Source organism: Algoriphagus aestuariicola (assembly GCF_017254835.1).
GTDB lineage: Bacteria > Bacteroidota > Bacteroidia > Cytophagales > Cyclobacteriaceae > Algoriphagus > Algoriphagus aestuariicola.
Genome location: NZ_JAFKCW010000005.1, coordinates 214385 through 272055 on the forward strand (window position 1 = coordinate 214385; position 57671 = coordinate 272055).

35 protein-coding genes (1 of these 35 cut by a window edge) are annotated in these 57671 nt (G+C 45.0%); 10 read left to right on the forward strand and 25 right to left on the reverse strand.

Annotated elements, in window-relative coordinates; translation table 11 throughout:
• Both J0A67_RS20190 and J0A67_RS20195 read left to right on the forward strand, forming a co-directional pair.
• The coding region (locus tag J0A67_RS20190; RefSeq protein WP_206571200.1) for an Ig-like domain-containing protein at positions 1-3019 on the forward strand (3019 nt) is incomplete at its 5' end.
• Between the two features lie 1257 nt (positions 3020-4276).
• The gene (locus J0A67_RS20195) at positions 4277-6952 is read left to right on the forward strand and encodes an Ig-like domain-containing protein (RefSeq protein ID WP_206571201.1); all 2676 of its coding nucleotides are present in this window, start codon (positions 4277-4279) and stop codon (positions 6950-6952) included.
• Positions 6953-7581: 629 nt separating this feature from the next.
• Here the strand turns inward: J0A67_RS20195 and J0A67_RS20200 are convergent.
• The 16 genes from J0A67_RS20200 to J0A67_RS20275 form a co-directional block, all read right to left on the reverse strand.
• The gene (locus tag J0A67_RS20200) at positions 7582-8736 is read right to left on the reverse strand and encodes a glycosyltransferase (RefSeq protein WP_206571202.1); all 1155 of its coding nucleotides are present in this window, start codon (positions 8734-8736) and stop codon (positions 7582-7584) included.
• Positions 8729-9628 carry a glycosyltransferase family 2 protein gene (locus J0A67_RS20205; protein ID WP_206571203.1) on the reverse strand — a complete coding sequence of 300 codons (900 nt, stop codon included), beginning with the start codon at positions 9626-9628 and terminating at the stop codon, positions 8729-8731. Before J0A67_RS20205 ends, J0A67_RS20200 begins: the two co-directional genes overlap by 8 nt.
• Positions 9629-9676: 48 nt before the next feature.
• Positions 9677-10960, reverse strand: coding sequence for a hypothetical protein (locus tag J0A67_RS20210; protein WP_206571204.1), 1284 nt, complete (start codon positions 10958-10960; stop codon positions 9677-9679).
• Complete coding sequence (locus tag J0A67_RS20215; RefSeq protein WP_206571205.1) at positions 10957-12366, reverse strand: oligosaccharide flippase family protein; 1410 nt, start codon at positions 12364-12366, stop codon at positions 10957-10959. The genes J0A67_RS20210 and J0A67_RS20215 overlap by 4 nt, the downstream gene beginning before the upstream one ends.
• A 201-nt stretch (positions 12367-12567) precedes the next feature.
• On the reverse strand, positions 12568-13521 hold the full coding sequence (locus J0A67_RS20220; RefSeq protein WP_206571206.1) for a glycosyltransferase family 2 protein: 954 nt from the start codon (positions 13519-13521) through the stop codon (positions 12568-12570).
• Positions 13522-13615: 94 nt separating this feature from the next.
• The gene (lhgD, locus tag J0A67_RS20225) at positions 13616-14824 is read right to left on the reverse strand and encodes an L-2-hydroxyglutarate dehydrogenase (RefSeq protein ID WP_206571207.1); all 1209 of its coding nucleotides are present in this window, start codon (positions 14822-14824) and stop codon (positions 13616-13618) included.
• A gap of 9 nt (positions 14825-14833) precedes the next feature.
• Positions 14834-16165: an NAD(P)H-dependent oxidoreductase gene (locus J0A67_RS20230; protein WP_206571208.1), complete on the reverse strand. Its 1332-nt coding sequence runs from the start codon at positions 16163-16165 to the stop codon at positions 14834-14836.
• Positions 16166-16171: 6 nt separating this feature from the next.
• A complete protein-coding gene (gene rfbC / locus J0A67_RS20235; protein ID WP_206571209.1) occupies positions 16172-16702 on the reverse strand; it encodes a dTDP-4-dehydrorhamnose 3,5-epimerase in 531 nt (176 codons plus the stop codon).
• The gene (locus J0A67_RS20240) at positions 16689-17762 is read right to left on the reverse strand and encodes an NAD-dependent epimerase/dehydratase family protein (RefSeq protein ID WP_206571210.1); all 1074 of its coding nucleotides are present in this window, start codon (positions 17760-17762) and stop codon (positions 16689-16691) included. Before J0A67_RS20240 ends, rfbC begins: the two co-directional genes overlap by 14 nt.
• 91 nt (positions 17763-17853) lie before the next feature.
• Positions 17854-18636 (reverse strand): glucose-1-phosphate cytidylyltransferase, encoded by a 783-nt coding sequence (gene rfbF / locus J0A67_RS20245; RefSeq protein WP_206571211.1) that lies wholly within the window; start codon positions 18634-18636, stop codon positions 17854-17856.
• A 31-nt stretch (positions 18637-18667) separates the two neighbouring features.
• On the reverse strand, positions 18668-19147 hold the full coding sequence (gene pssE / locus J0A67_RS20250; protein ID WP_206571212.1) for a PssE/Cps14G family polysaccharide biosynthesis glycosyltransferase: 480 nt from the start codon (positions 19145-19147) through the stop codon (positions 18668-18670).
• 64 nt (positions 19148-19211) lie between these two features.
• On the reverse strand, positions 19212-19694 hold the full coding sequence (gene pssD, locus J0A67_RS20255) for a PssD/Cps14F family polysaccharide biosynthesis glycosyltransferase (protein WP_206571213.1): 483 nt from the start codon (positions 19692-19694) through the stop codon (positions 19212-19214).
• A 36-nt stretch (positions 19695-19730) separates the two neighbouring features.
• Entirely contained in the window at positions 19731-21782 is a 2052-nt protein-coding gene (locus J0A67_RS20260; protein WP_241265276.1) for a GumC family protein, read from the reverse strand.
• Between the two features lie 364 nt (positions 21783-22146).
• Positions 22147-22923 (reverse strand): polysaccharide biosynthesis/export family protein, encoded by a 777-nt coding sequence (locus tag J0A67_RS20265; protein WP_206571215.1) that lies wholly within the window; start codon positions 22921-22923, stop codon positions 22147-22149.
• Between the two features lie 619 nt (positions 22924-23542).
• Entirely contained in the window at positions 23543-24427 is an 885-nt protein-coding gene (locus tag J0A67_RS20270) for an aldo-keto reductase family protein (RefSeq protein ID WP_206571216.1), read from the reverse strand.
• Between the two features lie 4 nt (positions 24428-24431).
• On the reverse strand, positions 24432-25523 hold the full coding sequence (locus J0A67_RS20275) for a Gfo/Idh/MocA family protein (protein ID WP_241265277.1): 1092 nt from the start codon (positions 25521-25523) through the stop codon (positions 24432-24434).
• Between the two features lie 854 nt (positions 25524-26377).
• Here J0A67_RS20275 and J0A67_RS20280 point away from each other — a divergent pair.
• On the forward strand, positions 26378-27061 hold the full coding sequence (locus J0A67_RS20280; protein WP_206571217.1) for a sugar transferase: 684 nt from the start codon (positions 26378-26380) through the stop codon (positions 27059-27061).
• Positions 27062-27814: 753 nt separating this feature from the next.
• Here J0A67_RS20280 and J0A67_RS20285 read toward each other — a convergent pair.
• Entirely contained in the window at positions 27815-31720 is a 3906-nt protein-coding gene (locus J0A67_RS20285) for a glycosyltransferase (protein ID WP_206571218.1), read from the reverse strand.
• Positions 31721-32034: 314 nt separating this feature from the next.
• On the opposite strand from J0A67_RS20285, the gene J0A67_RS20290 reads away from it, so the two are divergent.
• Positions 32035-33330 carry a DUF4434 domain-containing protein gene (locus J0A67_RS20290; RefSeq protein ID WP_206571219.1) on the forward strand — a complete coding sequence of 432 codons (1296 nt, stop codon included), beginning with the start codon at positions 32035-32037 and terminating at the stop codon, positions 33328-33330.
• Between the two features lie 221 nt (positions 33331-33551).
• Here J0A67_RS20290 and J0A67_RS20295 read toward each other — a convergent pair whose 3' ends face one another.
• Complete coding sequence (locus J0A67_RS20295) at positions 33552-34673, reverse strand: FG-GAP repeat domain-containing protein (RefSeq protein ID WP_206571220.1); 1122 nt, start codon at positions 34671-34673, stop codon at positions 33552-33554.
• Positions 34674-34760: 87 nt separating this feature from the next.
• Here J0A67_RS20295 and J0A67_RS20300 point away from each other — a divergent pair, with 87 nt between their 5' ends.
• Together J0A67_RS20300 and J0A67_RS20305 are read left to right on the forward strand one after the other, a co-directional pair.
• Entirely contained in the window at positions 34761-35798 is a 1038-nt protein-coding gene (locus tag J0A67_RS20300; RefSeq protein WP_206571221.1) for a GlxA family transcriptional regulator, read from the forward strand.
• A 65-nt stretch (positions 35799-35863) separates the two neighbouring features.
• Positions 35864-36907 (forward strand): DJ-1/PfpI family protein, encoded by a 1044-nt coding sequence (locus J0A67_RS20305; protein WP_206571222.1) that lies wholly within the window; start codon positions 35864-35866, stop codon positions 36905-36907.
• A gap of 192 nt (positions 36908-37099) precedes the next feature.
• Here the strand turns inward: J0A67_RS20305 and J0A67_RS20310 are convergent, their stop codons facing one another.
• From J0A67_RS20310 to J0A67_RS20320, 3 genes are all read right to left on the reverse strand, one after another.
• Positions 37100-40252, reverse strand: a complete 3153-nt coding sequence (locus J0A67_RS20310) for a PVC-type heme-binding CxxCH protein (protein ID WP_206571223.1) — start codon at positions 40250-40252, stop codon at positions 37100-37102.
• Between the two features lie 322 nt (positions 40253-40574).
• Complete coding sequence (locus J0A67_RS20315) at positions 40575-42077, reverse strand: RagB/SusD family nutrient uptake outer membrane protein (RefSeq protein WP_206571224.1); 1503 nt, start codon at positions 42075-42077, stop codon at positions 40575-40577.
• Between the two features lie 17 nt (positions 42078-42094).
• On the reverse strand, positions 42095-45190 hold the full coding sequence (locus J0A67_RS20320) for a SusC/RagA family TonB-linked outer membrane protein (RefSeq protein ID WP_206571225.1): 3096 nt from the start codon (positions 45188-45190) through the stop codon (positions 42095-42097).
• Between the two features lie 595 nt (positions 45191-45785).
• On the opposite strand from J0A67_RS20320, the gene J0A67_RS20325 reads away from it, so the two are divergent.
• The 4 genes from J0A67_RS20325 (at position 45786) to J0A67_RS20340 (ending at position 54062) form a co-directional block, all read left to right on the forward strand.
• Positions 45786-48839 carry a SusC/RagA family TonB-linked outer membrane protein gene (locus J0A67_RS20325; RefSeq protein ID WP_438839598.1) on the forward strand — a complete coding sequence of 1018 codons (3054 nt, stop codon included), beginning with the start codon at positions 45786-45788 and terminating at the stop codon, positions 48837-48839.
• A 33-nt stretch (positions 48840-48872) separates the two neighbouring features.
• Positions 48873-50378: a RagB/SusD family nutrient uptake outer membrane protein gene (locus J0A67_RS20330; RefSeq protein ID WP_206571227.1), complete on the forward strand. Its 1506-nt coding sequence runs from the start codon at positions 48873-48875 to the stop codon at positions 50376-50378.
• Positions 50379-50592: 214 nt separating this feature from the next.
• Positions 50593-53283: a c-type cytochrome gene (locus tag J0A67_RS20335; RefSeq protein ID WP_206571228.1), complete on the forward strand. Its 2691-nt coding sequence runs from the start codon at positions 50593-50595 to the stop codon at positions 53281-53283.
• Positions 53280-54062 carry a 3-keto-disaccharide hydrolase gene (locus tag J0A67_RS20340; RefSeq protein ID WP_206571229.1) on the forward strand — a complete coding sequence of 261 codons (783 nt, stop codon included), beginning with the start codon at positions 53280-53282 and terminating at the stop codon, positions 54060-54062. Before J0A67_RS20335 ends, J0A67_RS20340 begins: the two co-directional genes overlap by 4 nt.
• Positions 54063-54156: 94 nt before the next feature.
• On the opposite strand, the gene J0A67_RS20345 is transcribed toward J0A67_RS20340, so the two are convergent.
• The 4 genes in view from J0A67_RS20345 to J0A67_RS20360 are tightly spaced (at most 37 nt apart) and all read right to left on the reverse strand, a layout consistent with a single transcriptional unit that may run on beyond the window.
• The gene (locus J0A67_RS20345; protein WP_206571230.1) at positions 54157-55299 is read right to left on the reverse strand and encodes an AEC family transporter; all 1143 of its coding nucleotides are present in this window, start codon (positions 55297-55299) and stop codon (positions 54157-54159) included.
• Between the two features lie 14 nt (positions 55300-55313).
• A complete protein-coding gene (locus J0A67_RS20350; RefSeq protein WP_206571231.1) occupies positions 55314-56483 on the reverse strand; it encodes a pyridoxal phosphate-dependent aminotransferase in 1170 nt (389 codons plus the stop codon).
• A gap of 37 nt (positions 56484-56520) precedes the next feature.
• A complete protein-coding gene (locus J0A67_RS20355; RefSeq protein ID WP_206571232.1) occupies positions 56521-56964 on the reverse strand; it encodes a hypothetical protein in 444 nt (147 codons plus the stop codon).
• A gap of 29 nt (positions 56965-56993) precedes the next feature.
• Positions 56994-57671: the final stretch of a SusD/RagB family nutrient-binding outer membrane lipoprotein gene (locus J0A67_RS20360; protein ID WP_206571233.1), read on the reverse strand. The gene runs 789 nt beyond the window's last position; the window shows 678 of its 1467 coding nt (coding positions 790-1467); its start codon lies off the right edge, out of view — the gene reads right to left on this strand; the stop codon is at positions 56994-56996.

Here is a 57671-nt window from a genome sequence, read left to right on the forward strand (position 1 = left end):
CAGCGCTCCATACAGCTATTCGTGGTCGAATGTTTCGGCCGGCGAGTACAGCATCACGGCCAAGGCGACCGACAACAAGGGGGCCGTTACCAGCTCCGAGGCGGTGAAGATCACGGTAATGGCAAACGCGAGCCCAACGATTAGCCTGACCTCGCCTTCCTTAGGCGGGCAGTTCAAGGTTGGGGAGACCGTCTCCATCGCGGCGGCTGCGGCGGACAGCGACGGGGCGGTTGCCAAGGTGGAGTTCTACAACGGGACCAGCCTGTTGGGTGCTGACACCAGCGCTCCATACAGCTATTCCTGGACGAATGTTTCGGCCGGGGAATACAGCATCACGGCCAAGGCGACCGACAACAAGGGGGCCGTCGCCACCTCCGAGGCGGTGAAGATCACGGTAATGGTAAACGCGAGCCCAACGATTAGCCTGACCTCGCCTTCCTCTGGCGGGCAGTTCAAGGTTGGGGAGACCGTCTCCATCGCGGCGGCTGCGGCGGACAGCGACGGGACGGTTGCCAAGGTGGAGTTCTACAACGGGACCAGCCTGTTGGGCACGGACACCAGCGCTCCATACAGCTATTCCTGGTCGAATGTTTCGGCCGGCGAGTACAGCATCACGGCCAAGGTAACTGACAACAAGGGGGCCGTTACCAGCTCCGAGGCGGTGAAGATCACGGTAATGGCAAACGCGAACCCAACGATTAGCCTGACCTCGCCTTCCACCGGCACACAGTTCAAGGTTGGGGAGACCGTCTCTATCACTGCGGCTGCGGCGGACAGCGACGGGACGGTGGCCAAGGTGGAGTTCTACAACGGGACCAGCCTGTTGGGCACGGACACCAGCGCTCCATACAGCTATTCCTGGACGAATGTTTCGGCCGGGGAATACAGCATCACGGCCAAGGCGACCGACAACAAAGGGGCCGTCACCACCTCCGAGGCGGTGAAGATCACGGTAATGGCAAATGCGAGCCCAACGATTAGCCTGACCTCGCCTTCCACCGGCGCACAGTTCAAGGTTGGGAAGACCGTCTCTATCACTGCGGCTGCGGCGGACAGCGACGGGGCGGTGGCCAAGGTGGAGTTCTACAACGGGACCAGCTTGTTGGGCACGGACATCAGCGCTCCATACAGCTATTCCTGGACGAATGTTTCGGCCGGGGAATACAGCATCACGGCCAAGGCGACCGACAACAAAGGGGCCGTCACCACCTCCGAGGCGGTGAAGATCGCGGTTTTGGCTAACGCAAAGCCTACGGTTAGATTGACCTCGCCTTCCTCTGGCGGGCAGTTCAAGGTTGGGGAGGCCGTCTCCATTACGGCGGCGGCTGCGGACAGTGATGGGACGGTGGCCAAGGTGGAGTTCTACAACGGGACCAGCCTGTTAGGCACGGACACCAGCGCTCCATATAGCTATAGCTGCAAGAATCTTTCCACCGGAATACATAGCATCACGGCCAAGGCGACCGACAACTATGGGGCTATTGGCACCTCAGAGTTGGTGAAAGTCGAGGTGGCTGAGGCAAGAGATACTTCATCCAATCAAGAAATGACTGGAGGATTGGCAGATGGATTGGTTTCATTTTATGAGATGGACACTAATGTTTCTGGTGTTCTCGTGGATTCGCATGGCAACAACCACGGGACTAATTCGTCGATTGACCAAATCAAACGTGGTAATGGACATTCAAACAGGTATAACGGGAAGTCATCTGTTTCGAATGTACCACACAAAAGCAGTCTCAATCTTAAGACTGAATTTACCTTGATGGCTGATGTCTACCGACTCGCGCAAGGACAGGAACACGGCAGTATGATTGTCGGTAAAACTTACTCATCCTCTCAGCCCGACACGGAAGCCTATTCCATATCAATCACCAAAGACAACAAGATCAGGATCCGGGCAAACATTGGATATAAGAAAGAATGGGTTTCTTCCAAGACAGTTCCCGAAGGAAAATGGGTTAGGGTAATTGCGACCTACAAGTCTGGAGAAGGATTTAGTTTGTATCTGGACACCACAAGTCCCGAAAAGAGCGGAAAGTTCTCGGGAACACTATACCAATCCAGCCAAGGGTTGACTATAGGGGCATCCCGTGCAGCATACCGTAGAAGGCTCGAGGGGAGACTGGATAATGTTGCCATTTGGAACAGGAAACTTTCGACAACTGAGATCGAAAAGCTCATAACCTCCAAAGCCGCCTCTTACGCTGGTCTTATTGGCAACCAGACCTATACAGTTACGATGAGAACGGTCACTAACCAATTATCAGACGATGTTGCGGCACGTACTTCGATAGAAGCTGAGGCCGGTGAAAAATTGGTGTTCTTTGTTGAAGGGGAGCAGGAGGGAGAAATCATATTCGATTACTGGAGCGTCGATGGTGCGAAAGTTAGCGAGCAATCGCTTTTTGAGATGAATATGCCTGAAAGGGATATTACCCTCACCCAGCACTTCAAATCTTTCGAGGCTCCAGAAATTAGGATTTTCCTACCGGAGGGGAAGACTGAAGTTGAGGCGCTCAGCACAGTTCATATAGGACTTGAAATAGAAGTGAACGATGCTCAAATCGAGAAAGTTGAACTATACAATGGAGAGACTCTAGTAGGTGAACTCGTGGATAAATTCTCTGGATTCGACTGGAAAGACATTCCTGAAGGAACCCATGAACTGGCCGCGAAAATCACAGATGCGAGCGGGAAAACCTATTTCTCCAATCCCGTCGTCCTCAAATCGGTTAGAGACTCGGCAAATGACATGAAGCAGGTGCTCTTGGATTATGTGATTGGTCCAAACCCCGCAGTAGAACATCTCAATATCATGTTTACGAACTTGGATAGGACCTACGATTTTGAAATCAACGTGGTTTCAATGAGTGGTCTAATCCAAAAGACAGCTAATGTGAGACCTGACGGATCTAAGGTGACCATTGATGTTTCCGACTTGAAAAACGGCGTTTACATTCTTCAGTTGAAAGCAAATGGCAATGCAGTGACAAGCAAAAAGTTTATTAAACAGTAAATTGTGTCGTGCCAGAAAACTAAACCGGTCAACAATGGCGGGTTCTGGATTCTCAAAACGGCTTTTTGAATAATCTCCGGTCTGGGGTCTATCATGATCTCAGACCGGAACATGGTGTGAAGATGAAGTTGACATATTGAAATGGACACTTCTCACTTTGTGAAATCGAACGTGGTAAATAGGTGTCTGTCGAAATGTTGTGGCTTTAACTATGCAAAAATGGTCGGAGTAAAGATGCATTTTGGCCAAGGCTAACATCAATGATGAGTAATGTTGTCAAAGATGTGAGTCGAACAACCAACTCCCAATTATGTCGCTAGTTTTTCTTAAAATGTAAAAGACCTTATTGAATCTACTTTCAAAAAGGTCTTTTTGATTTTCGAGAACTTCAAGAAAAAGACTAGTTGGTCAAATTTTTCCCGATTCAGCGTAATGTTGTCGAACTAGTATTATAACCATCGTTCACAACAAGAATGCAGAATATGTTGGTGTTCAGAAATCTATTCTTTCTGTCCCTCATTGTAGCTTTTGGCTACAAACTGTTTCAAAAATCGCCAGTTGTGATGAGCTTTTTTTTGGCATGCCTGCTCAAGGTTGATCTGATGATTGGGTTCCATACGATTTTCTTGAAAAGTTTGTTCGAGAATATTCAAACTGAATTTATGCCTTCCTTGCTGGAAAGGGGGAAATTCATTTTGAATACGAAAAAATTCATTTAGAGTGCTACAAATGAGGTCCTTTAAATTGCGCATAAACTGCACAAAGATTGCCTGTGATTGAAAGTCTGCAGTGGTTAGCTTGAGTTACTCAGTCAAAATCCTTGTCATTAATTGAGCTGATTTCCATCTATGCTTTTGCCCCGTCCGGAAGTAGCCCAAGAGAAACCAACTACGTTGATTTTCCCTTTTTTATTGAAGGGATGATTAGGTGAATTAACTAAATCATTTTGCAGATTTGACCATAGTTTGGTCAATTTTATATGCTATAAGCCCTGTTTTTATCTATAGCGTAGAATATCGCATACCCAGAATCACCTCACCATTTAGGTGTTTATTTATTTCTCTCAACCATCAACCTAGTAGATCTAATGAGTAGATCTACGAATAATTGCTTATGAAAAAAAAATACACCTTCGCACTGTTTTGGTACCTTTTGTTTACCTCATTGTATGGTATCAATTCTTTAGCAAATCCTTATTCACTACTTAAGCCCTATGCTGTAAGTAACGATTTGCTCACTGACAATTTTTCTCATTCTATGGGTAGAAAACCTAATGAAGCGGGAGAAGAACTTCGTTCCAATGAAGATGATTTTGTTATCAGAAGAAAAGTAGATTTTGAAGATCATCCCAATGGATATTACACCAACACCCAATACAAGTCAGATTGGAATAATGGAAGCTTGTATTTTCCAAACACCACCCAAATACGGACGGTAGACGGAAGTAAAGTTTTGGCAAGTTTTTTTCCAAAAGGAACTTGGGGACGAGGAGGTGGATTAAATCAGTGGCCTGAGTTCCGTGATAGTCCGGACAATATTACGGAGATCTATTGGACCTTTAGAATCAAATACCAAGGGAATTTTGACTGGGCGCTTGGGGCCAAACTTCCTGGAGTCGGATTTGGCCTTGCGAGCAATATTGCTTCAGGAGGCGAAGGTCTTAAGGTTGGAAATCAGGGAGCATCATTGAGATTGATGCAGGTTGCGGGCGGTAAGCTCAAGATGTACGTTTATCACCATAATATGGGAAATAAATATGGGGATGATATGGGGCAAGGTACTTTCGGACAATTGGAAAGGGGAGTATGGCAGGAGTTGACCGTCCGTGTGGTTGCAAACCAAAACGGTAAGGCCAATGGAATCATGCAGGTTTGGTTGGATGGGGAGTTGGTGGCTTCTGCTAGGAATATTGAAATGAGAACCTCCGCTAGTCCCCAGACGATTCGTTCAATAGCGCTAAACACGTTTATGGGTGGAGACGATTCAAGGTTTGCGCCGGATCATGATCAGTTCATGTGGATGGATGACATGCATTTTTGGCAGTATAGCAGCGAATTTTTGGCAGCAAACCCATCTGTAGCCCGTGGACTCGAACTCCATCCTGAATCCCACAAGCTGTATACTCCGATTTCAGGATCGGCTGGTTCGAATGCCAGACCTACTATCAGTATCACTTCTCCGGAATCCGAAGCACGATTTTCTGTGGGAAGCAATTTTTCTATTGCGGCAAATGCGACGGATAGGGATGGTACAATCGCCAAGGTTGAGTTTTACGATGGGAATAATCTGTTGGGAACTGATACCAGTTCTCCCTACAGATACTATTGGTCAAATGCAAAGGCGGGTTTATACACGATCACGGCAAAGGCGATAGACAACAAAGGAGCCTCAACCACCTCTGATGAAGTTGAAATCCAGATTGGAAGCAGTGAGCAGGTGGAGAATGTGTCGTCCGATTCTGGGGTGGAAGCTGGATTTTTGGATGGTTTGGTTTCATTTTATGAAATGAATACCAACAGTTCCGGAGTTCTTCGGGATTCGCATGGCAGTAATCATGGGAATAATTCCTCGATCAGTCATACTACTGGCTTTGACGAAAAAGGGAACCGATATAACGGTTCATCCTCTATTTCGCGTGTTCCGCACAGCAACAGTTTGAACTTGACGACAGAGCTTACTTTAATGGCTGATATCTACCGAGAGGGATCCGGTCAATATAGCGGCAGCGTGATCGTCGGGAAGACCTTTTCTTCGGGATGGCCTCAAAATCAGGCTTATTCTATAGCTATCACCGGTGATAACAAGATCAGGATTCGAACATATAGCGGAAAAGTGAGGGATTGGGTGTCCACGCAAACTGTTCCGCTAAGAAAATGGGTTAGGGTAATCGCGACTTACAAATCAGGGGAGGGCTATACTTTGTACCTGAACACAACCAAACCTGAAAAGTCTGGAGATATTTCGGGAACTTTGTACCAATCAAGTGAAGCATTGACTATTGGGTCGGCTCAAGCCGGGTACCGCAGAAGGGTGCAAGGGGTTCTTGACAACGTGGCGATCTGGAACAGGAAGTTGTCCTCGAGCGAGATCGAAGAACTCATAACCACCAAAGCCACCTACCCCGATTTTGTAGGTGGGCAAACCTATAGAGTAGCGGTGACATCAGACACCGATCAGACACCCGTTGATGTTAAATCACAAACTCCGATTGAAGCCCAAGCTGGCGAAAAATTATTGTTCTTTGCAGAAGAAGAAATAGAGGGAAAAGTTGAGTTTGACTATTGGAGTCTAGATGGAGTGCAGGTCAGCGATCAAGCGGTTTTCGAACTGGATATGCCTGAAAAAAACGTCACACTCACCAAACACTTTAAGTCTTTTGGTGCACCAGAAATTAGGGTTGTGCTTCCAGAAGGAAAGTCTGAGTTTGAGGCTTTCGGCGACGTTCATATCGAACTTGAGATAGAAGAGAACGATGCGGAAATCAAGAAAGTCGAGCTCTACGATGACGAAACCTTAGTCGGTGAACTCGGAGAGAATTCCTCTGGAATCGATTGGACCGGAATTCCTGAGGGGACTCATGAGCTAGTGGCAAAAGCCACTGACGCAAGCGGAAAAGTACATCTCTCCAGTCCGGTGGTTTTGAAAGCATTTAGAAGTCAGTCGAAAGACATACGGCAGGTACTTTTGGACTATGTGATCGGCCCAAATCCGGCGATGGAACAGCTCAATGTTATATTCAAGAATCTGGATGGCATCTATGATTTTGAAATCAATGTGGTGTCAATGAGCGGCATAATCCAAAAATCCGTTGCGGTAAGACCTGAAGGTTCTGAAGTTATCATCGATGTTTCTGATTTGAAAACTGGTATTTACATTTTGCAATTGAACGCAAACGGCAATGCCTTGTCAAGCAAAAAGTTTATAAAGCAGTAAAGGGAAGCCTTCAGAGTCAATTTGCCTTTCTCTGAAGCATTTCAAAGATACTTTGCAACTATTCATCGGCTTGGGGTTTGTTGAGATCCCAGGCCGATTATGTTCTAATGGAAAGTGTCGAATGGCTGTAATGAAATCCTAGGTTCGATTGCTATGAGGATTTTCTAGAAAGATCTACAGATAGAAGAATTGGGGATAAAAGGATCGAACCCGGTCTAAAAAAAAAGACTCCCAGGGGGATAGAGGATTTACAGCGGTTCGGTGACAAATTTCTTCAGTTTTGTACCGAAGGTGCCACATAACAATTGCCATCAATGATGGCGTCGATGATTTCTGAAAAGCACCTAATTGGCTCTAGCCTAGGTTTGTGTAATCGGGATGTAGTCTAAAAATAGCCCAAAAAATAAGCTTTGTAAGCAAACGCTCTTTGTGGAAATGAAATCTCTAGGTATTAATGGGGATGCGTCTGTTTTGGCTCAAACAAGTTTAAAAAAATAGACTTTAAAGGAGTTTTGAAGTCTCCTTAAGCCATCATGTGTTGAAGTAGGCTTTTACAGACTATATATACATGTTTGATTCTTTGGAAATCCCCATTGTTATGCTGGATGTTGAACCCCTTTTTAATACGATCAGACCAATTCGGCTACTATGTTGGTATATTTGCTTGAGATATGTTCTTTGCTGAATTTCAGAAATCCGTCTTTACTTTTCATGAGGTTAATAGATTTTCGATAGTTGGAGTTTTCTTCAAAAATCTTGACTATTCCTTCTTGTATTTCTTTTACTGACTTATAATGTACTTTTTCGCATACTTGTAAATCATCAAAATATCCATCAATGCCTGATTTTTTTGAATATAGGACTGGTATTCCTGAATAAAGTGCTTCGACGAAGACCAATCCGAAAGTTTCAGGAAAACTTGGCAAGATGAGGCCTAGGTATTTGCTATACATAGCCAAAACGTCTAAATGATCTGCTTTGCCCAAAAGTCTAAATTGTGAGGGGTATTTACATTTACTAATGTAGGAATTTATTTTTCCAGCTGATTTTCCTCCTCCTACAATATCCAGTTTTAGTTGGGGATATTGCTTATGGACTGCGTCCATGGCCGCTATAGTTCGCTTTATGTTTTTTCTCTTGTAGGAATCCAAATGGAAGACTGAAACAAATCGATCTGTGTATTGTTCATCTCTTGGGGATTCCAGAATATTGTTGAACTTAATAATGTTTGGCATTACAACGCTGTTGCTAGTACAGAAGTTTTTGCCGTACATTCCTTGTATTTCTTTTTTTGTCCAAGGAGCTAGAAAAATTATTTTTTTTGCTTTTTGAAGGGTTCGTAAGAAAACGTTCCGGTTGAATTTCAGGACTTTAATTAATTTGAGATCAGTATCGCCTCTTACAGAAATAAGATAAGGGATCGAGTGTTTTTGGGAAAGATGACTTGCAATTAGGCCTTCAAAAGTGAGCTTATGTCCATGAATTAAATTGAACTGTATCCTTTCCCTCGTGATAATTTTGTCGATTTTTTTTGCAGCCAGAAACATCCATAATCTAAGTCCTATCCCAAAAGGTAAGCCAAATACTTTTAGCGAATATCCATGCGGCTCTTCTCTGTATGAGAAGTCAGCAAAGGGGTTAGCCGTCCTGTTCAAAGAGAATACGATATTCCTAAATGTAGTTTGCGCATCTACCAAATTAGAAACAGCCTTGGTTTTTTGGTTGTTTATACTGTCTGGATAATCAAATGAGATATGAATTAGACATTTGCTATTTCTATTCATATTCTTGATAATTTATTCTTGTAAAAGCCGCCAAATGTCCAACATTGCTAACAATGTTCAAGAACCATCGGGTTCTTTGGATTTTAAATGGAAGGCATAGTATAAAAACTACTATGCTTATAGGTAAAAAGATAGCAGGTCTTGCGAAATAATATACTGTTGCAGGGATCTTGTTTTTAGAATTTTTGATTTTTATTGAGGTGAAACCTCTGCCGGTTCGGAACTTTCTTTGGGACAACCATTTGATATTGGCCCTGTCGAATGGTACATGGTCGTGAACAATACCTTCTTTGCAAAAAACTAGTTTTGCGCCTTTACTTTGAATTTTTTCGAAAAGATTAGCATCCTCTCCACCAGTCAAACCATCCCTTGGATCGAAGGGGCCTTCGATTCCCATTAGTACATTCCTTTTTATTAGACAGTTTGTCGTCCTTTTGTACTTTGAAATTTCTCCTGTGTTTTGGATAGGTCGATCGAAGAATTTTCCTTTAATGAACAAATCTGATACTTCTTTGTCAAAGTAAGGTAGCACTGTTCCAAATACGCCGTCTGCGTTGAACTTGTTCAAGCAATTAACCATTTCAAAAACCCAGTCTTCGTCTGCATAGCCATCGTCATCAATAAACATGATAAGGCTCCCAGTCGCCATTTCCACTCCCTTATTTCTAGTTATACTGATGTTTTTGATCGGCTGCGTATAGTATTTTATGGTCAGATCGGATCTTTTTAGATACTCTTCTACAACTGTTCTTCCTTGCTCGAGCTCATCGTTGTCCACAATGATAACTTCAAGTTTCCATGTAGAATCAAGTTTTTGATTTTCGAGACTTTGAAGTAGTTTTTTTAAAAGTTTTGGTCGCTTATAGGTATTTACGCAACAAGATATCTGCATTGTGGAGGTGGCTTTGTTCTAAAAAATCGATTTGATTTAAATCGAGATTTATATCGGTTGGGTAGTCTGTTTTGAGATTTTTGATTCTATTAGCTTTTTTAACAACCTGATTTTTTGGGGATCTAATTTTCTTATTTTGTCTAATAGTGTTTTCTTTTTGTTGTATAGAATAGTTTGGAAAATGTATAGGGAAAAAATAGTGGAAATTAGGTAGTGTATATGATAGAATGTACTTCCTGTTATTGCGCAAAAATAGATGTAGAAAAAGTAGTACTTGATATAGATGTACTTTTCTGGGATCTTGTATTTATAAACTTTGTAGCCAATTAATGCCCATGCTATGACTGGAATTATTCCGAAATAGGAATATATTCCGAATATGCCGATGTCTGGTATAAACAAACCTTTTTGTCCTAGGTTGTCTATAAATTGGCCATATTCACTTCGTTCATGGCCCATTCCGTTACCCAGTATTTTGTTAATAGGTGTAGGGGAAAACTCCGTTAGAAAATAAGTTCCTGCAATATATCGTATGTCCTTAGTTCCATCTTCGGTTTGTTTTTCTTGCTGTTCTAAAATCCCTTCAATGACTGGAATTTCAAAATCACTTAAAAACACACCACCGATTACTAAAACTATACTTATGGCTATTTTTTTTGACAATGAAATGTTTTTTGCGAAATGATAACAATAAATCAGGATTGTAGGAACAATGTACGTTCTTGTTGCCTGCATGAAAGGTATGATGATGCCTAGAATTAAAAGGATAAACCAGAAAAATTTGTATTTGGATGCGCTGTCCGTAAGTTTTGTTACCGTCATACACGTAAGCAACCAAATCACCCCTGCTCCGGGGAAGATAATTCTGATAATACCTCTAGATTCCCGGTATTCGTCGTCAACCATACCGAGGTTGAACATTACGTTATAGGGATTGGCAAATTGATAGAAATAGCAAACTATGTAAATTAATCCAAATATGATTATTACTTTTTCGATCATGTCAATAGGCACTTCTATTTTTAAGAGTATGAAAAATATTGGCCAAAGGAGAAAAGGAATGGTGATTAGAAATCCTAAGGGAATTGATTGTCCCCACGTTAGATATGAGACAAGTATTGAGAGTAGCATAGCTAGTGTCAATAGCTGTATTGGTACTATAAACCCTGGTCCTTTTCTAAAGGAAAGACTGATTCCTATCGCAACAGCAAGTGCTAGAGAGGCGATTCTGAAATATTTAAATATTTCAGGAAGGAATGTTGCAAAATAGTAGTTTAAACTAACTGCTGTTAGAATAATCAGGATGCAGAATATTAGTGTTTTATTTTTCAAGTTTTTACCATTGACAGTGAGCGGACTTTTTTGTATGCAAAAGCTATGTATGTTCCACTAAAACCTACAGCTAGTATCACTTTGTAATAGATTGAGGCGTCGCTCATAGAGTAGGAAATCATGAATAGGAGTAAGCTCAAGAGCCAAGTAAGTTTTTCTTCTGAAATCTTGATGTTGAGTTGCTTTTTAAATTGGTGCCAGATATAAAACTCATAGATAACGGCTGATATAACGAACCCAAGGGATATTCCTAGCGCTCCATACAGACTTCCAATGTATAAGAATGGAGCCGAAATCAGTAGATTAACCAAGGCGACTTTTGTAATTAGCTTCTCACGATTTGAGGCACCAAAAATTACCGTAATAAAGTGGTTTATCCCATTTAGAAAGAGATACCAAACTTGAAATTGTATCACCTTGATAGCCGGTAAATATTTTTCTGAGAAGACTAATAGAATGATATCTTTTGAAAATAGGGTGAAAGAAAAACAAAATAATGCCGTCAATCCGATAAAAAATGACATGCCGTTTGAGATCAATCCTCTGAACCTCTTACGATTTTGTAAGAACATAGCTGAGATGTTTGGGAAAATGGCAGTCAATGAAAAAGTAATGACCAGCTGCACTGGACCCATAAGTTTTTTTGCAAGATTGAAGTATCCTACCTGTTCTTTATCCGAATTTATATCTAGTAAATTGTTTGATAAATGAAGCATTGGTAGTGAAAGCAACATCAAAGTAAAGTACGGCCAACTCTCAATGATTAGCTGTTTGGAGGAATTTAGAAAGGTTGTTGTTTTGCCAACGATGAGTTTAGATTTTTTGAGAAGTATGAAGTATGATAGTGTTTGGATGATAGTGATTATAATATATGAAATTACCAATATATCTATAGAAAATAGATGCGTTGGAATTAGAGTGACTATCAAAAAGTATAGAAAATTCATTCCTGACTTAACGATTGAAGGAAAAAACATTTTCTGATATCCTATAAATACATGTTCTAGCAGATAGAATAATGATGTCGATAGAGAATAGCCTCCGAGTAATAATATTTGCGCTGAGTTTAGAGTTCCTAAAAAATGGTTGTAAATGAAGTATAACCCAATCGTTGCGGATATTGTAATTAATCTTAATTTTATTCCATTTACAATGAGGTCGTTTGACTTTTCTGGTTCTCTAGCCAGTGTTCTTATAATAATTGATTTTGTCCCTAGCTCACTGATTGCAATTAATAGCATTCCCTGAGCTATAATAAATGAGTATGTTCCGTAGTCCAATGGCGATAGCTCATTGGTTATTTTAATAACCGTGAGCAGCATTAATAACTGCGAAACTATGCTCCCTAATGTTAAATAACTAAAGTTTTTTACTACTTTATTTCCGAATACTTTTTTTAAGTCCATTTAATTTGTGGTAGCTGATCTTGCGTAGCATAATCATTTGCCTTGTTTTTTGGTTGGATAGTTGGTTTTTTCTGCTACAATTGTCAAAGATCGAGCAGTATTGGTGAATTCTTTACTTGTGTGCCTTGTCAGAGCGGAATTTTCTTACTTAACTTGGAAATATTTTATTGTTAGAAAATGAATGTAAATATTGCTTTGTTACTAGATTGAATTGTAGAGTTTGTTTCGATATATTGTTTTTAGTAGTAATACTCTAAATAGACCTTTAAATGATAGTTCTTTTTGGTTTTTAGAGAAGAAAACAAAAATTTCTAAGATATTGTTTGATTTTGCGTAGTGCTCTAGGATGAAATCTTTTTGTTTTTTGATTTTGTTTTTGTTTAACTCAAGTAAGTATGACTCTGGATAGATGCAGCCGACTTTGGCGGTAGTTGCTTTAATAATGTCTGAGATTGTTCTATCCATTAGATCTACGTCTTTGAATCTTTTTTGTAGATTTTCCTTTGACATACTGAAATTTCCGAGAAATCTTCGATATTTCAGGAGAACCTTTTGAGTAAAGCCAATGCCGTTGTATGCCAGTTTGGTCCATGTGATCTCATCGCATCCCCATCCTGAACTATCTCTGGGAAAGCCTCCAATTTCCTTCAACGCTTGAGTATTAACTATGAAATCTGACAAATATAGAGTTCGTTTACTACGCATTCTTTGATATATAAAGTCAATTTGTGACTCTACTTCCGGACAATTTTCCGAAAAATCCAATAATGAACCGTTTCCGTCTATTCGCTGAACTCGGCAATGAAAGACTTTTACTTCTGGGTGTTTGCTAACGAGTTGTGAAAATTCCATGAGGTAATCCGGTTCCATAATATCATCGTCGCTCATTATGGTAAAATATTCACCTTTTGCCTTTTCCACAATTGAGTTGAAATTCGCAGTCATTCCAAGCTGTTCCTTGCTTTCATAATACTGCACATTTTCCTGTCCAATCCAACTGGAACATATATTTCTAATTTCGGCTATTTTTTCTGGCGTATTTGCATTGTTCTTGATAATCAGCTCGAATTCTGTAAACGTTTGATTTTTTATGCCGTCAAGTGCTTCTTGCAGGTATTTGGTTTTGGTGATGGGTAATCCTATTGTGAATCTCATCTCGATGAATTTAAAAAGCTGTTGGATTAGGTTGGATGGTGTGTAAGTTTAAGGAAAATTTAATAAATAGTTCGATTTTGAAAGTTCGTACTGTTTAGGCGTAAGACATTTGGGATAGGATTTTGGTTGAGAGCGTTTCGCCGATAGAGAGGGAAGAGGTGGCAGCAGGTGATGGCGCATTTAGCACATTAAAAGTACGGTCTCCCTCCATGATGCAAAAGTCATCTAAAAGACCCTCGCTGCGATGGCAGGCCTGAGCTCGTACCCCTGCGCCTCCAGGCTCGAGGTCATCTTGTGTGATTTCGGGAATCAGTCTTTGAAGAGCTTTTGTGAGTGCGGATTTACTGAATGAGCGGTGGTATTCACCCAGGCCCACCTTCCAATACTTTGCCATTACTTGTCTAAATCCTGGCCAGGCAAGGGATTCGAAGAATTCCTTTAAATCGAAGCTGGTCTTCTTATAGCCTTCCCTTTTGAATGCCCACACCGCATTTGGGCCGGCTTCGATACCACCGTTGATCATTCTTGTGAAGTGGACTCCTAAAAAAGGGAAATTTGGGTCTGGGACAGGGTAAATTAGATTTTTGACAAGATATCGTTTATCTTTTTTTAGTTCGGTATACTCGCCCCTGAAGGGGATGATTCTTGTATCTAAGCTGGATCCCGATAATTCAGCAACTTTGTCCGAATAGAGACCAGCAGTATTCACGACAAAGTTGCTTACATAAGTCGATTTTAATGTCTCTATGTAAAATTTCGTTCCGGATTTTCTAATGTTAGTCACCTTGGCGCCAGTGATGATTTCGCCCCCATATCTTTTTTTAAAGATGGAAGCGTACTTTTCACTGACTGCCTTATAGTCAATTATTCCTGTATAGGGGACGAGCAGGGCGGATTTGCCAACAGCGTGGGGCTCATATTCTTGAATTTCCTCCGCTTTGATTTTTGTAACCCGGTCCAGGCCATTTTGAATGGCCCGCTGATAGAGTGTCTCCAGTCGCGGAAGTTCCTCGTCTTGGGTTGCAACGATGAGCTTGCCACATAGTTCGTAAGGGACATCCTCCTTGTTGCAAAAGTCCAATAGCATCCGGTAGCCGGTCGTACAATTGATTGCCTTTTGACTCCCCGGTTTATAATACACCCCGGCATGGATCACCCCGCTATTGTTACCCGTCTGATGCTTGGCTACGACATCTTCTTTCTCCAATATCGCAATTTTCAGATCAGGGTTCTTTTCCTTGAGTTTCAAGGAAGTTGCGAGCCCTACGATCCCCCCGCCTATGACTATTATGTCATACTTCATGTTTTTAAACTAAGAAACAGTGGATGATGGCGTTGTCAAAACGCCTTGGCCAAAGTAGCGGACCTGCTCTTCCCACATTTTATCGCAGAGTCTTCCAGCAGGTAGTTCTACATCTTCGAAAGTAAGTACCGAATCTTTACTGATATCTTTCTTCAGAATACAGCCTTCCGCCAATCCTATTGGAAGTAGGTTTTGTTCCAACGAAGTTTCATAATTTTCACATAGACCATAGGTCATATAGCAACCCAATCCATCCAGCGTATCCCCTTTTTTAAGGTCAATTTTTGCAGCAGCTACTACGCTAACCATCGGTTTCCCTATGGGGGCCAAGGCCGCATCATGAAAAAGGACTGCCCTCGCAACCGTCAGGGGCACTTCAAAGTGACATAGATGGTAAGGTGTGTAAAAGAGGTAGAGAGGGCCCGTTCCCAACTTGTACAGATTGAGATAGTGTTGCTGCTTAGGGTCGTCATGTGTGCCCAATACAAAAACTCCGGGTCCAGGGTCAGCACCAACAACATAGTCGACGATCCCGTTTCCTTCCAGCAAGGAGGCAAGCGGATATAGATCTTGAAATACGTCTTTTAGAGGAGTGCCGCTTGGTACCGTCGTGCCGTACATTCCCCTTTTTGCCACAGTCATGCCCGTTCCATTCGCAACTATAGCCTGTTCAAATGATATCTTTGTGCCATCGGCAAATGATGTGACCATTTTGGGATTTTGTCCCCATTGCTTCGCAAAGCCTTCTTGAGTGGTTGGATTTCTGTAAGGATCATGAAGTCCTTTGATATTACCACAGAGTACTGGTTTTACACCCAATGATTTGACAAAACGGTAAAGATTCATCTCAACACCCGGCTGGTCTCCATCAGCATTGGTGACTATCACTCCGGCTTTATCAGCGTACACTTTCAGGATCGGACCGATAGTTCCATCCACTTCAGCGTTCATTAGTATGACATGCTTTTTGTGTTCAAAAGCCCTTAATACTAGATGTGTTGAGAATTCAATTGCACCGGTGACTTCTATAATAGCGTCTATTCCATCTGCTTCGCAGATGATGTTAGCGTTATCCGTAATGGTGAATTTTCCCTGACGGATGTTGTTCTCCAGCTGGTCTTTTTCTGTAGTATATTCTACATTCTCGACTCCGGCCTCGGTGTAAGCTCTCTTTGCTTGCTCAATCGTACGGTTAAAAATCGCCACCAGCTTCATGCCGGGGACGGAATTACAAATTTGGTTGGCAATGCCGCGACCCATAAAACCAGCTCCGCTCATTGCTACACGTACAGGATTGTTTTCTTCCTGTCGTTTTTTTAGTGCACTGTCTACAATTACCATGACGTGTTATTTTAAATAGTTTGGGTGACTTTGATCTTTTTCGGATACGATGGTTGGCTCGATGGGCCACTCTATACCAAAAGCTGGGTCGTTCCACCTGATTCCAGACTCGGCTCCAGGGGCATAAAACTGTGTTACCAAATAGCTCACTTCACAATTGTCCTCGAGTGTAATGAAACCATGGGCGAAATCCTCAGGCACAAACAACATTTTGTGGTTGTCTGCGGTAAGTTCCACTCCAATCCATTGCTTATATGTCGGCGATTGAGGTCTGAGATCTATGATCACATCAAAAATAGCCCCCCTTGTACATCGCACTAGTTTGGTTTCCTGGTAGGGGTCATTTTGATAGTGCATCCCTCTTATGGTGCCTTTTTTCAAACTCAATGAAGTGTTGACCTGTTTGATGTCGGCTTTGAGTCCATGTTCAGCCATTTCATTTGCACACCAAGATCTTCCGAAAAAACCCCTGTTGTCCTCGAGTTTTTTGATCTCTATTACAAAAGCCCCCTTTAGTTTTGTCTCAGTAAATATCATATTGTATCTGTTTTTGCCAAGCCCAACTTAGATCTTGATTTAAAAAGTTTTTTTGTTGAAGGTTGTTAAGTACCTCAAGTCGTATGAATTGAGACTTTCTATAGTTGGAATCTTTGAATCCCATTTCTTGAAGATTGGAGTAAAGCTCCCTGATTGTAGTATGGAGATCATAGACGGGCTGGTGGTCGGGCGCCAGCTTTGCAAACAGCTCGAAATTGACTTTGTAAGACCGTTTGTCAGGTTGGGCGTTTGGATTTACAGAGACTTTGACCCCTGGTATCACTTCTGCGACGGCATTGGCCAGTTCTACCACCTGATAGTTCCAAGTTTTGGAGCCGGTGTTCAGTACCAAAAAGCTGCCACCCTGTTCGGCTTTGCGTTCTATACCGAATCCAATGGCGCGCCCCATATCCGATACATGGATGAGTGGCCTCCATGGGGTACCATCGCTCAATATTGAAATTTCCTTGGTTGTGACGGCTCCGGCCACAAAATCGTTTAGTACCAGGTCCAGTCTCAGACGATTGGAATGACCACAAGCCGTGGCAAACCGGAAACAGGTAACAATGAATGTCTCGTCTGCAACTGCTGCCAAATCGTTTTCGGCTGCAACTTTGGATCTCGCGTAAGCAGTCAACGGATTCAAGTTGTCGGTTTCGACTTTTGCATAGTCGTCCGCTTCCCCGTAGATACTGCAGCTCGAAGCAAATACAAACGACTTGACTCCCTGTTTCTTGGCAGACTTAGCCATTCGTATCGCGGATCTGTAGTTTACATCCATCGTTACCTCTTCATACTTGTTGCCCATGGGGTCATTGGAAATTGCAGCCAGATAAACTACAGCATCTACACCTTCGAAGATGCTTTCCTCAAAATTTCGGACATCTCCGAAGATTTGCTTGTCCAATTTGTTTTCAGGGGAAAAGTCAACATTGGTAAAACATTTTGAAAAATAGCCCATATCATATCCGATAAGTTCACCATCGGGATATGAATCTCTTAGTTTCGAGATCAAACTTGGACCTACATAGCCCAGGTTTCCAGTAATCAGGATTTTCATAGAAGTTCTTGTATTTGGTTAAAGGATATTTATTAGTGTTTAAAAAGGAATGGTACTGCTTGGCCGAAAGCCAAAGCCATGGGCCGGGGAACTACCAACTTTTCCAAGGGGCTTCCCCATTTTCCCAAAGAGACTGAAGGACTTGTTTGTCCCTCAAGGTATCCATCGCCTGCCAAAATCCCAGGTGTCTGTAAGCAGACAATTGGCCCTCTTCCGCCAGACTTTCTAAAGGACCTTTTTCCCAAACGGTTTGGTCGTCAGATATATAGTCAAGCGCTTTGGGATCGACAATGAAAAAACCTCCATTTATCCAAGCATTTTGCACGCCGTCGCCTTGGGGTTTTTCGGTAAAAGTGCTTATTTTCTCATCCTCTCCCGATAGTGTAAATACACCGAATCTTCCTGATTGTCTTACGGCCGTCAGCGTGACTAACGTATCCGATTTCTTGTGAAACTCAATAGATGCGGTGATGTCCACATCACTGACTCCGTCACCATAGGTTAGACAAAACGGCTCATCCTTGACGTAGTCAGCAACCCTTTTTATTCTGCCTCCCGTCATTACATTTTCTCCCGTATCTACCAGCGTCACTCTCCAGGGCTCTCCGTTTTTACGGAGTACTTCCATTTCATTCTTTTGAAGATCAAAAGTGATATCTGAAGTGTGCAGAAAATAGTTTGAAAAATATTCCTTGATCATGTGCCCCTTGTAGCCGCAACATATCACAAAATCAGTAATGCCATGTGAGCTATAGATTTTCATGATGTGCCAAAGAATCGGCTTGCCTCCTATTTCTACCATAGGCTTGGGTCTTACTCCGCTTTCCTCGCTTATTCGGGTACCAAATCCCCCCGCTAATATTACTGCTTTCATAAAAATTTGTTAGGTGTTTGTGAGTATGCTATTAGATATTGTCTATGTAGTCTATTAGATAGTTTACAATTTCCTTGTTGCTGGATTTATAAAGTGTCGGTTCAAAATTTTTGGCTTTGGGGATTAATTCCGCAAGGTCATCCGTTTCGTTCCATGCGATAAGGTAGTTTGCGCCTGCGAATTCTTGGATCAGCTCGACTTGGTGATCGTCCACATGCTCACCGTACTTTGCCAGTCTGGCAACGGCGATCATTTTTTTGTTCATTTTTAACCCCTTGATTATTGACCCTGTCCCGGCTTGCGTGATCACAAGATCTGCTTTTCGGTATAGGTCCAACAATTCATCCAAAGGAAGGAAAGGAAAGAATGTCATACGCGGACTGTCATAAACAGTGTGGCCATTTTGGACTATTACTTCCTCCGAAATCACCCCTTCTTTGAGCAGCCTGTCTAATTCTATAAGCGGTCTTTCAAATTTGAGGGGGAATGTACCCAACAAGACAAGTATCATAAGATTCTTAGTGTTTGAATTTATAATGTCAAAAAATGTTTGAGGTCTTGCTAAACCAAGATCTTCAATAGATGGATCCTAGGTAGACTGAATTCTTATAGTGGTTTGTCATGCCTGGCCACTGGACTAAAAACTTGTCTGCAATGGGATAAATCAGATTTGCGGAAGCGGCTTTAGAGTTTATTCTTGCATACGAAAGAATCCAAACTACTTTAATGCCCAACAATTTTCCGATCAAGCAAAATGGTATTGCCGTGTGACTTCCTGTCGTCAATATGACTTTTGGCCTATGCGCCAAAATTAGACGGGTAGAGCTAATTGAATTTCGGATAAGAGACAGGTAGAATCCAAAGTTCCTGTTTTTACCCTCAGGTCTCGCACTGACAAACTTAACGTTGTAGTGTTTTGCAAGTGGGATAGTGGCAGGGGCCTCTTCTGTCACCAGCAGATAATCATATCGTTCAAATAACTCTTTCAGTTCTAAAAGTTGAGCTAAATGTCCTCCGTCCGAACTAACAAGCAGGATTTTTCTTTTTCGGTCTGACATGGTTTTTCATTTTTTTGGAAAAATCAGGACATGGGTCTACTTGGCCTGGTAGTATTTTTTGCCATAGGTCCCTCCGTACCCATAGATCATTTCCCCGTCAGCGTCATTCAGAACGATCAATGGCATTTTGAATTTTTTGTGTTTCCTGATGTCTTCAACCGTTTTTACTTGTGCTTTTGTTGAGTAGTTATATCTCAACATGAAGATAGTGACATCAACAAACTCGTTCAAAATGAATGAATCCGAGACAAGGCCTATAGGAGCTGTATCTATGATCACATAATCAAATCTTTGGGAAAGTTCCTTCAGCAATCGGATTAATCGCTCACCCGACATCAATTCGGCGGGATTTTCGGGGATTTTTCCGCATCCCAGCACCGAGACGTTTTGGGCCATAGCTAGGGGATGGATGATATCATCCAACTGATATTGCTCGTCTTCGAGATACTCTGAGAGCCCTACGGGGACATTGATACCTAAGGACGATAGCATGGCCGGCCTACGTAGATCAAATTCGAGAACTGCAACTTTCTTGTCCACCAGACCTAAGCTTATGGCCAAGTTTAAGCTGAAAAATGTTTTCCCTTCACCGCTCATTCCTGAAGTGACCATGATCACTTTGTTGCTTTTGTTGTAGGTGGTAAAGGCAAGATTGCTTCGGATAAACCTAAACTGTTCAGCGATCATCGTCCGCTTGCCTTTTGAAATGGCAATCATTCCGTTCGCATCCTTATTTCGTGATATTTCGCCCAATATCTTCGTGCTGGTGAGTTTCTCTACATCTGTTTTTAGCTGTATTTTCTCTTGCCAAGCGTCCTTCAAATAAATCAGACCGAAAGGAAAAGCTAATCCCATTATTAGTCCGAATGCATAAATCAGTTTCTTGTTTGGGTTGACAGGAAGATCGGTTGGTGTCGGGGGTTCAATCACCTTCGAGTTGTTGACTGAGCTTGCGGCTAGCGATAAAACTGCTTCCTCCCGCTTTTGAACCAATAACAGATAATGTTGTTGCTTTATGCCCTGCTGGCGACCAATATCGAGTAGCTCTCGTTCTATTGTTGGTGCTTGGGCCGCTCTGCTTCGAAATTGGTTGTCTGTTGCGCTTAGATTGTCTCGAGAGATTACCAGACCATTTTTAATGTTTCGAAGGTTTTCGACAATGCTACCTCTGAGGCTGGTTAGCTGTTGGTTGATATTTAGTACAATTGGATTGTTCGGCTGGGTTGTTCTCAACATCCTTTCCCTCTCTCTTTGAAGTTGGTTGAACTGTGCGATCAATGCGGACAGGGTCGGATCTTGTATACTCAACGTACTTGGTACCATCTCATAGTCGTTACCTTGCTTGGTCAAGTATTCTTCAATGGACTCCAAAACTTCAATTTGAATAGAAAACTCACTCAACTTTTCCCGGTTGATGGTAGTGCTGCTGAGATAAAGCTCCGCTTCTGCGCTTACATCTGTAATCGAGTTTCTTAGTTTGTACGATTCTGCTTGCTTTTCGATAGAATCGAGCTCAGAGGACAATCCAACTAGTTGTGCATCGATGAATTTGATTGTGTTTCTCGCTGCGACATTCTTTTCAACCTCCGCTTCTTTATTGTATACTTCGATTAGTTTGGATAGAATTTCCTTGCCTTTGATCGGGTGCTCATCCAGCATGGATAACTCGACAACACTGGCTAGTTTGTTTACAATGTCTACATTGAGTTTTTCTGAAAAGTATTTTCCGGCGCCTACCGGATCATAGAAGGCAATAACTATTGGGACATTTTCCAAAGTGAAATTTGGTACTGGGCGGTAAGCAGGATTTTTAACAATGGAAAAGGTGCCAAAATGATTTTTGATCGTCTGCCCAAACTTGATAGTCTGTAGTTCTCCGGATGGAGACAGTATATAAAATTCCTCGTCGTTTTTAAGATAAAAAGTGATCTTGCTCTCTTCAAGTAACTCTGGATCGATGAATTCATTTTTTTCACGGATAACTATCGAGATCGGAACCTCACTACCATAGATTTCCTTCCACCTTCTCCATCCGTTGGGGATATAAAAGGCATTTGAGATGTTTAATTCCTCAAATACTTTTATCATAAGGTTTTGAGCCTTAAGCATTTCGGCTCCGTTTTCTACAGATGACGAGGATCCGTAGCCCAATAAATCCGTGATAGTGGCTGCATCGCGAAAATCTGCGCCCTTCTTTTCGTCTTTTAACAAAAGCTTACTGGAGATCCAATATTGCGGTGTAGCAAAATAACAGTATGCACCAGCGATCCCTAAGCATATAAAAAGTCCCAGAGCAAACCAATACCATTTACTATAATACCGGAAGAATAGCATTTTAAAATTGGGGGACGCCTCCTCTTTGACAGGTTGTGTTTCCTCTTCTTCCAACTCGTTTAATAAATCTGATAGTTTCATGGTTTTGAATTTTTAATAACAGAGCTAAAAAGACTGTTTACCAATTGTTCACTTGAATTAGAATAATGGTTACTAAGCTGAACATCATCGATATTAGGGCAAAAGTTCTGGGGTTCGAATCCGATTGGATTGTTTTTGTTTTATACGGCTCGACATATATCACATCATTTTGCTGAAGGTAAAAATACGGAGAAGACAATACGTTTTTATCATTGAGATTTAGTCTCGTCGTACTCCGGACTCCGTCTTTTTCCCTGATTACCAGCACGTTTTCCCTGCGTCCATAGGCTGTCATGTCGCCGGCAAGCCCCAATGCTTCCAAAATTGTCACTTTTTCGGTAGGTATAATAAAGGAAGATGGTTTTTGAACTTCGCCGAGTACAGTTACTTTGAAGTTTAGTATTCGAATATTGATAATTGGATTTTGCACATATTCATCAAGTAAGCTAGACATCTTGTTAACTGCTTCCAATTTGGTCAAGCCTTTCAGGTTGATTTTTCCAACTACAGGATAATTGATGAAGCCGTCCTTGTCGACCAGGTAACTTTCGTTTATCGGGGTAGAGACCACAGTATTCCTGGTGTCGCCTGAAGGCATTAAAACACCCGCATTGAACAGCATATTTGATTCAGCATTCAAACTTGTGACGGTAATGCTCAACAAGTCATCTTCTTGTATCCTTTGTTGGATTAATGAATCAATTGGAGTTGAAAACGTGGAGTCGGTGTCAATGTCGCTAAAATATGTTAGGTTTCTTTTCGAGCAGGCTAGGCTGAGAAATGAGATGAATAACACCAAGAAGAGATTTTTCATGTAGTTTGAGTCAATTGAGATCTGTAATTTAATTGTGCTGATGGCGCTTTACAGCTTCGCCCTTTCAGTCACAGAATCAGTGCCTATCAATATATGAGATATTTTGGGGAAATGCCTAAGTTCAAAGCAAAATGTTTGGTTGGCCAAACTGCTTGGCAATTCCTGAATTTCCCGTATTTTCCAAAAAAGGCTGTTAGTTATGTGGTGTAAATATATGTATTTGAAATACAAAAACAATAATATGAAAATAGATTTTATTCTTTTTGACTTAATTTTATTTTTTCACTGAGGTTTGTTTAGTCGATTTGGAGTGGTGGGGGACAACGGGATTTTTAGCGCGACCCAACTGTGGTCTCCGGTTCCTAAGTTTCGAAATTGGATCGGAGGCAAATCTGTAGTCTCAGCGGCTCAAGAGAGGCAAATTGCGGAGTTTTTAGCGCTTTTTTGCTGATGTGGAGGGCCATGACCGCTGTACGGAAGAGGTGAAGTGGTTTGGAGTTCCTGGTTTCGCAATCTTGGCGCAATTTGGTTAGCGCCTAGACTGCGTAAACCTAGGTGATTTGGTCAAACTACATTAATTACCTCAAATAGCGATTGGCAAAGAGTAAGTCATCTTATTTCACTGCATGATAACTTCCTCTTTTCTCTGTTGGTCGTAAAATCTAATGGTGTCTACTGTATTTTCAATGTTCTGCTTGGACGATGCACCAAAAAGTATCGATTCTACATTGGGTAAATTACTTACGTATTCCAAGGCTTCCGAAGCGGGAATTGCACCCCCGCCAAGGACTTGCATTGCGATGACTCTGCATCTGCCCTCGCTTAGCACTTTTTCATACAGTTCTTTCCCTCCCGACATTCTAAAATTAGCCTTGTTGATGGAAGCGCAAATAATAGGATTGCTGATTCCACCTTTCTCCAGCACATCCAAAAGCTTGGGTAGATTCATCGTAATAAATCCGGGCTCCGCGTTGTATTTCTGGCGAACATAATTGGCGAAGCCAATAAGGAATTCGTCCATGCCAAGTCCCAAAAGGAGGTCGGTCATTACGTTTTGGATAAAGATGACTGGCGTGTTAATTCCCTTGAACATTTTCATTTCAGCATCAATCATCAATTCCATGATTGAAATGTAGTCCTTTGAGATGTAGGCGACTCCTCCTTTCAATATAGACCCCAAGAAATTCCCGGGAACGTATTGTTTCAAAGTACCGGCGATACCCATTTCGGTCACAGCGTTCGCATATTTATGGGCATAAGGCATGCAAGGGTAGATTTTGAAGTCCTGGTATTTAACCGGGTCTTTTCGGATAATCTCGCAAATGTTGGCGATTCTGTCATGGGTAGTACACATAAAGGTGTTTATCCCCGCGGCAATCGCAACGTCTAGAGTCTTAATAATTGCAGAATCATCTTTAAACTTGATGGACTGCGCACGTGATTTTTCGTCTGAAATGTGGTTTACAGCGAAAAATTGGTTGTCGCCAAAAATTATTCTTTCCATGGTGTTAAATTCTTGATTGGTTCTTGATTAATGAGATCGAAGTGTCTGTTTTCCAAGCACTGTCAAATGTGTTGACATTGTTTTTGTTTTCGCGTTTCACGGATTTTATGAAGTAGTCTATTTGAGCCGAGTATTCTTCGCCCCTTAGGTAAAAATCCACTTCTTCTGTCAGGTCGGTCACATATTTTACATTCCAGCCTTTTGAATATCCCTTTGGAAGCACATCACCTTTGAAGTACACCTTCAGTTCATTTGCGTCAGATACAATTTTACCTTCCGTTCCGATAATCGTGACTGACGTCGACATTTTTCGGTATGTCTCATCGCTCCAGTTTACAGAAATTATACCCGTTGCCCCTGAACTTGTGCCGACCAATGCATAGACCGAATCATCCACATTTTTTGAGTAGATTGACTTGAGAATGGAGCTTTTGCAGGATTCTATTGGAGAAATAATGTCATTGATTAGATCAATAACATGCGATGCATAGTCCATAAGGCATCCACCTCCTTCGCTTGGGTCGGATCTCCAGGTTTCACTTTTTTTCTTTATCACCACAGGCCCATAAGCTTCGCCTTGGAAATGCGTGATTTCTCCAATAGCAGAGCTAGCGACCAATCTTTTTACTTCTTTGAAAGTGCCGACAAATTTGTTGTGGTATCCGACTTGGTTTACAACTCCCGCCTTTTTGGCCAACAAAACGAGCTCACCGCTTTCGTTTGGGTTAAGACAAAAGGGTTTTTCGGTGAATACGTTTATGTTTCTTTTTAAGAGTTCCTTGACCATTGTGTAGTGGTACTTGGTGGGTACCGAAACGAATACAGCATCAGGCTTTGCCTCCTCCACCATCTTCAAGTAGTCGGAATAGCATTTAAAACCGCTATATCTCTCGAGTACGTCAACAATGATTTTTGACGTGTCGCAAACTCCTACAATTTGCACGTCAGGATGTGCTCCCAGAATCGACAGATGGGACAATCCCATTTTTCCTGCCCCGATTAATGCAATTTTTACCATTTTATAAAGTGAAATTTGTTGTTTTTGTATTAAACCGATTAAAAAATTACGTTTATGAAATTTAAATGATTGAGTCAAAGTACTGGAAATGTTATTTGAAAAGCAAGAAAATGCATATAAAAATTTTTTCAGCGAGAAAATTTGAGCAAAAATTGCCGGTGTCTGGTCATGGTTGACCACCACTTTCTGGAAGCTAGCGGTTGTGTGTGGATTTTGGGAAGTAAGGGATTGGCTGGCAGCTTGGGCTGACAGTCGGCTTTTCGGATCCTGCTTATAGTGTCTTCGTGGTATTAGTTGACTGAGGGAAGTCCGTTCGTCGATTTGGGTGTATCAAAAGAACTATAAGTGTTACGCCTATTCTATTAGGGGTAAATTCGACGGTTCGCGTAGGCTCAATGATTATTCAATTCTCATTGATGCTAGACGGATCTCAAGCTTAGTGCAGCATGTCGCGTCGAACGAAATATTTTTTGCTTGCGAAGAGACGGATGTAAGTGGGGAAAAACAAGATAGAGTTTCCTTCCAAATAGTGATCCGGTATTTCATCAAATGATTTGATGGCGGCTTCCCAGTACATGTTAAGTGTAGTTCGAATTCTTGTGACAGTACTTTAGTAGTCCGAGAACTTTAAATATTAGGTAATTAGCCTATGGCTATTGTTTAATCGACAGAAAATCTCGGCAGCATGTTGTCCTCCGAAAAAAATTTTGATGGATCAGTAAACTACGGCTAGAGTAGACTTTTTGCCCTGTTTAGGCTTGTTTTTTCAAACTATTTTGGGAGATTTACGGCACATAAATGTATTTCAAATAAAAATAAATGCAACTTGATTGGAGATTTACCTGTTTATTCCATAGATTTATCGTCGGAAACAGGAAATAAAAACCCCTTGCTTCTTTTAAAAGACTTTTTAGAAAAAAACAGTTAAAGCCATGGCTACCACAATTTCAAAACTTAGCAGCGTTGAAAGCTTTTCTCCGGATTTCATCCTTAATAGGTATTCGGTAAATCTTTTGGACAGTTCACAGGTGACTGCCAAGAGATTTTTTGATTTCATTATGGTGAGTCTTTTTCTGGTCTTTGTCGCCAGCTGGTTATTTCCGATAATCGCCCTGTTGATAAAGATTGACTCCAGGGGGCCTGTTTTTTACAGGCAACTCAGGCATGGGCAAAATAACGTGCCGTTTTATTGCCTAAAATTTAGAAGTATGAAATTTGAACCGGAAGACCATTTTCGACAGGCTTCTAAAGACGACGCGAGGGTTACAAAAGTAGGTGCCTTTCTCCGAAGAAGCAGTTTGGACGAATTGCCTCAGTTGTTGAATGTATTGATGGGTGAAATGACAATAGTTGGTCCAAGACCACATGCTGTACCTATGAACAAAGAGTTTGCGGAGAAAATTGAAAATTTTATGTGCAGACACACCGTAAAGCCTGGGATTACGGGGCTTGCTCAAGCAAAGGGGTATCGAGGGGAGATCAAGGATTCCTTCGATATGAACGCGCGTTTGAGATATGATCTCTTCTACATAAAAAACTGGAGCTTTCTGCTAGACGTAAAGATAATTTTGTGGACATTTTATAGCTTGATCTTTAATAACGAGAATGCCTATTAGATTTTGCTGTCTGGCCCGCCATTTTGAAGGTGTGTCATCTTAGGACGTGATTGAATCTGAAGTCGAAATAACCAAACAAATCTTACTTCTGGCAAAAAAGTCTTAAAATCGCGTGAGGGTCATATTAGAGAATGTAACAACCTCATTGGAACTAGTTTCAATGAGGTTGTTTTTTTTGGGACATTGATGAAGAGATGTCGGACCTGTATCTTTTCGGACTCGTTCAGACCTCCAAAAGCCTTAGAAAAGACAATAATGAAACACGAATTTTGAGGAGGTTTTCCTTGGAGAAAATTATTGGGTCAATGACTTCAATCCTGGTAGGGTTTCCTTAGACAATGCCGTAGTAGGCATTGTCATTTTTTAAGGTAGAAAGCCATCATCCACTTATTTCAGAAAAAGGCTGGCTCAAAAACAAATTCTACGGCGATCATTGTTGGAATTGAAAAGTTCCATTTTCCTATTTGAGACACCAAAAGAATCTCAAATCAACCCAAGATTTCGGATCTTCTTTTAGTCACCTGAAAAACATTTTGGTGATTTTTTTCGGGTAAGGGGAAAGATTTGCCAAAACTCTATCAAGTAGCATCTCTACCTTTAAAACTTTCAGAAGAAGAGATTTTCTACCCGCCTATGAAGAGGAATTGACCTTAAAAAAGGAATTCCACCATCGAGTACCTTTATTAAACTGTGTATGTTCAGTTGCCGGTAAGTTGCTTCTTCCTCCCTTTCTTGGACGTGCGGAGAAGAAAATCATCTTATTAATAGGGGTCTGGAAGCGGTGATCACATTGCCCAATGAATCTGTGGCATAAACGTAAACCCGGTAATTTGATTTATCCTCAGGCACTTTTAGCTCTACCATCTGATAGTTGTTGACATTGTTCACGATCTCCGAGGAATTCTTCCAATTTTTGTCGTTGAGCACCTTCCATTCATAAGACAAGCTGCCCGAATAAGAATTCGTCACCGCGGCACTCATCCATATCTGCTGTCCGGGCTCGACGGGGTTCCAGTGGCCTACCACGGATATCTCCGGAAAGATGTCATGATCCAACACCGTGCCCTTCCACGCGCTTTGCAAATAGTAGTATGAAGGTTTCAACCTTCCTTTGTAATCGGTGATCCCAAACCATGTAGCAGTACCTTCGTACCTATCCCTCCAGCTAAAGGCAAATCCTCCCAAATTATATCCCTCATTGTCTTCGATGTAGTCGGTCCATTGCCTCGCATACCAATCCGCCTTCGATACTGATGAAAGCTCTATCAATAGACTGTCATTCCAATAGTCTCCATACTCGTGGCTCCAGTAGCCCTTGGGGCCAAACTCAGTCACAGCGTAGGGTCTTAGTGTATCAAATCGGGAAAAAACATCCTTTAAGACTTTCAAGTTTTGTTCATAGTAGGAGTTTATTCCCAGTACATCAATGGATGGGGCATAAGTAGCAAAATCATGTACTGCTGCCAGCATCCGAATATGGTCGTGTTCCTCAGAGGAAAACACCGGGCGGGTAGGGTCGATGCTGTGTATTTTTTGGGCCAAGTTTTCCAAAAACTCCAAATAGGCTCTTCTTGTGAGGGTCAGATAGGGTTTGGCATAGTATTTCTTCAACAAGCCCCAGGTTTCATTTCCGATATTCCAAGCCACAATGCTTTTTTGCCCCTTATGTTTTTTAACATAGCCTAAAACTTTGTTTTCGTAGTCTTCTACTGCTTTCTTATCGCTGTAGTAGTCCACCTCTGGATCAAACCAAAAGCCATACATAATTTTCAGATCGAACTTCTCCGCGGCATTGAAAATATTCCGGTCATAAATCCCTGGCTCATACCTGCGGATTGTATTTGCCCCGGATTCTTTTATTTGACGGAAATCGTGTTCCAATTGCTTTTTGGTCAAGGGGTAAAATCCTTCTTGCCAGTCGTGGCCTGTGTTGTAGCAAATTCCTTTCATGAAAAAAGGTTCTCCGTCAACAATCCATGAAAAACTCCCGTAGCTGCCGGTGATGTTTTTATGGTGAGTTGGAAGGGCTACTTCATTTTCCGCTCTTTCATCCGCTTCGAATGGTGCGTCAAATTCTTTGAGTGTCGAGGATACCGAGGCTAGGTCAAAGGTCCAATCTATGTATTTTTCCTCTTGATTGGGCCTCCAGTCAGTCACCCAGTTCTTGTCCAAATTACTGTAAAATAACACCGCCGATTTTATCTCGGGGTACCTCGTGATAATACCTGAAAAGGAGCGCTTGTTCCATGCCGCTCCATCTTCATCGAAAGAGGTGGAACCAAATTCGGCAAGCATTACCGGGAGCTCACCCAAGGACAAGTCTGTGATGCTGTTGCGAAAAGGCAAATAAATTTCCTCAAAGCTTTTCGATTTTTTTTCCTGACTCGCCTTTGCGTAATTCAGGGCAGTAAGTCCTATCCAGTCCACATACTGCGATACTGAGCCGCCATTTCCATAGGGAAAATAATCTCCCATCCCTTCAGCAGACCATGGACTCCATACCCAGCTCACGTTCTGCACCCCAAGTGCCTCAAATCGGTAGTGGACATGGCGCCAAGCGTTCTTAAAGTCTTCAGGTGTATTACCCCCAGAAGAAGACCAAGGATACATGGGGTTTTCCATTTCATGCGCAAAGCGCAAAAAAACCGGTGAGTCTAGAGATCTTAGGCTCAAGGCCATCTGGTCGATATAGGAGTCAAAATACCCTTCTGCAATGTAATGTAGCACCTTCCTGTTTTCTGCGATGTCAGGGTGGTCCTTATACTGAGCGAATAAATTCGAAAAGGGCTCCCAGGTAATCATGGGTATTGCTCCGTGGTCAACTATTGCCTTCCAATGATTTTCGGGCAATGATCCATCCCCCCATGAAAGGTAGGTGGATACAATTGACCATTTGTGTTGGGCCTGTTTTTCCGATTCCTTGATGCGACGAAGGTCACTTTCCGATTCTAGGGATGGAATATAGATTCCAGAATAAAATCCTCCCAGTTGCTTTTCGGCGACCGATGCCTCTCTTGGATCGGGTGTTTCTTCGGAAAAGACCTCAGACGAAGAAAAAGTAAACAACAATGAAGAAGCTACCACGAGGCAGGCAATAATCACAGGAGCTGCGATTTTGCTGAATTTATGATAGGAAATATCGTACGAGGCAATAGGTTTGGCAGACTTCCAATTTTTCCAAATATTCCTTACAGCAAAAACCCAACGGGTCTGTCCAATCGCAAATGCTAGGAAAAAAATGACTGCGTTGGAAATGGCAAAACTTGCCATAAGGAAACTATAGGGTTGCCAATCTTGGTTCAATCCATAAATTGCGGCTGCCAGCGAAATAGCCGAAACGACCAAATTAGGCAGTCCAAGCAAAAATTCGTTTCTGGAGGTGTACTCTTTTGGAGTGGGGATATAGGGAACCTTAATATTAAGCAATGTATAGATAAACCCAACCGTGTACACCCACCAAGTGCCTACTCTTAAAAGGCCGCCAAAAACATGGATACCCTTTTCATGCTTCCCATGTAGCCAATTTTGTGCGTACAGCCTCACGATCAGGTTCATTGCCAAAAATGGGGTGTAGAATAAAAAAAAGACGATGGGATTTAATATCCAAGGATACTCGCCGGTCAACAAAGAGCAAATCGGAACGGCAATATCTATAACGGTAATCAGGCCAAACAGATAATAGACCGGCATCAGGCCATAATGGACATTTTGCCTCCAAGTAAACTTCTTGAATAGCTTTGGAAAAAGGTTGATCCATAGGTCAAACGTACCTCTGCTCCATTTCAACTGTTGCTTGTAGTATGCTGACAGGCTACTCGGAACCAATCCTTCCGACAAGATTTTTGGGACGTAAACTGACTTCCAGCCCTTGGAGTGCAGCAACATCGATGTGTGCATGTCCTCGGTGAGACCCGGTGCATGCCCTCCAATGGAGTCCAACGCTGCCCTGCGAAAGGTGCAATTCGCGCCTATCGCCTGCGCTGTTCCAAAGTTGCCCATGGCTTGCATAAAGGGTCCATAAAACATATAGGTCTGCTCGGCAGCAGCCCTGGCGACAAACGTCTCGGCTTGGTTATAGTACGCCTGGACAATCTGGACATATCCAACCTTGGGGTCGTCAAAATAGTGAAGCACATGATCCAAAAAATCAGGAAATGGTACATGATCGGGGTCTAGTATCACACAGATTTCACCTTTAGCCTGTTTCAATGCATTATTTACATTGCCAGCTTTTGCATGTTCGTGGGTACTTCTGGTTACATGAATTACTCCCAATTCCTCACAAAGGCGCTTCAATGCCGGATCATTCCCCTCATCGCAAAGATAACTGACATGGGGGTACGTGACCGCGACCATGGCTCTCAAGGTCTGCTCAAACATCTCGTAGGGTTCGCCAGGACAAGCTGTGGTGAACATGTCCACTGTCCGAAGCGGTTTCTGCTCAGCTGTGGTGACTCGCAGCTCTGGACTTGAAATGTTAGTATAGTGATACCACTCAAAAAACACTTTCAGTATTTTGAAAAATAGAGCCGTTGTGAGCAGACCAAACAAAACGGGGTGGCCGACCCCTACCTCTTTAAAAAAACCGTACAGAAAAACCAAAAGGGTCAGTAAGGCTAAGCCTACAAGAAGTTTCAGGAAGTTTTTTTTGGTAAGCATAGTACTGATGGGTGACAATCCAATGTGATTCTAACTATTATGTGTAAAAACCGCAAAGGCCATTTGAATCTATTGTTGGGTGGTCGAAATTACAAATATTTTAATTCCAGTTGTCAAAGGACGAATTTTTTAAAACATATAAAAAAGAGCTAAATCTATCCTCAGAACCAGAGGCTAGCAAGTCTCCACTAATTTTTCTTCAATGCCAGTAGGAAAACAGATATACTCGATAAATAAATGGAATCTCCATGAAAAGAATATCTGATAGTTTTTTCTTATTTGCAGAATAAGTGACAGGTGTCCTAAAATCTGATATGAGAATAAGTAGTGCTATCCTTTTTGTATTAGCGATCAATTTGTATTGCTGCCAAAGCCCAAAGCAGCCGAACCAAAATCGAACCGTCGAAGTGGTATATAAAGATGGAAAAGCGCAATTGTTGCGACATGGCAAACCCTACCACATTAGGGGAGGTGGAGGACACGAACAGATGGAAAAGTTGGCTCTCTATGGTGGAAATTCAATTCGCACTTGGACTACGGAGGATGCTGGAAGAATTTTGGATGAAGCCGAAGCAAATGGATTGACAGTAACCCTCGGATTGGAGGTAGGGCGCCAGTGGTGGGGAGAGGATTTCAACTATTGGAATTTGGGAGAGGTCGATCAAAAAATAGACGAATTGAAAAAAGTCGTTGAAAAATATAAAGACCATCCTGCCTTGTTGATGTGGGGAATTGGAAATGAGGTATATCTGTTTGGGGGAAACAGGCATATCATCTACCATACGATCAACAAAATTGCGAAAATGATACATGAGACGGATCCCAACCATCCCGTCATGACCTCAATCCCAGTTGGCTTTGAATTTGACAGATATACGCTTTCATTTTTACTGATGCCTGATGTGGACATTTTGGGCTTCAATGCTTTTGCACGCTTGCCTGACGTCTATAGTCAGGTCTATGGACCTACGGGTTGGGGTAAACCCTATATTTTATCGGAGTGGGGACCTTCTGGACATTGGGAACTGAAGGACAATACCGAATGGGGAGCGCCAAAGGAACTGAGCAGTTCAGAAAAGGCCAAAATTGTAGACGGATACTGGGAAACTATCGAGAAAGACAGCGCCTTATATCTGGGTAACTATGCGTTTTATTGGGGACATAAATTTGAGGTTACCCACACCTGGTTCAGTTTATTTTCTCAAGAGGGCTATGAAACAGAATCTTTGAACGTGCTAAGATCCAAGTGGTCTGGAAATGATTCGATCAATTGGGCACCGCGGATAGACAGTGTAGGGATTGAATCGACTATGAGACGTTACAACTATTATTTGCTTGGAGATTCTGTCTACCAGGCATCTGTCCACGCCCATGATCCGGACAATGACAGCTTGTCTTATCGTTGGGAATTGAGACACGAAGGATTGGATTTTTACCAAAGTGGGAAATTTGACTATAATATGGAACACTTGGTGTCAGAGGGAAACAGTGAAACAATACGGTTTCAAGCTCCCAAGGAAATCGGGGGATATAGGCTTTTCACTTTTGTCTATGATGGGCAGGGCAATGTAGCCACACATAATATTCCTTTTTATGTGACGTCAAAATGACCTTTTGGAAAATAAACAACGTTGCCCCAGATTGATGTTTTAGGTCATCAAAATGAATGCAGTTTTTCTGAGGGGGTGATTCGATTGTAGTGGGGCACTCCTCCTCTTGAGGTGGGATGCTTGGCTTTCGTCTCCTGTCGGCCTGTTTTTCTGGATAGCCTTAAATCAAAAGTTTCAAACCTAAGACAAAAGTCAAAGATTGATCAGGATTGAACGCCCGCTTACCGCTGCCAAAACACCGCCAGGCCGTCTTTTCCGGCCACTGCAATGTCTGTTTTTCCATCTCCGTTGAGATCAGTGACTGAGAAGTGGATGCCTGTGCCTTTGCCCACTCCCAGCGGGCCGTAGCTGATCACGTTTTTCACGAAAGTCTTCCCATCCCACTTGAAATAGTAGAGCCCAATCTCGTCCAAGCCTCCTGGATCTTTGCCGTTATGCGCGCGGTACCGCTTGCCGGTGACTAGCTCATTCTTCCCGTCTCCGTCCAGATCCACCCATTCCATGGCGTGGTATTGGGCATGATAGGGATCGATGGGATGCTTCGCAAAGCTAATTTGCCCTTCTCCGTCCCGCTTTTGCTCCATCCAAAACAGACCGTAGTTATGTCCCATACCGAAGATGAGGTCATTGAGCCCATCCCCGTTTAGGTCAGTGACGATGACCGGTACGCTGATGTCTCCCAGATTGAAGCTGGGATGGAAGTTCCACTGTCCTGTCCGCAAGTCCGCGGGAGCCTCATACCAGCCGAAAGAGGAAATCAGGTCTCCAAATCCGTCTCCATTGATGTCACCAAATCCCAGTCCGTGGCCCTGTGTCTCAAATACCTCATACTTTTCAAATTGATTGGGTCCGATCCATTTGTAGAATGCCAGTGGTTTGCGGGGTGTATTGGGTACAATCTCCAGCGTGCCGTCCCCGTCTATGTCCCAGGCCCGGGTGGACTCGATGTTGCCAGTTTCCGCGATCAGATGTTCTTTCCATTCGCCGTTGTTGCCGGGATTTTCCTTCCAAACCAGCTTTCCTTCAAACCAGCCTCCGGTCACAAAATCCATCTTGCCGTCCCCGTTGACATCCATGGAAATGGTCGAGAAGTCCTCGTAATACTCACCGTACCTTTTCACCTGTCCGATCAAAAAGCGATCCCTGAATTCCGGCCCCTTGTACCAATAGCTGCCCGAGACGAGATCGATGTGCCCATCCTTGTCCACATCAAAAGCTCCGACGGACTCGTTGCTTTCGAAGGCGATCAGCTGCTTTTCAAAACGGAGATTTTGGGCTTGGGAAAAAGCAGAAAAGGAAAAGGTGAACAAAAGAATGGTAAGTGGAAAATTAGGTCGTTTCATTTAGGCATGATTGGGTTGGAATGCAAAGAAAAGAAACACGTGCAATCGAAGGTTGTCAAAATTGGAAAATGAGCTATCCTGATCTGTATGTTTTGGAAGCAGGAATTGGACAATCCCCAAATTCCAGTTAAACTTCACGGAAGTTCCCACGGCATGCACGATTCTCAAGTTCAAAAATATCGGGTCTTTTTCGCAGTTCCCCCAAAAGTTCATCTCTTGGATCTATGCGGGCCGGCGCATGCCTTTTACGAGGCCAAGGTGCTAAACCCGTCTATTGAGATCTTTTTCATTTCTCTCAAAGGGAACTCCGAGGAAAGTTCGAGCCCAGGTTTGGGCATTAACAGCTTACTGGACTTTAGGGACTTTGAGCTCGGACCTGCCGATTGGTTGGTGATCCCTGGGCTGGAGTCTGAAATATATTTTCGTGGGGGATTTTACCAAACGATTCAGCCTTTTCTGGATTGGGTACGAGTCCAAGCCGGGAATTACGCCAAAGTTTGCTCGGTTTGTACAGGGACATTTCTTTTGGCGAATGCAGGAGTGCTCGATGGGAAATCTTGCACCACGCACTGGAAATACCGCGAAGTCTTCGAACGGCTTCACCCCACCGCACAGCTTATGGCCGATCGGCTTTTTGTCAAAGATAGCAACATCTACTCCAGTGCGGGAGTTGCCTCGGGAATTGATCTTTCGCTTTTTCTTTTGGAGGAGGTTTTTGGGTCATTGTTCGCTTTCAAGGTAGCAAAAGAGATGGTGGTTTTTCTCCGCAGGATGCCAAATGACCCGCAGCTGAGCGTCTTTCTTCAGTTTCGAAACCATCTGGAAAACCGTATTCATCAAGTCCAGGATTTGATGGCAAATCATCTGGATCAGCAGCTTTCATTGGAGGACCTGGCTGAAAAAGTAAATACGAGCCCTCGTAACCTCAGTCGGCTTTTCAAGAAAACGGTGGGAATCACCCTGGGAGAATATCGGGACAAACTCCGTTTTGAGAAGGCGCTACAACTTTTGGATGGTGGGGAAAAGGTAGAAGTCATTGCCTTGACTTGCGGACTGAAGAGTTCCAACCAACTCCGTTCCCTGCTCAGAAAATACCGGGACCTTATTCCTCAAAAATTGTCCTGATCCTGCGTACGCTTGTCCTTTTTTCCCAAGCTTGTGGATTTTAGTTTTGGAAAAAAGATCAAGATATGAAGCGGCTTTTCTTGTGGGTGATAATGGGAACTATGATTCAGACTTCTCTTTTGGGGCAAAGTACAGGCGAAAGCAGGAGCTACGTTTGTCCTCCCTGTGGCAGTTCCTGTGACAGCCGGGATTTTTCCGGTCCCGGTACTTGTCCCCAATGCAATATGACTTTGGTTGAAAAAAATAGGGTCAAGAAGATTGCTTTTTACCTTCAGGATGGGGTAGAGGTGTTGGATTTTGCAGGGCCGATGGAAGTCTTTTCCTATGCGGGGTACAAAGTCTTCACCGTGTCGAAGACCAAGGATCCGATCAAGTCCCAGGGTATTTTGAAAGTCATTCCAGACTATTCAATTGACGATGCACCAAAGGCAGACATCTTGGCTTTTTTTGGAGGAAACGCCTCCCGGGCATACCAAGACTCTTCGGTTATCGAATGGATTCAAGGCCAGACAGAAGTTGAATATCACTTTTCGGTTTGTACGGGAGCTTTTATGCTTGCGGAGGCGGGGATCTTAGACGGGAAGAAGGCTACCACTTTTCACAATTCTCTAAACAGTTTGGAAGAAAACTACCCAGAGATAGAAGTGCTTCGAGAAGTACGTTTTGTGGACAATGGAAAGGTAGTGACCACAGCAGGGATTTCTGCCGGCATCGATGGCGCACTGCATTTGGTCGCAAAGTTTCAAGGACTCAATGCGGCTAGGAGAACAGCCTTTTACATGGAGTATGACAATTGGGTGCCTGGGGATGGTTTGGTCCTTTCCGGCGATAGCCCCTATCAGTTTGCCACAGCGGGTATCAATTTGGAGGATTTTGTAGGGAAGTATTCGCATTTCGATTCTGGGGCATTTGACTTGACTTTAAACAAGGAGAACCAAACACTATATGCCGAGATTCAGGGGGTAAACTATCCGATATTCCATGAGTATGAGGATGTTTTCAGTGACGTGGAGGGGGGAGAGTTGATCTATTTCCAGAGGGGTGAAGACGGGAAAATCAATGGGTATAAAGTGCAAGCTGACGGTGAAGTTTTCGCAAAATTGAACTAGATCAATCCGCAGTTTCTGGACCTTTCATATCAACAAAGTGAAGGGCGTCCTTCAAACGAAAAATCCCTCCAGTTTGAAGCTAGAGGGATTTTTGTCATTTGAGTTACTTGTTCAGCTTTGTTCCTTTGGTTGAATCCCACACGAACATATCAGCTATCGAACTCTTCAATAGTTGACATTCAGCTTCTGCTTTCATTTTTCCAGGGGATGGGCTTTCAATAGTTCATCAGGGCTATAGAAGCCCTCTTTATCTTTTATTTCCTCCCGAATTTGTTTTACCAGATCGGGCGAAACTGGCGAGGCTTGGTTGCCAAAGGAATTCCTGACATAGGTGAGCACTGCGGCAACTTCCGAATCGTTAAGCATGCCTTCAAATGGAGTCATGGGAACTTGGCCAGGGTAATCCCGGCCGGCTACGTTGATAGGTCCCAGAAGTCCCTTGAGCACCACTTTAATCAGCCTTTCCGGACTTCCCGTCACCCAAGGTGTGCCGCGTAGTGGAGGGAAGCCGGAAGCATTGAGTCCCCCGCCGTCGGGCTGATGGCAAGTGGAGCAGAACCCTTCTCTGGCATAGATCTCCTTACCCAAGACAAACAATTCTCGGTCAGAGCCAGTCAATGAGGATTTGATGTCTTCCTCTTTCTTCGCTGCCACTGAAAGCCCATTGAGATGGGCGACGGCTGTTTCCAGGGTTTTGGGGATCCAGGTATTGTCTTGGGGCTGCTTTTCCACTTCTGCAAGGATTGGGAGGCCTTGGTCCCTAGGAAGCCAGGATGCTGCGGCGATTACCTCCATCCTCACTCTGCCATTGGTATCCTTGGCGGCTTCCATCAGTAACTCACCTTGGTCTTTGACCTGATGTCCAGTATATCTGAGTACCCGTACGGATGCGGCTCTTACACGATAGTCTTCTGACTTTAGGAGTTGTCGGAGTAGATCTTGGTTTACTTGGTTGGCTCCCCAGGTCACCCAAAGAGCTTCCAGGCGGTTATGCTCGTAATTGGGCTCGTTTTTGTCCAAGTCGGCCACCCATTTTTCCACAGCGGCAGTCACCTCTTTGGCATCACGCCCGCGCAGTTCGCGCTTGGTTCGGTACCGGGTTCGATACTCTGGCATCTTGAGGTTTTCCAAAAGCTCTGGAATAGTAGCTCCGTCGATTTTGGCAGGGTTGAGCAAAGGTCTGGAGGGATAAGTGAGACGGTAGATTCGCCCATGCACGTGGTCCCGAAGGGGATCTCTGGCGTTGTGTTGCATATGTCCAATCAGGATATTGTGCCAGTCGACGATATACATGGAGCCATCAGGGGCGATCTCCATGTCAACCGGGCGGAAATTCCGGTCTGAGGAAGTGATCAAATCCTGTCTCCATTTGGTCACAAAGCCGACAGTGTCTTCGAATACCTGATGCTGCTTGGTGCCGAGGAATCCGATGGTGTTGTTGATGATCAGGTCGCCCTGAATCTCGTCTGGAAAGTGGCGGCTGGAGATGAATTCGAGGCCAGAAGTGGGGCGCACCATGTGGTCTTTTTCGATCAGGTTTGGCCCCTTGTAGTTGGCATTGCCGTAGCGCGGAAGCACGGAGCCTGGCAGCATCCAGTTGACGTTCGGGCCGGAAGTTTCCGCGTAGAAGTTTTGTCCCCAATTGTCAAAGGCGATGCCCCAGGGATTTGGAATGGAAACTTGGTTGACGCGCTCCAGCTTGTGTCGCTTGGGCTCGTAGCGATAAAAGCCCCCATTGGTCGCACGCACTGGGCCGTAGGAAGTCTCGATATTGGAGTGCAAAAATACGCCCTCGGCCATATAGATGGCGCCAGACTCATCAGTGGTAAAGGCAGAAATGGCGTGGTGTGTGTCGTGGTCGTCAAATCCGCTCAGGAGCACTTCCTTGCGGTCCGCTTTGTCATCTCCGTTTTCATCGACAAGCAGGATCAGATTGTTTCCCTGCGATACGTAGACGCCCTCTGCCGTGATCTCGAAGCCAACCGGGATGTGCAAATTGTCCGCAAAAGTAGTTTGCTTGTCAGCTTTGCCATCGCCGTCCGTATCTTCCAAAATGATCAGTTTATCTTGTGGCCTTGGATCGCCCGGCTTGTAGTGGGGATAGCTTGGCATCGTAGCCACCCAGAGTCTTCCTTTGTTGTCAAAGGAAAGCTGCACTGGATTGGCTAGGTCTTTAAACTCGTCTTCGGAAGCGAATAATTCAATCTTGTAGCCTTCGGGTACTTTGATCGTTTTCAAAGCGTCCTCTCCGTACTTGTATTCTAGGCTGCCGTTTTTATCGGGATTGAAATTGGTCTCCACCTCGGGGAGGGTTCTGGTTTTTGCATCCGAGGCAGCAAGATCCTTGCTTTTGCCTTGGCTGGCTTCCCAGATCGCGGAGTCGCGGATGGCCGTCATCTGGCGTATCTTTTCCAGCTCAAAGGGATAATTGTCTGGCCCAAAAGGATCGTAGCGCCTCCCGAAGACGTGAACGCCATTGGGAATTTTGTAGTCGTTGGTCCACATCCAGTTTTTCTCCATCACCGCCTGGTGGATCAGGTCGCGGTTGGCACTGGCTTTGGGTTTTTCCTTGCCAAAAAGCTCGTCCGCAAGAAATACCGCAAATTTGCCGTAGCCTTTCTCATTGAGTTGAGAACCGTCGATCGTGAGAGGATCGGAGGAGTCTGCGTACCAGCCTTGGCTGGCATCAAAGGCGTCCACAAATACCAACTCATGTTTTGCTGCCACTTCGCGCATCGCGTCAGTGTAGAGTTTGAGGTTTTCGTTTTCGGCCACACCGTTCGGCACGTCGATCAGTTCACTGATATCTTCAAAGGCAATTGGAGATACCAATGCGAGTTGGGGAGCGGATTTGCCATTGTACTGTTGTGACTTAGAGTGGATGACCCAAGCCTCCAGTTCTGCCCGGAAGTTTTCCAGCTTTTCTTTTCCCTGAAAGGATTCATTGAAGCCAAAAAATCCTACCACGATATCAGCTTGGAGTCGGGTTAGCCATTGATCCGGCTTTTCGAGAAATCCTTCGCTGCCTGACGGGGTGGCATATTCATCCTGAAACTCCTCGGCGCCGGGAAAGGCCCAGGGATCGTTGGTGCCAGATCGAGGCCGAAAGCCGGGCGTGTCTCCGGGATCACCCAGGTTGCGGATCAACAGCGTGCTATCTGGATAGCGGAGGTGCATTTCGGTTTCAAAGAGTCCATACTCCTGCATGCGTGAGGCAAGGTTGTTGCCTACCAGCGTGATATGGGAGTTCTTGTGGAGTTCGAGGGTCTGCTTTTGAGTGCATTGAAAAGTAAGTAGCCCTAAAACGAAAAAAATGAAAATATTTTTCTGGGGATTCTTAAACATGGGTGGATATTATTTTGCTTTAAGACTGGAAACCTTGATAATAATAAAGTGAGTTACAAATTAATTGATTACAAATAAAGAAGGCTTTTAGAATGCGTATTTATACTATGTGAATGGTTTTTTCGGGCGATACGGCAAAATGGCTGAGTTGCATTGTGTTCACAGCATCGTTTGTGCAGTCTTAGTTTTCCTTTTGGCTATTCGGGGTATTGAGAGGAGGTTTTGCCTATCTTGGCAAAACCTCTCACAATGTTTACTACAGAAGACGTCTCTAAGTGCTTTGACTCCGCGCTAGATATTTCTTCATATCCGTGACTTAATCTTAATAGCCTGGATTTTGAACGAGTTTGGGGTTGTTTCTTACCTCTGCCGTAGGAATGGGGAACAGCAGCTCTCGCTCAGTGACCGTGGGGCCATAGACAAACTTGTGACCCACGTAGTCCTCAAACTGACGGGTGGTGACGTTGAAACCCTTTCTTATCCTCACCATGTCAAACCAGGTCTTGTTTTCGAAGGAAAGTTCGAAGAATTTTTCTCTCCAGATTGCTTCGCGAAGCTGCTCCTTGGACAGATTTTGCAAAGGGGCTAGAGCGGCTCTGGACCGAATCTGGTTTACCGCAGCGTAAGCATCTGAATTGGGTCCATTTGCCTCGTTGGAAGCTTCAGCAAATATCAGTAATACCTCCGCGTAACGGAGAATAGGCCAGTTCATCGAACTGCTGGTTGTGCTGGTTTGTGCTAATTCGTCAAAATGCTTGAAGATGTAGTAGTCTCCCAACTCCAACGATTTGGTCCTGTCGCTTCTTAGCGTGTAGCTGGTATAGTAAAACTCCTTTTCGGCCGCTCGTTTGTCACCCGGTTCGTAGGACTTTACAAAGGCTTCCTGGGCAAAGATGCCGCCCGTTTCCGCGCTATAGTTGGAGATTCCCCTGTTGTAGGGGATAATGGATACCTGCCAACTGGATGGGAGAATATAGGCTACAAATTGGGCCATGAAGATGTTTTCACCAAGGTTTTTCATACTGGGGTTATGCAGCGCGGCGTAGGAATCAAATAGCGAGAAGGTACTGGAGTCCATTACCTCTTTGGCTTTGGATGCGGCCAGGGCGTAGTATTCGTTTCCTTTTTGGAGTGGATAGCCCGCCATGGTAAGGTATACCGAGGAGAGAAGGGATTTTACAGCGCCCATGGACACCCTCCCGGAAGCATCCCTCCAGGCAAGTCCGGACTTTTCGGCCTCTTGGAGATCAGCCACAATTTGGTCATAGACAGCAGCGGGTTCCGCCTGATCCGGATAGAGGTTTTCGGAGGAAAGGTCGATGGGATCGGTAATGAGAGGTACTCTACCGAAGATCTGGACCAGATTGAAGTAATAGTAAGCCCGTAGGAAGCGAGCTTCGCCCAGTAGTTTGTTTTTGGCGGTTTCGTCCATGTTCATGCCTGGGATTTCAGCCAATGCCACGTTTGCGTTGGCGATGCCAAGGTAGAAGCTTGTCCAGTAGGTCTGGCCGTAGCCGTTGTCCGAGGTGTTGTCCAAGTTCATGACGAAGAGGCTGTTTTGCGCCTGCCCCAGCTCGGTGTCTGCAAGGCCGGTGGCAAACTCGGTCATCATCCAAGGGCCTCCGCCAAAACCACTCGACATGATCGGCTGCAAGCTCTGGTAAATCGAGTTGACAGCGCTAGTAGCATGTTCCGGTTTGGTAAAATAGTTGTCCAGCGTGAAATTGGACTTATCTGACTCATCCAAAAAGTCTGCGCAGGATGTGATCGCTATCAGGGAGGACAACAGGATGAATTTGGCTATATGGGATTTGGTACGTTTCATAATTGTCGGAGTTTTTATTAGAGAGTAACACTGACACCCAGCATGAACACACGTGGTTTGGGGTAGGCATACAGATCGACGCCTTGGTCAAACGCCGCCCCGGAGGTGGATACCTCAGGATCGTAGCCGGAGTAGTCAGTGGATAGGAAGAAATTTTGGACGGAGAAGAAGGTCCTCATGGTTCTCAGCTTAAGTTTTTCCAGTATTTCCGGAGCAAAGCTGTAGGATAGCATGATGTTTCGGCCTCGCACAAAAGACCCGTCTTCCACCCTTCTGGAGTCGTTGTTGGTATTGTATCCGGCGGTAAGCGGGCGGATTTGTGCGTAGTAGGTCTCCTGGTTTTCCGGAGTCCATCCCTGCAGAACTGTCTTGAAGCTGTTAGCGATGCCGGTCCGGTCTTCGGCCGAGTGCTTGCTCCTGAAAAGCACGTCGTTGCCGTAGGTGAATTGGATGTCCACAAGCAGTTCAAAGTTTTTGAAGCTAAACGTGTTGGCAAAGGTGCCAAAACCGTCGGGGATACCCTTGCCGATGATCACCCGGTCGGAGTCGTTGATCACCCCGTCTTCATTGACATCCTTGTATTTGATGTCGCCAGGTCGCTTATTGTAGGATGCCGCTACGGTTTCCTCCTCGGTGTTCCAAGTGCCTTCATGGACAAAGCCAAAGAAGGATCCCACTGGTTCGCCTTCCCTGACGATGGTGGATCCCAAGAAAATGTCCGCTCCTCCGGTCAGGGCTTTGACCTTGTTTTTGTTGATCGACAGGTTGAAGTTGGTCGTCCAGGAGAAGTCGCTTTTTTCGACGTTGACAGTATTCAGCCCAAATTCGATCCCCTTGTTTTCCATGCTGCCCACGTTTTTGCTTACGACGGTATAGCCACTGCTGGAAGGCACTGGCGCGCTCAGAAGCATGTCGTCGGTGATTTTGCGGTAAAGGTCCAATTCAAACATCAGTCTGTTTTGGAGAAAGCCGATTTCCGCTCCGAAATCCACCTGAGAGGTGACTTCCCATTTCAAGTCGGGATTGGCAAGGCGGCTCACGCCTATACCTATCTGTCGCTGATCGTTGAATATCACGGAATAATTGCCCATTCCGGCCAGCGCTTGATAAGCCGTTACTTCGGAGTTTCCTGTCTGGCCCACACTTGCACGTAGTTTCAGGTTTGAGATCAGGTTGCTGGAGCTCAAGAAGTTTTCGTCAGAAGCTCGCCAAGCAAATGCGGCTGAAGGGAAAAAGGCGTATCGGTTGGATTCTCCAAATTTGGACGAGCCATCCACGCGGCCGGTGAAGGTGAAGAGGTACTTGTCACGTAGGGTGTAGTTGATCCTGGAAAAATAGGAATTTAGCCCATAAGCAACCGTACCTGAGCCCGGTTGGACAGCCACTGCTCCAGCTCCCAGATTGTTGAAAGTAAAGTAATCGTCCTGGAAATTCTGCGCCCTGGCTGTGGAGTTGAATCTGTCCACGTGCTGCCATGCTATACCGGCCATGGCATTAATCGCATGGTTTTGGTTAAATTCTTTGATATAGGTGAGGTAGTTTTCAAACTGCCAAGAGTTAAGGCGGTCATTAAAGATCGATGCGTCCCCACCTTGGTTTTTTGATATGTAGTCGAGCTCTCTACCACCGTAGTAGTCCACCCGCTGGTTTACGATGTTGACGGATAAGTTTGACCTGAATTCCAATCCTTTGGCCAGATATAGGTTCGCATAGACGTTCCCCAGTACTGTTTGTGTGTTGACCAGGTAGATTCTTTCCTCCGAAACTTGTATGGGGTTGTCTCCTCCTTCCATGCCCGGATAATCGGCATTGCCAGCCCAGCTTCCATCGGGGTATTTCACCGGGATGATGGGGAGAGCTTCGAGCACTTGGCGCATGGCGATGATACCCCCGTTTCCAAGGGGATCTACCTGGCTTTCCTTCTGGTCGTTGTAGCTTAGTACCCCACCTACTTTGATCCAATCCTTTATTTTGCTGTCAAAAACAAATCTAGCCGAATAGCGCTTCATCCAAGAATTGGCCATTAGTCCGTCCTCATCCCTATAGCCCAAGTACACGCCAAAGTTGTCGTCTATATTTCCCGATGTGAAATTGAGCTGGTGGCTTTGGGTAAAGGCAGGTTTGAAGGATTCGTCCTGCCAGTCTGTGTCGTAGATCGGTTGGCCGTTTGCATCGAATAGCCTAGGGTCGGTGCGCTTCAGCGCCGGGTCTTTATAGATTCCGTTTCTCCATCCATTCGGATCATACTTTTGGGCGTTTTGGTAAGCCAGGTCTTCCATGGCCAGGAATTCTTCAGAATTTAACAGGGGGATTTTTTTGGGAAGGACGCCGATGCTGTAGTTTCCTTCGTAAGCGATAGTTCCGCCAGATTGACTTCCCCGCTTGGTGGAGACGAGGATGACTCCATTGGCGCCGCGGGCACCATAGATGGCTGTAGCGGACGCATCTTTGAGAATCTCGACGGAGGCAATGTCATTGGGATTGATATAGTCTATAGGCGTGCTCCCGTTTGCCAGGCCAGCTGAATGCATGATTACCCCGTCGATCACGTAGAGCGGGTCGTTGGCAATGCTGACTGAAGTATTCCCTCGAATGCGAATATTGGCTCGGCCACCTGGACGTCCGGAGTTAATGGAAACATTTACCCCTTGCACTTTGCCCGAGAGGGCGTTGGACAGGTTGGGAGATGGACGATCTTTGAGGCTCTCCTCGCTGACCGACCCCACCGCACCCGTCAAATCCGACTTCTTTTGGGTACCGTATCCTACCACAACTATTTCGTCAAGCTCTGCTTCGTCAACGGGTAGATTTATTTCAATCGTATTGGAAAGGTCGCTTATGACATATTCAGTGGTAGAATATCCAATAAAACTCACCACCAGAGTTTCGTTCAAGCTCGCTTCTATGCTGAATGAGCCGTTGTTTTCGGTGACCGTTCCCCTTTGAGTTCCTTTTACAATTACCAATGCTCCTGGGATCGGAGTATCGGAGCCAGCTTCCCTTACGATTCCTTTTACAGGCAAGTTTTGTCCATAGGCTATCGTGCCGATTAATAGTAACGCTAACAGAATGCTAGTCGCTAACTTTCTTTTATAATGAAGATACTTTGACATGTAAGTTGGGTTTGTTGTATCAACAAGTTAGGTGGACGTCGATCGGGAATGTGTCCTGTAGAATCCTGAAAAAATGAGATTCTAGGGTTCAATGTAGACAGGATAGTGTTAATTATTTGTTAGTATATATAATTATTAATATTCAAAATTATAATAAAAAAAATATCAGATATAATAATACCTATATTATACTTGATTTTTAGGTAATTCGCGGTGGTTGCGGTGAAATTTCATGTTTTAGAAACATTCACTTGACGGGGAGCTTCTTTTTAAGATTTTGTGGGAGAGTAGCACGTGGAGATTTTGCCATTCTAAAAGGAAGCATGTACTACGCGTCAAATTTGGCCGTCATGTATTCGCTTCCGGTTTTCTCGATACTAGATAAAGAATCAAATCGGAATCTTTCGATGATCTGTCCTGCTGTGTCCTGTGGTAAATAGTTGGTTTTTAGGCTTTTTTTCAGGATTGGGCAGGACAGGAACCTATTTATATATAGTGTAATTGAGTTGATTTTATTCAATTAACAAAACCCGTCAATATGAAAAACCATTATCTATCTAATGTGAAAATCCGGTTCATCGGATTTTTGCTGCTTATGTTATGCATAAGTGTCACGAGTTTTGGGCAGTCCCAGTCTATCCGGGGTGTCGTCACATCCGAAGGAGAGCCGGTGCCGGGGGCATTGGTCTTGGTAAAAGGGACCCAAAGAGGCACCGTCACTGATATAGACGGGAATTACAGTATCGACGCCGCACCTGGAGAAATCTTGGTGGTGAGTTTTGTTGGCTACATTACTAAAGAGGTAGCCGTGGTCGGAGGGCAGACGACAATCGACGTCACATTGGATCTTTCCACCTCCGATCTTTCCGAAGTCGTGGTCGTGGGCTACGGCAGCCAGATCAAGAAGGAAGTAACCGGGGCAATCCAGTCGGTGTCAGGCAAAGAATTGCAGGATATGCCCGTATCCTCTGTTGCACAGAAGCTCCAAGGACGACTCGCTGGGGTTCAGATCAACCAGACTACCGGTAAGCCCGGCCAAGGGATGAATGTACGTATCCGGGGTCAACTGTCTGTATCCGGCGGTAGTCAGCCGCTGTATGTGGTGGACGGATTTCCCATTACAGGGGATATCAACCAGATAAACCCGGATGAAATTGAGGAATTGACCGTATTAAAAGATGCTGCTTCAACCTCTCTATATGGTTCCCGTGCGGCAAATGGGGTCATCTTGATCACAACAAAAAGAGGAAAAGCAGGTCAGACCAACGTTGGACTAAATGTATTCACAGGATTCCAGAAAGTCCCAGTGGAAGGGCGGCTGGAAATGATGAATGCGGAGGAATTTGCCACTTTCAAAAAGGAATCCTACGAGGATGCAGGACAGCCGGTACCAGAGGTGTTTCAGAATCCGGCTCAATATCGAGACCAAAATAACGACTGGTACGATGCCATGCTGCAGACAGCTCCAATTTCTTCCTACAACTTAACACTGACTTCCAATAAGGAACGCGTTAATACCGCAGTAGTTGCTGGTGTGTTTACCCAGGATGGTGTGGTGGTTAATTCAGATTATAGAAGATTCTCTCTTCGAATGAATACCGATTATCAGGTCTCCGACAAAGTAAACATCGGATTCAACGTTGCGCCTAACTATGTGATCGATAATACTCCACGCACCGACGGCACCCGGGGTACGGGAATTCTGTTCAATGCCCTGCATACTTGGCCGATCATGCCGATCTACGACGCAAATGGCGAATTGACCTATTTCAATCAATTCCCGGCCAACACGGGCAATATCTACGCTTATCCAAACTGGGTAAGATCAGCGGAAGAAATCACCAATGAGACTAAACAGATGAACGTGCTCTCCAATGCCTTCGTCTCTTGGAAACCAATCAAAGGCCTCTCTCTCCAGTCAAGCTTCAACACCGAAATCAGGAATTCCAATTATTTCTGGTTTAACCCCTCAACGGCTACCGCTAACATAAATGTGGCCATTCCAACGGTTGCAGTGTCTATCCGTGAAAATTACCAAAGATTGTCTTGGTTGAATGAGAATATCGCAACCTATAGCAAAAGTGTAAACGATCACAATTTCGAAGCATTAGTGGGCTTTTCCAATCAACAATACAGAGAAGACCGTACACGTATCCAAGCCGATACCTATGCGGATGACCGACTTCCCACCATTCAGGGAGCGATCAACATAAATCGGGGGGGGACTAACTCGGGGGTTGAGGAATGGACTTTGACTTCTCTATTCTCGAGATTGACCTATAACTACAAAGGAAAATATCTTTTTACCGCCGCAGTACGGGGTGATGGTTCTTCCCGGTTCGGAGCGGATAACCGTTGGGGCGTTTTCCCCTCCACCTCGGTCGGTTGGGTGCTGTCTGACGAGGAGTTTTTGAACACCAACTCGACAATCTCTTTCACTAAATTGAGAGCCAGCTACGGTATCACCGGCAACAACAACATCGGTAACTATACCCAGTATGCTCGAGTAGGAAACGCTTTGAATGGTGTCACTGTCAATTCTGTATTCGGTGAAACCGTCGTGCCAGGAGCATCTGTACTCTCTTTAAACAATCCGAACCTAGGCTGGGAAACCACGGCCCAATTTGATCTCGGCTTGGACATCGGCCTATGGGACGACAGACTCTCCTTTGTGTATGACTTCTATACCAAAAATACCACCAACCTCCTCTACGCAGTTCAGATCCCTCAAGAAGCAGGATTCACCAACTTCAATGACAACATCGGCGAAATCAAGTTTTGGGGTCATGAATTTGCTGTCAACGCCATCGCGATAAACACTAGCAACTTCCGCTGGAGTATCAACGCTAACATCTCCTTCAACAGAAACGAAGTAATTGAATTGGCAGAGGGAATCGACCGCGTTTATGGTACCTACCACATCACCCAAGTGGGCAAACCTTTCGGACAGTTTTATGGCCTGGTCAAAGAAGGTTTCTATATGAATGAGGAAGATCTTGCCAACTCTCCAATTATTCCTGGGCGGTCTACTGTAGGCAGTATAAAGATGCGTGATGTAAACGGTGACGGAATAATCACCTATGGTGGTGACAACGATGACCGGGCAATCATTGGAAATCCTTTCCCAGATTTCGTTTATGGGATCGTAAACAATTTCACCTTTAAAAATTGGGACGCGAGCATCACGGCTTCTGGTTCGGAGGGTAATCAGCTTTGGATGAGGCACTTGTATAGCACGGCCAACTTGGATGGTGTTTTCAATATGGTGAGAAAAGCCATTGACCGATTCAGGTCACCCGAAGACCCAGGGGAGGGGATTTTTGGAACTACAGTAGGTGGCGGTAACGTCACCGGAGTAGAACGTGACTGGAATAGCAGCCACTTTGTGTACGATGCGTCGTTTTTTACTATTCGAAATATCACGGTGGGGTATTCCTTCAAAAACTTGGGAAAAGCCATCAAATCCGCAAGGATCTATGCTTCCGGACAAAATATGTGGGTATTTACCAAGTATTGGGGAGGATCAAATCCTGAGGTCAGTATGCAAAACGACGGAAATGGCGATGGAGGAAACCTGAGCCCTGGGGTCGATTTGTCAGCCTATCCGGTTCCGCGTACGATCACTTTCGGAGCAAATATCAATTTCTGATCCAAGGTCTTTCATCCCAAAATGACATTAACAATGAAAAAATATATCATAGCATTATCCATGGCGAGTGTCTTGTTGACCAGCTGTGAGGATTTTCTGACTGTAATTCCGGAAACCGAGCTGACCTCTAATACTTTTTTTAAAACCCAGACGGATTTTGAGCAGGCTGTCAATGCCGCCTATACACCTCTTCGGGCAATCACGACCGAACGTAGTTGGTTGCTAAGCGAGATGCATTCCGACAATACCTATTATGGCCGTAACCCTAACTTCGGGGCGGTGGATCCCCAGGAAGATTTGGCTGATTTTTCCGTCTTGGTTTCTAACGGTACTAACCCTAATACCCATCTTCTCAACCAATGGAGACAGGATTATCTCATTATCGCCCGGACCAACCAGGTCCTCGCATTGATCGATGGAGTGGAATTTGATGCCGCGGCAAAGGCAAACGTTAGGGGACAGGCCTTGTTCTTGAGAGCCTATGCCTATTTCGAGCTGGCCAGATACTGGGGCAGTGTTCCGCTGCACCTGACTCCTGTGCCTGGACGCGATGCAGCGGCCTTACCACTTTCTACTGAAGATGAAGTCTATGCCCAGATCATCAAAGATTTGCTCGAGGCGATACCTTTGCTTCCTAAGAGGTCCGCCCAGCAGTTGGGGCGTGCTACCGAAGGAGCGGCAAGAACACTTCTCGCCAACGTTTACATCAACCGTAAGCAATGGGCGGAGGCAGAGGAAATTCTTGCTCCCGTGATCAGCAGCGGGGAATATTCGCTGATGGGAAGTTACGAGATGGCCTTTTCAGATAATGCATCCAATAAAAACAATGCGGAGTCAGTCTTTGAAGTGCAGTATCTCGAAGGAGCGGCGGGATTCCAAAACGACATAATCTATAGAATGATGCCAAGACCTCTTTTGGCTGCAGAGCTCAAGCCTATCACCGGCACAAGCAATACACAAAACCTAGATGGAGAAGGGAACAACATTCCAACACCAGATATCATCGCTGCCTATGAAGCCGGAGATACAAGAAAAGACGCATCGATTGCATGGGTATTTTTATCAAGCAGTGAGCGAATAGACAAAAATTATCCTTATATCAAGAAATTCGCCAAGAAACACTCACAGCATGGCAATACCGGTACGAATTTCCATATCTACCGCTACGCCGAAGTGCTACTCTTTATGGCCGAGATCCTGAATGAGCAAGGTAAGTCCTCCGAAGCGGCCACCTACCTCAACCAAGTAAGGGCCCGTGCGGGCTTGGCAGCAACGACTGCTACAGGCCAAGCAGATATGAGAGAGGCTATCTTTAAGGAAAGAAGGGTGGAGCTGGCCTTTGAAAACAAAAGATGGTTTGATATTCAGCGTACGGACCGAATTCAGGAGATTATTGTCCCATTAGGTCAAAGGATCGTGGCAGACCCTGCCGCTTACTACTATCCACCCCGCGCAGAGCCTAGACCTAATGTGTTTACTAATCTAGATAAATTCTATCCCTATCCGGCAGCTGAGTCTGATTTGAGTCCTTATTTCTAAGTTGGTTTTCTTCAATTCAAATAGCCCGACATCCGCTCTCCATAGTAAGAGTATCGATGTTGGGTTATTTTCTTCTATAGCCGAAATAGCAGGACAGTTAAATAAATGACAGGAAGTAAATAGCTTGCTTGAATGGCTTTCGGCCTCCTGAAATATTTTCCAACTTGAACTCTACGAAATATTCTCTACCAGCACTTCAATAATCCCAAAAAATATGTTCAACAGAAGATCCATTAAGAGTCTTTTCTTCATTGTGGGGATAATGGCGATTTCCTTTGCCTGCTCCAAGAAAGAAGAAGAATCTGGCCGGCAGCTTACCGGCAACCCCAAGATAGACAAACTCAAACTCCCCGACGGGTTTGTGGCAGAGCTACTATACAGTCCAGGTGAAAATGACCAGGGATCCTGGGTAGCGATGACCTTTGATGACAAGGGGCGTATGATCGCATCGGATCAATATGGCTTCCTCTACCGACTGGAGCTGCCTCCCGTGGGTTCGGACTCCACCGTCAAGCCCAAGGTAGAGAAGCTCATCGTGGGAAACGTAGCCGAACCTCAGGTAGGAATGGGCTATGCGCAGGGATTGCTCTATGCGTTTAATTCACTGTACGTGATGGTTAACCACAATCCAAACGAGACTTTCAGCCAGCCGACAGGCCTGTATCGGATTCAGGATTTGGATGGCGATGATCAGTTTGAATCCGTCACCCAAATCCGTGAACTCAAGGGACAACAAGGAGAGCACGGCCCACATAGCATGAAAGTCACTCCCGATGGTAAAAGCATCTACCTGATCGCCGGTAACCATGTCGATGTCCCTGAAATGGATGCGTACCGCCTGCCACGGGTTTGGGACGAGGATAATCTCTTCCCACTGATCAAAGATCCAAGAGGGCATGCCAATAGCAGAATGGCACCGGGCGGCTGGTTGGCTAAGATAAACCCCGACGGCACCGAGTGGGAACTCATCGGAGCTGGTTTTCGAAATGCCTTTGATTTCGATTACAATGAAGTCGGCGACATCTTTGCCTACGACGCGGATATGGAGTGGGACTTCGGGATGCCTTGGTATCGCCCTACCCGAATCAATCATGTGACCAGCGGTTCTGAATTCGGCTGGAGAACCGGTAACTCGAAATGGTCTCCGGTCTATCCAGATAACCTGCCGGCGATTATGAATTTGGGACAGGGCTCGCCAACGAACGCGATGTTTGCGTATGATGCGAAATTCCCCAGCAAATACAGGAAGGCGCTATACACCTTTGATTGGAGTTTTGGGATCATCTACGCAACCCATTTTACTCCCTCCGGCGCCAGCTATGAGGCTAGTTCCGAGGAATTCATTTCCGGATCTCCACTGCCTTTGACAGACGGCGTGATTGGACCAGATGGAGCAATGTATTTTGCTACCGGAGGCCGTAGGTTGGAGTCGGATCTTTATCGGGTTACCTATAAAGGAGACTTGGATTCCTACACCCCGATGACCGAAGCTGATTTGCCTCAGGAAGCGATCACGAGAAGAGAGTTGGAGAAATATCACTATGACGGGGCCCCTGCGGAAGGATTAGAAAAAGCCTGGGCGCAGCTGAACAACAATGACCGCTACGTGCAGTATGCGGCCCGAATCGTACTAGAACATCAGCCTGTAGCTACTTGGAAAGACAAAGCAATTGCTGAAACCGACCCTGTAAAAAAAATCCACGCAAATTTGGCTTTGGCCCATCATGCCACCGATGCAGACGCAGCTGCGATGTTGAATAGCTTGATGCAGATCGACTATAAAGCGCTTTCTGCCAAGGATCAGCAGGACTTGCTCCGCACGATCGAGGTGATTCTCTACCGTCACGACAAAGGGGCAGAACCTGTTAAGGCAAAGCTGGTAGAGTATTTGGATCCGCATTATCCAGCCAACGAAAATATGCTTAATCGCTCACTGAGCATCCTGCTAGTTCACTTGGATGCTCCGTCTGCAGTCGAGAAAACCTTGGCGTTGCTCAAAAATGCAAAGGATGACGAAAACTATCAGAAGACCTTTACCGCGTCCTCTGACCTGATTTTCAGAAATCCCCAATATGGAATGGATATCGCAAACATGTTGGCTAACATCCCGCCAGCCCAAGCCACTTTCTACGCGACGGTCTTGGGTGGAGCAGACAAAGGATGGACGCCTGCCCAGCGCGAGGAATACTTCAAATGGATCAACAATGCGCTCACAGCCTATAAGGGTGGTCGAAGCTATGTGGGCTTCATCGATCGCGCCAGAAAGATGGCCTTGAGCCACGTGGCTGAGACGGAGTTTGCCAAATACGACGAAATGTCTGGAGGAAAATTGCTTACCTCCAGCGGTAATGATATCGCCAATACAGGCATACAGCCTGAAGGTCCGGGCAGAAGATGGACGGTGGATCAGGCAGATTCGGTAGTGCAGAATCTCGCCGGGCGAGATCTTGTGAAAGGGAAAGCCATGTTCAGCGCCGTACTTTGCCAATCTTGCCACACCATCCAAGGTGAAGGCGGATTTATTGGTCCTGACTTGACCCAACTTGGCACCAGATTCTCCCCAAGGGACATTCTGGTGGCTACCATTGATCCGAGTGAAACAATATCCGATCAGTACCATGCGACTGTGTTGGAGTTGAAAGAAGGCGGATCCATTGTGGGCAAGCTGAATGATGAGGATGATCAGAACTATTACATCTCCCAGAATCCTTTTGCTCCAGATGTGATCAAGACAGTGCCGAAAAATACCGTAGTGCTGAAAAAGAATGCAGAGGTGTCTGTTATGATGCCAGGTCTCATCAATCGACTGAATCCGGAAGAATTGAAGGATCTGATGGCTTACCTGATCTCAGGCGGAAATCCTGATCATGCCGTTTACAAAACCCAAACCACAGGACAAGAATGATTTGGTCTTTCAAATATAAAACAACGCTTGCCGTAGCCGCCTTGGCTACGGCGGCTTTGATCTTCCAAATTCCCGATGGGAAACCGCGGAACGCTGTAGGTGAGCAGTCCGAATTCAAGCCCATCTTTGATGGAAAGACACTGGAGGGATGGGATTATAACAGTGACTATTGGAGCGTTAAAGACGGTGCGATTCACGGAGAGACCACAGCCGAAAATCCTCTTAAGTCCAATACCTTTATCATTTGGGAAGGGGGAGAGCTCGGGGATTTTGAGCTGAAGATGGACTATTGGATATCCGAAACGGGTAATTCGGGAGTACAATACCGCAGTGACCTTTTTACCGAAGTACCCTATGCGCTGAGAGGCTATCAGGCGGACATCGACGGAGGTAATCGCTATACGGGCCAAAACTACGAGGAAAGAAAGCGGACTACCTTGGCCTATCGTGGCCAAAAGACCAGGATTACTTCCCAGCCTGATTCCATCACGGAGTTGAGGGGCTTTGTGGAAAGAAATGCATGGAAAGGTCTCAACCTCGTGGAAGAGCTTGGTGACCGTGCAGAATTGGGAAAACTAATCAAAAGTGGGGATTGGAATTCCATTCACATCGTCGCCAAGGGCAATGTACTGAAGCACTATGTCAATGGTACCCTAATGAGTGAAGTCACTGACGAGGATGCCAAAAACAGGATGATGAAGGGACTTATGGGCATGCAGATGCACGTGGGCCCTCCAATGAAAGTCATGTTTAAGAATGTTGAATTGAAAAAGCTGTAACGCTTTGGTTTCACAAAAAGCAATGAGGCCGTTTCACCGAGAAACGGCCTCATTTTGTTCTTAGCCTGTCCAGCTGGAGGAAGTGGTGGCTCGGTTACTTTTCCATTTTCCGAAATTCGAGATCCCTGTAGCTGCTTTCTTCTTCAGGCACCAGATCCTTTCTGTTCAAAGCCAACAGCTTAAATGCAGTTGGGGCGAGCGAAAGGCCGACCAAGCTTGCGCCGAGGATCAGGACATTGGTAGGCACCACCCAGAGATTTCCCGATGTGAATACGCCCAAAATCATCAGGGTACTCAGGGGCATGGAGACGGCTAATACGTTGATGCCAAGATCCAAATCGAAGGTGCTCTTTTTGCTGCCGTTGTTGATTTCCATTTTCCGAATGGCAGACATGTGTGCAAATGGCCAGAAGCTTACGGCACTCTGGGGGAATACCACCACGAGCAACGCAGATGCAAAAGGCAAGCCCGGCACCAACCAAAGAAATAGCCCGCTCAGCAGAAAGGTAAACCCCGCTCTGAAGATCAGCAGCGAAAAGATGGTCTTGATCTGGCTCCACTTAAACATCACCGCTATTCCAATAAACAACAGCACCAGTGGAGTCATCACGTCTTTCAGCATCAGGATCGAAGCGGAGAGAAAGCCCGGCAGATCGTCCATATGTAGTCCAAGACTCAACAAAACGATAGCCGCCAGGATCACCACATTGATTGGCTCGCCGAGCATGGCCAAAAGCAACTCTTTGATCTTTTGTCGATTGGACCTGGACGGGAGCTGCTGGGTTTTGTAGTACCAGGACATCGCAAGCATATATGCTAGGATGAGCACGAAAATCTTGTTTCCGATATCCGCCAATGCTGCCCATGCCAGCAGATCATCGCCCAGGTATCGGGCGATAAAGGGAAAACAGGTCAATCCCGGCGCCAAAGAAGGCACCAACAGTGCCAGGGTGCGCATCTCCGCCGAATCCTTCTTTATCCCAAAAGCTGGCATGGAAAACCGGGTGAGGTACATCATCACCAGATTGAATCCCAAAGCCAAAACCGGAAGGAAAAGGAGATCCGGATTGATTTCGATTTTCATCAAGGCGACAAAAATCATAGCTGGTAAAGCAAGAGTCAGAATAAGGGTTTTCAGTCCTTTTTTTTGATCCTCCGATTGGAATTTTTGCTGGAGTAGGACTCCGATTCCAATCAGGAGGATAAGGGAAAGGGTTTTTTCCAAAGCTATACTCATGGGAAAAGAGGGTATTAGGCGGTAATTTTCTTGAAAGTTTCGACGAACTGGTGCATCTCATCCATAGTGCCCATGCTCACCCGGCACCAAGGTTTGTCATCGATCTTGAAGACTCGGATGCCCACGCCCCCATCATACATGCCCTTCATAAAAGGCTGTCCCTCCATGGCTATGGGAAAGATCATGAAGGAGGTGCTGGACGGGATAATATTGTAGCCTAAAGCGCCAATCTCGGAAGCGGTGTATTCTCGGCATTCGGTGTTTAGTTTCCTGCAATTCGCCAAAAACTCCTGCTCGTTCATGCTTGCAATGGCGCCTTTGAGAGAGGTCACACAGAGTCCCATGGTGCTTCTCACTAGGGAAGTGATGGTCTCGATTCGCTCCGGTTGGGCTACGATATAGCCGATTCTCAGTCCCGCCATTCCATGGATTTTGGAGAAAGTACGGGCGACAATCACGTCTTTGCCCTCCGCGACCAGACCGACCATGGTATTGGCTTCAGGATTGTCCAAAAACTCCAAGTAGGCCTCGTCGACAAATACGGGTACTTTTTCGGAAGTCTTGGAGCAAAAAGCTTTCAACTTAGCCGCATCGGTGATGGAGCCAGTCGGATTGTTGGGATTGCAGATGTACACCAACTTGGTGTCCGAATCCACTTCTTTGGCCATCGCGTCCAAGTCATGCTGATAATCGGCAGTGAGAGGAGTAGGCTTCCAAAACGCTCCCATAGACTGGGCAGTGTTCATGATGGACATGTATGCGGGGTCAGCCGATACGATGTTTCCCCCGTTGCGGAATTGCACAAAGGCGGTTTTCTCCAGTAGATCGGAAGAGCCTGGTCCCATCATGATATGGTCAGGGGTCACGCCTTCTTTCTCCGCGATCATCTTGATCAGTGTGGCGGCGTCGCCATGCCCGTAGCGATTTCCTATGGAAACCGAGTTGGAGATCGCCTGAATCACTTTTGGAGAAGGACCGTAGGGATTTTCATTGGCATTGAGCTTTGCAATGATTCTTGCCTCATCGTAGTTGAAAGCCGGAAGATATTCCTTCAGCCGGCTTTCGGGTTGGTACGCATGGAGGTTTTCCTTGGCGGCGAAGGCGATGGAAGGTGCCAAGCTCATGGTGCCCATGGCCATCAAGCTTGATTTGAGCCAGTTTCGTCTGCTGATTGGTTGTTTCATGATGATTGAATTTGAGTAAAAGTGATTGTTGAGGATTTTATTGAACTCTAACCGTGTGGTATTTTCTGAAAGCGATTGATTTATGCGTGCCCGCAAACTCCAGCCTTACCTGCGTTCCGCTTGTTGGGGCCTCTATGCCAAGGTCGGCCCAGCTGATGACGAGTTCCGCATTCCCTTCCGCATTGGTGGTAAGGGACGCGACTTTGCGGGTGCTCGCCACGTAGACGTCCAGTGCAAGGTTGGGGACAGGTATGGAGTCAATTCCCAGGTTATGGTCTAGGATATTGGTTTTGTCCAGTTCTAAAGTCTTTGAGTTGACCGAAACCGTGGATGTGGCAGGGAAACTGGTTCCCTCCAGGAGGATCAAAACCGGAGCGGCAACGTTGGGAGTGACCAGATCTTCAGTTTCCACACAAGCCTGTGAAAACAGCAGCAGGGATAGTGCGAGGATCAGGGAGATATTTCTTATGAATTTGTTCATGGTTTTTCTTATTGAGCGTGGAAACTGAATTATTCGACCCACCAAAGTGGAGTTCTCATGTTGTCGGGACCGCCGAGCTTGCTGATGCCTTCGTTGAGATTGGTCTCATTGAGAGAGTATTCGGAGGTAGGGTATTCGATTCGGGTGGGCAAAACGCCATCGTTGGAAAACACGGCATTGGGGTGCGGAGGAGGCATCACTGGAAAACCCGTTCTTCGGTACTCAACCCAAGCTTCTACTCCCTGTCCAAAGAGCGCCAGCCACTTTTGCGTCATGATAGCTTCCTTGGACACGACGCCGATACGGCTCATGTAGTCGGCAGGCATGGTTAGGCCATGCTGCTCAAAGCTGGCTTCAATAGCCTCTTCCAACAGCACCGCCGCATCCCCGTCTATGTCTCCGTCAAAGGCCGCTTCCGCCTTGATAAAGAGCAGCTCTGGATAGGTCATGAGCAGGCTTGGCGCAACCGGGCTCAGGTATTTGGTGCCAATGCGGGAGGCGTTGAATGTTCCCGCCGCGGCATCGGTGAGCCCATTGGGAAGTCCTACGTAGCTGCCATCGGCAAGAGGCTGGGCGTAGATAGTGACGCGCTCGTCATCCAAAGCAAGGAGCTTGTCGATGAGTGTTGAGCTGACATTCCAGTCGGACCGGGTCGAAAACACATCAAACATCTTGTTTCTGCTACCGATCACGTCAAAGTGCTGGAG

Excerpts from the sequence above, each read along its gene's own strand:
- J0A67_RS20195 (WP_206571201.1), top strand. The coding sequence starts at position 4,277 with ATGGGTAGAAAACCTAATGAAGCGGGAGAAGAACTTCGTTCCAATGAA.
- J0A67_RS20325 (WP_438839598.1), top strand. The coding sequence starts at position 45,786 with ATGTTATGCATAAGTGTCACGAGTTTTGGGCAGTCCCAGTCTATCCGG.
- rfbC (WP_206571209.1), bottom strand. The coding sequence starts at position 16,702 with ATGATATTTACTGAGACAAAACTAAAGGGGGCTTTTGTAATAGAGATC.
- J0A67_RS20215 (WP_206571205.1), bottom strand. The coding sequence starts at position 12,366 with ATGGACTTAAAAAAAGTATTCGGAAATAAAGTAGTAAAAAACTTTAGT.
- pssD (WP_206571213.1), bottom strand. The coding sequence starts at position 19,694 with ATGTCAGACCGAAAAAGAAAAATCCTGCTTGTTAGTTCGGACGGAGGA.
- J0A67_RS20320 (WP_206571225.1), bottom strand. The coding sequence starts at position 45,190 with ATGTCAAAGTATCTTCATTATAAAAGAAAGTTAGCGACTAGCATTCTG.
- J0A67_RS20260 (WP_241265276.1), bottom strand. The coding sequence starts at position 21,782 with ATGATAAAAGTATTTGAGGAATTAAACATCTCAAATGCCTTTTATATC.
- J0A67_RS20315 (WP_206571224.1), bottom strand. The coding sequence starts at position 42,077 with ATGAAACGTACCAAATCCCATATAGCCAAATTCATCCTGTTGTCCTCC.
- rfbF (WP_206571211.1), bottom strand. The coding sequence starts at position 18,636 with ATGAAAGCAGTAATATTAGCGGGGGGATTTGGTACCCGAATAAGCGAG.
- J0A67_RS20295 (WP_206571220.1), bottom strand. The coding sequence starts at position 34,673 with ATGAAACGACCTAATTTTCCACTTACCATTCTTTTGTTCACCTTTTCC.
- J0A67_RS20340 (WP_206571229.1), top strand. The coding sequence starts at position 53,280 with ATGATTTGGTCTTTCAAATATAAAACAACGCTTGCCGTAGCCGCCTTG.
- J0A67_RS20265 (WP_206571215.1), bottom strand. The coding sequence starts at position 22,923 with ATGAAAAATCTCTTCTTGGTGTTATTCATCTCATTTCTCAGCCTAGCC.
- J0A67_RS20350 (WP_206571231.1), bottom strand. The coding sequence starts at position 56,483 with ATGAAACAACCAATCAGCAGACGAAACTGGCTCAAATCAAGCTTGATG.
- J0A67_RS20205 (WP_206571203.1), bottom strand. The coding sequence starts at position 9,628 with ATGCAGATATCTTGTTGCGTAAATACCTATAAGCGACCAAAACTTTTA.
- J0A67_RS20230 (WP_206571208.1), bottom strand. The coding sequence starts at position 16,165 with ATGGTAATTGTAGACAGTGCACTAAAAAAACGACAGGAAGAAAACAAT.
- pssE (WP_206571212.1), bottom strand. The coding sequence starts at position 19,147 with ATGATACTTGTCTTGTTGGGTACATTCCCCCTCAAATTTGAAAGACCG.
- J0A67_RS20220 (WP_206571206.1), bottom strand. The coding sequence starts at position 13,521 with ATGAGATTCACAATAGGATTACCCATCACCAAAACCAAATACCTGCAA.
- lhgD (WP_206571207.1), bottom strand. The coding sequence starts at position 14,824 with ATGAAGTATGACATAATAGTCATAGGCGGGGGGATCGTAGGGCTCGCA.
- J0A67_RS20355 (WP_206571232.1), bottom strand. The coding sequence starts at position 56,964 with ATGAACAAATTCATAAGAAATATCTCCCTGATCCTCGCACTATCCCTG.
- J0A67_RS20200 (WP_206571202.1), bottom strand. The coding sequence starts at position 8,736 with ATGAATAGAAATAGCAAATGTCTAATTCATATCTCATTTGATTATCCA.
- J0A67_RS20305 (WP_206571222.1), top strand. The coding sequence starts at position 35,864 with ATGAAGCGGCTTTTCTTGTGGGTGATAATGGGAACTATGATTCAGACT.
- J0A67_RS20280 (WP_206571217.1), top strand. The coding sequence starts at position 26,378 with ATGGCTACCACAATTTCAAAACTTAGCAGCGTTGAAAGCTTTTCTCCG.
- J0A67_RS20290 (WP_206571219.1), top strand. The coding sequence starts at position 32,035 with ATGAGAATAAGTAGTGCTATCCTTTTTGTATTAGCGATCAATTTGTAT.
- J0A67_RS20270 (WP_206571216.1), bottom strand. The coding sequence starts at position 24,427 with ATGGAAAGAATAATTTTTGGCGACAACCAATTTTTCGCTGTAAACCAC.
- J0A67_RS20240 (WP_206571210.1), bottom strand. The coding sequence starts at position 17,762 with ATGAAAATCCTGATTACTGGAAACCTGGGCTATGTAGGTCCAAGTTTG.
- J0A67_RS20310 (WP_206571223.1), bottom strand. The coding sequence starts at position 40,252 with ATGTTTAAGAATCCCCAGAAAAATATTTTCATTTTTTTCGTTTTAGGG.
- J0A67_RS20345 (WP_206571230.1), bottom strand. The coding sequence starts at position 55,299 with ATGAGTATAGCTTTGGAAAAAACCCTTTCCCTTATCCTCCTGATTGGA.
- J0A67_RS20335 (WP_206571228.1), top strand. The coding sequence starts at position 50,593 with ATGTTCAACAGAAGATCCATTAAGAGTCTTTTCTTCATTGTGGGGATA.
- J0A67_RS20300 (WP_206571221.1), top strand. The coding sequence starts at position 34,761 with ATGTTTTGGAAGCAGGAATTGGACAATCCCCAAATTCCAGTTAAACTT.
- J0A67_RS20330 (WP_206571227.1), top strand. The coding sequence starts at position 48,873 with ATGAAAAAATATATCATAGCATTATCCATGGCGAGTGTCTTGTTGACC.
- J0A67_RS20285 (WP_206571218.1), bottom strand. The coding sequence starts at position 31,720 with ATGCTTACCAAAAAAAACTTCCTGAAACTTCTTGTAGGCTTAGCCTTA.